Source organism: Prosthecobacter debontii, from assembly GCF_900167535.1.
Lineage (GTDB): Bacteria > Verrucomicrobiota > Verrucomicrobiia > Verrucomicrobiales > Verrucomicrobiaceae > Prosthecobacter > Prosthecobacter debontii.
The window spans coordinates 115343-173013 of the sequence record NZ_FUYE01000005.1 but is presented as its reverse complement, the minus strand read 5'-3'; the positions used below and the strand labels follow the sequence as shown (position 1 = coordinate 173013).

Genomic DNA, 57671 nt, shown 5'->3' with positions numbered 1-57671 from the left:
CGTGCGTATTGAATCTCACGTTTTGGTCCATGACTATGTTCCCGTTGAACTGCAAGGTCCCGACGACGTCATTGTGAATGACGGTATCACCTGTGAAGGTGACGTTTCCGCTCAGGGCATTCGTGTTCACCCCATACATGCCACGAATGGCCCCCAGTCCAAGGTAACCGCTGCCACCGACGGTCCAGGTGTCGGTCACGGTGATCCCGTTCCCGTTGATCCCCCCCAACGCGAGGGTCGCACCGTTACTGACGGTGGTTCCACCTGCCGTTCCACCAAAGGCATTATTGACCAAGGCCAGCGTAATACCATCATTGAGAGTGTTTGCTCCTGTAAAGGTATTAGCACCGCTCAGGATCAGCATGCCATCCCCCTCTTTCACCAGACCAAATCCGGTGCCACTGATAACACCTGCCAAGTTCAGATTCCCTGCATCCACCTGCACTTTCAAATTTTCCGCCAAACTGATGGGCGCGCTGATGACGTTGCTCGCCGATCCCGTCTGAACGATAGCCGCATTCCCCAGTCCTCCACTGTTGAATGCCAATGTCCCGCCCGTCCCTGGAGCCAGGAAAAAATTAGTGCCTTGAGTGTTCGAAAAAGTCAGCCCCCCCAGTGTTACTGCGCCATCGAGAGTCACCGTTTGCACGCCTGGAGCGATCGGATTGAGCAACTCAGCCAGTGCACCATTGCTACTGGGCAGCACATTCGGGAGCCAGTTCGTGCTCGTCTGCCAACTGTAGCTACCTGGAAGATTCGGCGTCCAGAGCGTCTGAGCCGAGGCGACAGGAAGTGACATGACTGCCACGGTGGCCAGAGCTCGGCTCAGCCAACGACCACGGCGGGGGCGGTGATTGGCTGAGGTAGATGTTGATTGGGAGGTCATCATAACGTGTGAAGGAACTTGAAGGCGAGGAGGAGGACTCTAAAGAATAGGCATGCGCGCTAGCGGCGTGTCAGTGGAGGGGAAGCTGAAACGACGCGCTCCAACGACAAAAACCGCCGTCCTCCTCTAGGGAGAAAAGGCGAATTTGGAGGGTTGGGAAGACGCGGGATGGGCGGTGGGATACCATCAGGGGCTCGGTAAACGACTAAACGGTCTCTCTCTTTCTTCAGAATGTGAGAGTTAAATCTTTATTTTGAGGGTTAAAAGAGACCATGATTTTTTGGAATAAATGGCGACTTCATCACAAAGACTCTTCTGATGCGACAAAAAAAACGAATCCGAAAAAAATGTGAATTCACCTATTTAAATCCTGCCTAGCGCTCGGGTGAATAATACAAAACGATCTCACTTTTCACCAAACCGAGCGCAACAGTCATGACTAAGCGCCTCGGCGTTTAAATGTGAGGCGTATTGCAATACGAGTAATTCATCATCCTCCCAGCCTGCAATCCTTGTCAGCGGATCGGAAGTGAATGTGGGTGCTCTAAAACAGGCGCGCAGAGCCCATTTAGCCCAACTCCAGGTTGTGATCCGTCCAAATGGGGGTTTGATAAACGCCCATGGCTGCGAAAATTTCCCCCTTCGGTGCCACGGGGTATGGCATAGCGGGCCTATTAATGATGGGCCTTACCTCGGAGCTGCTGGCTCAAAGTCCCCCCATACCCCCCATTGAACCGGGCCTGGAAGAGGCGGTGAAATGGCGGTGGGTGCCAGAGGCGACCCCACAGAACTCCTGGGGCCTGCCTTTAGAACCCATCGGCTCGCCGGAGGGAGAGGTTCTATCTGGAGATTCGAAGGGCTCTTCAAGCTCCTTCCCCCAAGGGCCGCCTAAAACGACTCTGGAATACACCGTCCAGAAGGGAGATTCTCTCTACGTGATCGCTCGGCAACATGGGGTGACGCTGGATCAACTCAAAGCCTTCAATGAGTTGAAGAAAGACGTTATCCAGATTGGTCAAACACTACGCATTCCCAGTTTGGCCGACCTGCAAAAACTGGCCCCGCCTCCTGAGCCCGTCCGGGAAAAAAAGGTTTCCGTTCCTGCCGGTAAGACACCTCCTTCCACTCCTGAAAAGGTCTTGCTGAAGCGTCCCCTACCCTCCGCGGCCAGCAGTGTCGCCCGCATTGTTCTCATGCAGGCTTACCTTGATCGACAAGGTTTTTCCGCCGGGCCCATCGACGGCACGGATGGTCCGCTTTATGACGCATCCTTGCGCTCTTACGAGCTCACACACCCCGGTGAACTGAAAGGAGAAATGGGGCAGGTGCCCGAAGTCTTGCGCGCAATGGGCGGTGCTTACACCGATTATCAACTGCGCCGTGAAGATCTGCGCTGGATCAGCCCGACTCCTGACCCACTCCCCACCAAAGGACGCAAATCCGCGCCTCCGTCGCCCCCTCCGGCAGTGACTCTCTCCGACCTGACCTCCGCATCCTTCCTTCCCTATCGGAACGTGTGGGAGTTTGTCGCTGAGCGCTATCACTGTTCCGAGTCTTTTCTTCGCCGGATCAATAGCGGCCTGAAGGCCCCGATTCTGCCTGGGGCTCTTTTCATCGTGCCGAATGTGATCCCTTTTGATCTGGATGAAGCCCTGAAAGAACCGCTGCAACCGACTGCCGATCCGACGACTCCGATTACGGCCACTATCGTCTCAAACGCAAGGCTCGAAGTCCGCCGCAGTGGTAAGTTGATTGCCAGCCTCCCTGTCTCTGTCGCTCGCCCGGGCTTACGTGGTCGTGGCACCTGGAAAATCCTGGATGTGCTCGCCCGCCCCAAGCTGCTCTCGACAGGGTTACCCGAGGCCCCTTTCACCTCGCCGCTAACTCTCCCACCTGGGCCCAACAATCCGGTCGGTCCGATCTGGATTCATCTCGCCAAAGGGGATGCCGCCACGCCCCTGCCCTACGGTCTCCATGGCACCAGCATTCCGGGCTACATGAAGAAACAGGAAAGCTTGGGCGGCTTCAGATTGGCCAATTGGGACATCGCTCGGGTGGTGAGGTTGCTGCCGGTGGGGACACCCCTGACGTGGGAATGAGACAGTTGTAAACACTTTGTCAGGAGAGGGCTTCGAGGTTGCGCCACTTTCCTATAAATACTATAATTAATACTGTCTCATGCTGCCTCGCCTCATACTCTGGAGTGTTATTCTCGGTCTCGCCCTCGCAGGCGGTTGGATGGCCTATCGCGATGGGCGGGTTGAGTCCTGGAAGCAATGGGTCTTGAAGTGGAGCAGTGGTGAAGATCCCGCCTATTCCCAAATGCGATTTCAGGTGGATCTCGTCGATCGCATCAACTACGCACGAATCGCTTCACGACATCCAGTTTTACGCGTGGATGCCGAGTTGGAGCAATGGCTGTCGGCTGAATTTCCCGAAATGGCTCTGGATGATGCAGGCCGAATCACCCAGAGGGTCCAGGAGGTGGTGCCGCGCTACTTCAGGGTCTCGGTCTGCATTGTCAGCGGCCCCACCTTGCATGCGCTGCTCGATGAGTTTCACGACTTCTCGCAAAGCACGGAGCCGACCATGACCCATCTGGCCTGTGCAGTGCGCCAAACGACAGGGGGGCTCGCTTATCGCGCACTGCTGATCGTGGGACAGCGATTGGAGGATTTCAGTCCTGAGATCATTGCAGCGAGTCAGGACGAAACATTTTTCAGCACCTGCCCGCATTGCCAGCACCCCCATGTCGTCCGCATCTCTCGGCAGCAGCACAGCCTCGGCCTGGAGTGCCCGGAATGCCGCCGGACCTATGCCGTCGTCGCGGCCGACGCCCTAGGCCATTACCGCTATGTGAATGAATTCCTCACCGGGTATGCCCCTCCCGCCGTGTTTGCCAAGGATCACTCCCGAATTCATGAACTCTTCACCATTTGGTCGGCCGTGCACGCCAATTGCATTTACACAAAGGACCCGGCTGGGCAAAAGACCACCAACGCGACCGATGCTTGGCAAACCAGCCTCGATACTCAAAAAGCTGGGCAAGGCGATTGCGAGGACTCCGCCATCTTTCTCTGCGACTGGTTAATGTCACGAGGATTCCAAGCCCGCGTCGTCCTCGGCCGTTACGGGGATATGGGAGGTCATGCTTGGGTGGTGGTGAAGCTGGATGATAAGGAGTATCTGCTCGAATCCACCGAGGGCCGCCCCGATATTTCCAATCCCCCGTTGGTCAGCCGAGTCGGCAGCCGCTATGTGCCGGAGATCATGTTTGACCGCTACGCCATTTACGTCCGTAGCACCCCGGGACAGAGCTGGAAGGGCGACTATTGGTCCACCAAATACTGGACACGGGTGGAGCCACGCAGCCTCAGTGCCCGAGTGCAATCGAATCCCCGGAAGAAAGACGGCGTGTATTCAGCCGAAGTCTCTCCCCAGCGCATGGCGCGCACGAGTCAGCCCAATCCTGCGATCGCCCCCTTCATGGAGTTGGAGGGCATTCCACGGGATGCATCGGTCTGGCAAATGCCTTTAGGCGGTGAGCAAGAAATTTCGCACGCTGGCCACGGCCAATAGGGGGATAATCGAGGCCAAGTTTTTCCAGGAAACTGTCTTGCTGCGTATTTTGCCTTGAGCCTTTGCATGCTTGCAGCTAACTCGAATGAAGACACGGGCGACCGGCCTCGTATCTGACTTCTTTCCAATCGCAAAACCCCCTTACTCACAAAACAGCCATGGCAGTCGTCTCTAAAGGTCTAGAAGGAATCGTCGCAGCAGAAACCCGTCTCGGGGAAGTGAAGGGTGCTGAAGGCATCCTTTTTTATTGCGGCTACGACATCAACGAACTGGCTGGCAAAGTCAGCTACGAAGAAGTGGTTTACCTGCTCTTCTATCAAAAGCTGCCTAACCGCGCTGAGCTGGATAAGCTGACCACCGCGCTGCGCGCTGAGCGTGAGCTGCCCCAGGGAGTCATTGATTTCCTGAAAACGGCTCCCAAGAAAGCCCGCCCGATCGATGTGATGCGCACCGCCGTCTCCATGCTGGGCTGCTACGAGATGAACCGCCATGATGTCAACGTGAGCGAAAACCTCGCCACCGCCATCCGCCTCGTCTCCCAGATCGGCGTCATCGCCGCTTACTTCCACCGCGCTCGCTCCGGCAAGGACCTGCCGCCAGTGCGCAAGGATCTCAGCGAGGCGGCCCACTTCCTCTACCTGATGACCGGTGAAGTGCCCAGCAAGGAAGCCGAGCAAACCCTCGACGTGGCCTACATCCTCCATGCCGAGCACGGCTTCAACGCCTCCACCTTCACGGCCCGTGTCGTGGCCTCCACGCTGAGCGACATGTATTCCGCCATCTCCGCCGCCATCGGCGCTCTCAAAGGCCCCCTTCACGGCGGTGCCAATGAAGGCGTGATCCACATGCTGGAAGAAATCGGTAGCCCCGACAAAGTGGACGCCTGGGTGGAAGACGCTCTGGCTCAGAAGAAGAAGATCATGGGCATCGGCCACCGTGTTTACAAAGTGCTCGATCCACGCGCCCCGCACCTGCGTGAGATGGCCATCAAGCTCACCACCCAATTGGGCGAAGCCAAGTGGATCCAGATGTCCGAGCGTATCGCTGAGATCATGCGTGAGCGCAAAGGCCTCAATGCGAACGTGGACTTCTACAGCGCCACCGTTTACTACAGCCTGGACATCCCGACGGATCTCTTCACCCCGATCTTCGCCATCGCCCGCATGAGCGGCTGGACCGCCCATGTGCTCGAGCAGTGGAGCGAAAACCGCCTGTTCCGCCCGCTCAGCGAATACGTGGGCCGTCCGTATGGCCAGAAAGTGGTGCCGATTGACGAGCGCTAATTCATTCGAATCACGAGCGAACCAGACTCGATCCCAAAATACAAACCCGCGTCGATGGATGCGGGTTTGTTGTTTCTGGAATCTTTCCGATCAGCCTCTGACAGCGTTCTCATCGTTTGTGTGAGCCACCATGGAAGGCCAAAGCAAGGCCTCACCAGGCCGCCGCTACCGCCGGTGTTTGGACTTGGATTTAGCCTTGTGATTTGACGGCCCTTTGGGCTTAGTGCTGGGAGTCTTGCCCCCCCCTGTTGAGGCGGGTTTGACCGTGGAGGAACTGACCGGGGCGGGCATCGGCTCGCCTTTCTCGATCAGATCCGCGATTTTTTCGGCTGAATCTCGCACCGCCATTTTCTGGGCCGCGCGCTTCATCTCTTCAGCCCGTTCGGGATTCATGAGAATCTCACGCACGATGTCGGCCAGCACATCGGCATTCATCTCCTTCTCGGTGAGCAGGCGGGCGGCTCCGGCGGAGGCAAAGACCTCGGCATTGCGGGTCTGGTGATCATCTGCCGCAAAGGGATACGGAATGAGCACGCTGGGCACACCGAACCACGCCAACTCGGACATGGAGGAGGCACCGCTGCGTGCAATCGCCAGATCGGCCACACGATAGGCCATGTCCATACGATGGCAGAAGGCCGCCACGTGCTGGCTCAGCATGAGGTGCTTGGCATAGACATCCCGCACCTCTTCGTAATCGGTAGGCCCGGCGATGTGCAGAACCTGGATCCCCATTTTTTCAAACTGCTCCAAGGTCATGCCCACCACGCGATTGACGCCGCGGGCGCCCTGGCTGCCGCCCATGATCAGGAGTGTTTTCTTGCTGGGATCGAGTTTGAAAAACTCATAGGGATCTTCTTGGGACTGCGTGCGCATGGCGCTGCGCACAGGGGTGCCGACAGCCCGCACGTCTCCATGCTTTGAGAAATGCGGGATACAGGCCTCCAGGCCACACAGCACGGTGTTGGCATAGCGCGCATTCAGTTTGTTGGCTTTGCCTGGGATGGCATTGCTCTCGTGAATGAGGGTGCGGCATTTTTCCTTCTTCCCGGCATACAACGGGGCGAAGGAGGTGAAGCCGCCCATGCCGAGCACAACGCTGACTTCATTCTGGCGGATGATCTTGCGACATTGGGCCATGCCTTTCCAAAGGCCGGAGAGGAAACCTAACATCTTCGGAGACCAGGGCCGAGGCATGGCCAGGAAAGGCATCTTCTCAAAGCGCAGGTCCTTATGACCCGAGGCGGCAATGGAATCGATCTTCTTTTCGCTGATGAGCAGGGTCACGTCATGACCACGGGCGGAGAGGACTTCCCCGACGGCGATGCCTGGGAACAGATGACCGCCGGTGCCTCCACAAGCAATGAGCACATGGAGGGACTTAGGGTTTTTAGATTTCACGGAGATTCAGAGCTGGGGTGTCCAGCGGCGCTTTCTGCGGATCACGGGAAGCTGATCCCAGGTCAGATGCACGCCCTGGCGGTGGATGTTGATCAGGACCCCAACCGCCATCATGGCCGCTAGGAGGCTCGACCCTCCATACGAGACGAAGGGGAGCGGCAATCCCTTATTCGGCAGCAAAGCAGTAGTCACGCCCATATTCAAGAGCGCTTCGAGAGAGAGCAAAAATGTTAATCCGAAGCCCAGCAGCTTGCCAAAGCGGTTCGGAGCATAGGACGCGATGCACATCCCGGAGAAGGTCAGAAGGATGAAACACAGGACCGTGGCCGAGACGCCCCAGAAGCCCAATTCCTCTCCCACCATCGGGAAAATGAAGTCCGTGTGCGCCTCAGGCAGGTAGGAGAGCTTCATGCGCCCCTCCCCCAGACCACGCCCATCCAATCCCCCTGAACCGAAGGCCAATTGGGAGATCCACTGCTGCAGACCGAGACCTTCCTTGTGCTTCTCCAGGTCAAAAATGATCATCACACGCTCAAACCGGTTCGGAGCCAGTTTGATACCTGCCGCCAAGGCTGCGAGCGCTCCGCCAATGATGATGCCCAGATAACGGAAGCGGGTGCCTGCCACAAACATGATGCCTGCCCCAACCGCAGCGGAGACCGAGGCATTTCCCAGGTCCACTTCACCACCGATCAGGCCGACGATGAGACCCAGGATCAAACCGGGGAGAAGGAGGCCATATTTAACCGTGCGCTCCAGATTTTCATGGGTGGCAAACCAACCTGCCATGGCAATGATCAGCGCGAGCTTGGCAAACTCCGAGGGCTGCAAGCGCGTGCTGCCGACCCCGATCCAACGGGCGGCCCCGTTCACACGAGCAGCAATCACAGGTTTATAACCCAGCATCTGTGCCAAGTGCCATTCATAGCAAAGCAGCAAGCCAAAGGCGGCCCCACCCAGCAGCCACCAGCGCCAGCGGAACCAGACGTTGTAATCGACCGTGGCCATGACCACACAGCCAAAGAGCGAGACGCCCACCCATACGCCTTGACGCCAGAGGGTGACATAGTCTTCTCCACCGCCTTCTTTCGTGAAGAAGCTGGTGCTGGCCAGCATGGTGATCCCCAGCCCCGTAAGCAGAGCAACGGACAGCAGCAGGAGCAGGACGGAGCGTTTGGCCATGTCGGGAGCAGAGCAGAGGTCAAGAAACAGCAATCCGAAGGGGTATCCCTACTTGCGAGGAATGACCAATTTGGTGCCGATCTTCATCGCCTCAGGACGCACATTTTTATTGGCATCCTGGAGCGCTTTGACGGAAATCTTGTGCATGCTGGCGATGCGGTAGAGCGTCTCACCGGACTGCACCACATGGACGCTGGAGGCGGAGGCAGGCTTCGGCGTCTCTTTCTTCGCAGGAGGCGGGGATTGCTCCAGCTTTTTCACCGGTGCTTTTACCAAGACGGGTGCAGCCTCAGGCTCGGGGCGAGGCACCGGGATGGCTTTCGGCACAGGTTTTTCCACCTCCACCTTCGCCACAGGCTTGGGAGCGGGGGTGACCACCGGCTCGGGTGGATGCTCCACGATCTTCGGCGCTTCCGACTTTGTGGCGGGCAATTCCACCCGCACCGGCATGGCGGAGGCTTCCTTGGTCACCGCAGGCGGTGGGCTATCCTGAACGGCTGGAGCCGGGGCGACATTGGGTTCCGCCATCAATTCGTTTTCGATGGTGGCGGCAAAGGTGAAGCCCTTCTCCCCAGGGAGCGCGAGATTGATCGGCACCTCAGCGGCGGCAATCGAGGCGTTCGTGTCCACGGGTTTTGGCAGTTCGCCATTGGCCCCAGCCACCCCCACGCCTTGGGCTTTCACCACCGGGCGTTTCGGGAAGATGATCACATCGTTGGTTTTGATCTGACGGCCCTGATCCACCTTGTTGAGCTTGATCAAGAGGTCCTCAGGGACTTCGAGCTTAGCGGCCACGGAGCGGATGGAGTCTCCCGACTTCCATTCATAGGTGGAAAAGTCATCGGGGGAATGCCCTTTCATGACATCCAGGTCCACCATGGAGGCGGGCAGACCGCTGGCGGCGGCTTCCGTGTAGTCGTGGTTCAACCGCGTTTCAGGTGCTTTCTCACCATTAACGAAGTCATAGATGATGATGCCGCCAATGACGACGACGTGGATGAGCAACATGACCACGAACATGCGGGCCATGTTGGAGTTCGGTTCATGCTGATTGAAAGTGTCTTCTTCCGTAACCATGGCGACGCGGTGGCGATGACGCTCACTCTCCAGGAGATTGAGCAGGAGTTTGTCTTTCTTCTTTTTGCTCATGATGTTCGGGAGTTCGGGGTTGATGCGGATTTAAACCAAGGCTCGGACAGCGCTGCGGAAAGCCTCCCCGCGCTGGCCATAGCCGGAATACATGTCAAAGGAGGAGGTGCCTGGACTGAGGATGATGCTGTCCCCAGCCTCGGAGAGGGCGGTGGCCTGCTGCACGGCGTCCGCCATATCCGTGGCGAGGCAGCAGGGCAGCAGATCTTCAAAAGTGTTTTTCAGGGAGGCGGCGATTTCACCGATACAGACGATGGCGCGCACCTGTCCATTCAACGAGGCACGCAGGGGACTGTAGTCCAACTGCTTGTCTTTGCCTCCAGCGATCAAGACGATGGGCCGCTCCATGGAGCCGATGCAGGCTTCCAGAGCGTGCAGGTTCGTGGCTTTGGAGTCATTGATATATTCCCGGTCCTTCAGCACACGCACCAGTTCACAGCGATGCGCCGGTGCTTCATACCCCGCCAGAGCCGTCTGCATGGCTTCCAAGCTGAGGCCATGGACTTGGCAGGCCATCATGGCGGCCATGACGTTTTCCATGTTATGCCGTCCGCGCAGGGTGGAGTTGACCTCAAAGGTCACGCCCTCCGGTTTGGCATGGATCTTTCCTGCGGCGTAGGTCCAGTCAGCCTCCGCGCCATAAGCTGAAAACGTGAGGCGTTTGGCTTTGCCCGAATCCACGCTTTCACCCGCCCGCACGATGGCCACATCGTCTGCGGTGACGTTTTCAAAGATGCGTGCCTTGGCCGCAAAATACTCAGCCATCCCAGGATAACGATCCAGGTGATCGGGGGCAAAGTTTAACCATAGGCTGGCTTTCGCCCGGTAGTTCTGAATGGTCTCCAACTGGAAGCTGCTGATCTCCAGAGAGAGCACATCGTAATTCTCCCCACCGGCCACCACTTCACTCAAGGACATGCCATGGTTTCCGCAGGGGATGGAGCGCTTACCACAAGCGTTGAAAAGATGCGCGATCAGCTCCGTGCAGGTGCTTTTGCCATTGGTTCCGGTGATGCCCACCAAGGGCAGGTTGGTGAGATTGAAGGCAAACTCCATCTCACCGGTCAGCGGCACGCCTGCGTCTGTAAATTTCTTGGGCAGTGGCCAGTTGGCATCCAAACCGGGACTCAGGATCACGAGATCATAATCCCCCGGTTTCACCACCAGCTCGCGGGCAGCTTGGCCACTCAGAGTCGCGAAACCTTCCGCGTGTTGTTTATCCAGGGCAGCCTTGATCTTATCAGGCTCGCCCTCATCCATCACCGTGACCGAGGCTCCATGCAGCCGCGCCAAACGCGCAGCTCCCAGGCCGCTGCGTCCAGCGCCCAAGATAGCAAAGTGTTGGCCTGCGAATTTTGACATGGAAAAGGTGACGATTCTTGAATCTCTAACTGACGGGCAGTGTTTCTGCCGGAAACATTCGGATTCATTAATATTTTGGATTTACCGAAGTTTCAAGGTCGCTAATCCAAGAAGAGCGAAAAATAGGGACATCGCCCAAAATCTCACAATGACTTGGTTCTCATGCCAGCCCCCTAACTCAAAATGATGATGAATGGGGGCCATACGAAATACTCGTTTGCCTCTAGTCTTAAAACTGAAGACCTGAATCATCACACTCAGGGCCTCCATGACAAAGACACCGCCGACGAGAGCCAAAATGATCTCCTGTTTACAGCCGATGGCAATGGTGGCGATGCAGCCGCCGAGTGCGAGCGAGCCCGTATCCCCCATGAACATGCGCGCAGGGTGGGCATTGAACCAAAGAAAGCCGACACAGGCCCCAGCGAGAGCCATCGCCACAATGGGGATCTCATTGGCCAACGTGTGATGAGCCACCCCCAGATAGTCCGAGTATTTGGCGTTGCCGCAGATGTAACCAAAACCCGTGTAGGCTAAGGCGGTGGTCAGTGAGCAGCCCGTGGCGAGCCCATCCAGCCCATCGGTGAGATTCACCGCATTGGAAGCTCCCACAATGATCAAAGCGAACAGGCCGACGGCAAAGATGTTCATGTCAGAGATCACCGCGTCCTTTACAAAGGGCACATACAGGGCGCGCAAGGTGATGCCCTCATCAGGCGGCACGGCATAAGCCATGAGAAACGCGGCAATGACCGCCACCCCCGTCTGCCAGACCAGCTTGGTGCGGGCACTGACTCCCTTGGCGTTCTTTTTGCTGATCTTCAGATAGTCATCGCGAAAACCGAGAGCCCCTAGACCGATGGTGGTGAAGAGAATCGTCCAGACCATCACATTGTCCCACTTGGCCCACAGAAGCGTGGAGAGGACGATGCTGCCGAGAATGAGAATGCCGCCCATCGTGGGGGTGCCGGCTTTTTTCCCGTGCAGTTCATAGAGCTTATGAACCTCCTCCGCGGTGCGGATGGGCTGGCCGATCTTCATCGAGATGAGCTTGCGGATCAAACGCTCCCCAAACAGCAGCGATAGCACGAATGCGGTGAGAAAGGCCCCGCCTGCCCGAAAGGTGTGATAGCGGAAAATGTTCAGCAGCTTGTAAAGGAATGCGTCGTCGCTGATCCAGTCAGCGGCTTCGAGCCAGTTGCGGAGTTCGTAGAGCCAATAAAACATGCGGGAGAGAGCTAGGCGGACTGAAAGTGGAGGAGGACTTTTTCCATGCCTGCGGAGCGGCTGCCCTTCAACAGGACCGCGTCTCCGGGCTGCAACATTTTCTTCAGATGGGCAGCACAGGCTTCGTGAGAAGGGAAATTGAGCGTCTCAGCCTGCCCCGCTGCCTGGGCGGCCTGAGAAATGAGGGCCGCTTCATCCCCCACCGTGTAAAGAGCCGTGAGCCCAAGCTCAGCGGCAAAACGCCCCACGTCTTCATGCCCCGACTGAGCATGAGCACCGAGTTCCCCCATGCGACCGAGGACAGCGATCTTTTGGCCGGGGATGGACAAGGAGGCCAGGGTGACCAAGCCTGCTTTCATGGAGTCAGGATTGGCGTTGTAAGAGTCGTCGATGAAGAGGATGCCCTGGACGGTCTTCGTCTCCATGCGTCCGCCTGTGAGTCGGGCTTGGCTCAGCCCCTGCGCAATGTCGGCGGGAGAGATGCCATGTGCCCAGCCCATGCAGGCCGCGAGCGCGGCATTACCGACCATGTGGTCCCCCATGACCGGAAGGAAGGTTTCGACAACCTCACCGGAGAAATCGAGCTTGAAGCGGGTGCCGTCAGGACCGGGTTGCAGATCAAAGGCGCGCACATCTCCAGCACCGGTGCCGGCTGTGAAGACGGTCGCTTGGCAATGCCGAGAGATGAGCGGCGTGTATTTGTCATTCGCATTCAGCACCACCACGCCCTCCGCATGCACGTTGGCGGGCAGCGTGCCTTTTTCCCAACCGATGGCGTCTTGACTGCCCATGTATTCGATGTGCGCCATGCCAACGTTGGTCACGATCGCCGCATCCGGCAGTGCGATGTCCACCAGCGTCTTGATCTCACCGGGGTGATTCATGCCCATCTCCACCACCCCGCACTCATCGCCTTCAGCGAGACTGAGCAGGGTCAGCGGCAGGCCGATGTGATTGTTCAGATTTCCCAGCGTCGCGCGGGTCTGCATTTTCAGCCCCATCACCAGAGCTGTCAGGTCTTTGGTGGATGTCTTGCCATTACTGCCGGTGAGACCGACGATGAGCGGCTGATGCCAGGCGCGGTAGCCACGCGCCATGTTTTGCAAAGCCAGCAGCGTATCCGGCACCTCGATCACCAAACAGGCCCCCAAATCCCAGGCGGGGTCCACCCGGCTCACCACCACAGCCGCCGCCCCTGCAGCCACGACCTGGGGGATGAAGTCATGGGCATCAAAGCGATCCCCTGCCAGTGCCACGAAGACATCACCAGAACCCACATTGCGCGAGTCTGTGGTGACTCGCGTGACGCTTTGAGGTAAAACAAGACTTTCCGCAGCGTATCGCCCTTCGGCGAAGTCTGCCAGCGTCTGGAGGGCAATCGGCTTCATGGCCTAACGATAGAAGGGTGGCCGCCCCCGCCCGGCATCACGATTGCGCGGATCTTGATCACGCTCAGCCTCGCGTTCACGCTCACGTTCAGCCCGCTCAGCGTCACGAGCGCCATGGATCTGGGTCATGAGCTGACGCACCACACGGCGATCGTCGAACGGGTATTTCTTGCCTTGGATCTCCTGATAGTCCTCGTGGCCTTTACCGGCGACGAGGATGATGTCTCCCGCACGAGCGTTTTCGAGCGCGATCTTGATGGCCTCGCGGCGATCCACGATGGTCACATGATTCTTGGGTCGGGCAAAGCCCTTCACCGCATCAGCGATGATCACCTGCGGATCATCCTGGCGCGGGTTATCACTGGTCAGCACGCAGATGTCGCTCCCCGCTTCCGCCGCCGCAGCCATGAGGGGGCGCTTGGTCCGGTCCCGCCCACCGCCGCAACCAAAGACGATGATGATGCGGCGTGGGCGGAGGGCGCGCACCGTTTTGAGCGCATTCTCAATGGCGTCCGGCGTGTGGGCGTAATCCACAAAGACCTGGAATTTCGACGTCGCTTCCGTCACGCGCTCCAGGCGTCCAGGCACCTGCGGTGCATTCTTCAGGTGAGACACCGTTTCACGCAGATTCAGCCCCATGGCATGCGCCGCAGCGAGTGCGCCGAGGGAGTTGTAAACATTGAAGTCACCGATCAAAGGCGTGCGCACCAAGAAGGTGCGGCCGATGGCCTCCAGCTCAAAGGTCGTGCCCGTGAGATCAAACCGCACGTTCACCGCGCGGAAGTCATAGCCGACCCCGTAACCGTAGCGGACCACGCGCCCCGTGCTTTCATAGCGAGTGATCAGTTTACGCCCCCAGGCATCATCGGCATTGATGATCATCGAGCCTTTAGACTGATGCGCGATGGTTTCAAACAGGCGAACCTTGGCCGCGTAGTAGGCCTCCATGGTGCCATGGTAGTCCAGGTGATCCTGGGTGAGATTGGTGAAGATGCCGGCAGCAATGGGCAAGCCATGCATGCGCTCCTGATCCAGAGCGTGAGAGCTGGCCTCCATGGACACGGCACGACAGCCATTATCCACCATCTGAGAGAGCAGATGCTGGATCTCCAGAGACTCGGGAGTGGTATGGGTGGAAGGCACCTGCTGGCCGCCCAGGTCATAGACCACGGTGCTGAGCAAACCGCAGCGCTTCTGCCCCTGATTGAGCAGGTGATGGAGCAGGAAAGCCGAGGTCGTCTTGCCATTCGTGCCTGTCACGGCACCGATCGAAAGCTTCTCCGCAGGAAAGCCATACAGCGCGGCGGCGGCCTGAGCCAGGGCGATGCGGGTGAACTTGACATGCACCCAAGGCACCTTCGCATCATCCGGGGGAGCCTGCTCGGAAATAATCGCCGCAGCACCTGCCTGGATCGCGGTGGGAATGTATTCGTGACCGTCCGCCGTGCGACCCCGCAGAGCCACGAAGGCGATGCCAGGTCCGGCTTTCCGTGAATCATAGGTCAAGCCGGTGATGGGGGTATCCAGACTGCCGGAGACGACCGGGTTATCCAGATGAGGGATGAGATCGCGCAGGATCATTATTCGGCACCTCCTTCGAGAGCGAGGGGACGTTGAGGACGGATGGAGAGTTGTTTCAAGACTTCGGACACGATTTCAGCAAAGATGGGTGCGGCCACCTTCCCGCCGCCGATGTCGTGAGGGTTCGGTGCATGGGGATTGTCCAGCACAACGACACAAACGACCTTGGGGTCTTTCGCTGGGGCGAAACCGGCAAAGGAAGTGATCCACTGATCATCCCGATAGCCGCCCTTTTTCGGAGTTCCATCTTTATTCTTGCCAACAATCAATTCGGGATCGTAGCGCAGGCTGGTGCCGGTCTTCCCGGCGACCTCGATGCCCTCCACCTGGGCGCGGGTGCCCGTGCCGTGCTCCACCACGCCGGAAAGCAGTTCCCGCATCAGTTCCGCCGCCTTGCCGGTGCAGACCTGGCCGACGGCCTCAGGCTGCATGCGAGTGACTTTACGTCCGCCGTCCTCGACGATCTGCTCCACCAGACGAGGTTTCATCAAGATGCCGCCATTGGCGATCGCTCCATACGCCATGGCCATCTGCAAGGGGGTGACATTGACTTCATAGCCGATGGGGAAGCGCGAGGAGGTCGTGTTCGACCACTTCGTATCGTTGATGTAACCGCGACTTTCTCCTGAGAGCTCAATGCCGGTCTTACGTCCGAATCCGAAACGTTTCACATAATCCAGGAAGGTATCCTGACCCAGGCGCTTGAAGACCTTGTAGGTGGCGATGTTACTGGACTTGGCAAAAGCCTCGCGCATGAGGACGGTGCCCATCTTCGAGACGTCCGAGAGATGGGATTTGAGCACCGGATCGGTGTATTGCCCCCAGTGGCAATCGATTTGCTCATTCAAAGTGATCTTTCGCTGATCCAGAGCCGCCGTGAAGGCGACGACTTTGAAGGTCGAACCCGGCTCGTAGGGTTCATAAATGGTCAGGTTTTTCCAATTCGTGCTCGCTGGCTCAGTGCGGTCATGGCCAGGCAAGAAGCTCATGGCGAGGATGGAGCCGGTGGAGACTTCGGTCACGATCGCCATCATCTTGTTAGGCCGGTATTGAGCCTGAGCCTGGGCCACGATCGAATCTACCGCGTCCTGCATCTGGAGATCAATGGTCAGATGCACGTCCTTGCCATGGACGGGCTCTTTGATCTCGCCACGATAGAGCAGCAGTTCACGGCCATACTTGTCGTGCTCCACACAGACAGATCCCGGGATGCCACGCAGGACATCCTCATAGGTTTTCTCGATGCCCTGGACCCCGCCTTTACCATCCTCGACTCCCCCGATGATCAGGGCCAGACGGTTATCGGTGGGGTAGTGTCGGCGCACCGCCGGTTTGACATACACCCCCTTCACCAACAGCGACTCCAGATGACGGCGCCAGTCCTTCGCCTCGTCATCATTCATGTTGTGCGTCAGCACCTCGATCGGGCGGCGTGAAGTCACTTTTTCCAGCATGGCCTCCACGGGCCCGCCCAGCTTTGCACACAGCGCTTCAGCCACATGGCGGTGGTAGGCGTCTAGGATCTGCTCATTACTCAAGGTGCGAGTCAGGTCCTTCTGCTTCACCCCGCGGATACGCGCCAGATTGGGCAGGATGGAGCGCACATCATGGAGATGCACGCGGTCCGTCTGCAATTCATAGACCTCCTCGTCATAAGCGAGATAGCGGTCCGAGTGATCTTTGATGGAACCCCGCTGCGCGGGTAACACCCGGTCTTCGCGGAACTTCTTCGCCGCCTCTTCAGCCAAGTCCACGCCCCGCTTCAAATGCAGATCATAGAGACGCCAAGCCACGCCCGAAAAACAAAGCGTGAGCAAACAGGTGATGAGCATCATCCGATGAAACAGCGGACGATCTCGGCGAATCTGGTTTTGATTGGGAGTGGGGGAGATCATGGCAGGCCGGCCTCCGTGCTCTGCACCACGACCTTGGCCGCGGGAATGGGTTTGAGATGAATGATCGCTTTCGCGTCAGGGTTGAGCTTTTGCAGCCAGGTGCCTTTCGCCTGGAGAATGGGCTGCACGCGGGCCCCATCCAGCAGTAAGCCGACCTTCCGCTCCAGGCTGACGATCTCGAAGTTCAGCAGCTTCATTTCCTGCTCCACCTGGCGCTGTTGCTCCGCCAGAGCACTGATGCGGTTTTTATTCACCACGATGCTGAGAGCCGCTAACAAGACGGCTCCGCAAAGGATCAAAACCGCCGTCAGCACCGGCAGTCCGATGTTATTGCGATAACGGTTTTTCTTCATGAAGAGAGGCGTTCGACACCGCGCAGACGTGCGCTGCGGGCTCGGGGGTTGAGGCTCAGTTCGCCTTCAGAGGCTTCTAAGGGTTTGCGGAAAAGCAGTTTATACACGCAGTCGGGATTGGGCCTTGGAGCGGGCCATTCAGGGCGGTCCAGCCACACCTGACTCTGCTGCTGAAAGGTGTGTTTGACGATGCGGTCCTCCAGCGAGTGGAAGGTGATGACCGCCAGACGCCCCCCGGGTTTCAGCCAACGCGGTGCGGCTTTCAAAAAGTCTTCCAGCACAGCCAGCTCCTGATTGGTCTCGATGCGCAAGGCTTGAAAGGTCAGCGTGGCAGGATGCCGCTTGCTGAACTTAGGACAGACACTGGAGATGAGATTCGCCAGTTGCAGCGTGGTGCGGAAGGCCTCGCGACCACGGGCCTGCACAATCGCACGAGCAATCTTGCGAGCCTGAGGTTCCTCCCCATAGACTTTCAAAATGCGCTCCAATTCCTCCTGCGGATAGGTATTGACGATATCCGCCGCGGTGATCGGGCCGGAGGTATCCATGCGCATGTCCAGAGGCCCCTCTTTATTGAAGGAAAATCCACGCTCAGGCGCATCCAGGTGGCGGCTGCTCACGCCAATATCAATCAGCATGCCATCCAGCCCCGAGATCCCCGCCTCACCGAGCACGGTGGGAAAGTCACGGAAGTTCCCTTTCAATGCGCAGAAGCGATCGGCGTAGCCTTTCAGACGCTCCGTGGCATGACGCAGTGCTTCATCATCCTGATCCATGGCCACCACACGGGCGCCCTTTTGCAGGATGGCCTCCGTATGTCCGCCACCGCCGAGGGTGCCGTCGAAGATCAATTTTCCCGGCTCCGGCTGGAGAACGTCCAACACTTCATTCAGAAGCACGGGCAGGTGATAAAAAGGTATATCCCTCGCGCCTCCAGGTTCTGGAGAAGGAGCACCGGAACCGTTGTCGGCATCGGTAGGGCGTGAGGTTAATGAAGTGCGTCCGAGAGGCATTAGATCTTCCATGGCATCATCTGACGTGCCAAACCAGGGCCAGATGCCCGCCTGAAACATTTCAGTCGCTCTAGAAAACCAGCCCTTTTGCGTCCCGCCATGCGCCACTCCGCCTGCCAATGAGACATTGGCATTCCAGGGATTGGAGAAAATGCTGGCAGTTGAGGCAAACATGCGCGTTGATGACGGGAGCAGTGACATCCTCGATCACTAGCAATTGATATTCCACAATTGCTAGTAATTAAGATGAGCTTAGTAACGAGAAAGGTTACAAAAGGCAATCCCAGAATTGTCGAAAAGTATCTTCTCCTGAGTTTAATAGTTAGTTCATTTGAACATAGCTCGATGAACTTTCCTTTCGTCACTGTAAAAACAGATTACTTAGTTCCCCCCCGCTCTATCCTCAATGCCTCGCCCTGTCCATCTGCCTGAACTTCTCTCCCCTGCTGGTAATTGGGACTGCGCCCGTGCGGCGGTGGCCAATGGTGCCGATGCTATCTTCTTCGGCCTACCCAAGTTCAATGCGCGAATGAGGGCGGATAACTTCACGGCGGATGACTTGCCGGAGCTCATGAAGTTTCTCCATAGCCACGGGGTCAAAGGTTACTGCGCCTTCAATGTCCTGATCTTCACCGGTGAGCTTGCCGATGCGGAACAGCAACTCCGCCAGCTCGAAGCCGCCGGTGTGGATGCTGTCATCGTCCAGGACCTCGGCCTCGCCCGGATGGTGAAACGATTGACGCCCAATCTCCGCCTCCATGCGAGCACGCAGATGACCATCACCTCGCCGGAAGGTTTGGAGTTAGCCAATACCTTGGGGATCGATCAAGCCGTGCTGGCCCGTGAGCTCAGCCTTCGCGAGCTGGAACGATTCCGCGCGACGGAGAGCCCTGAGGTGCCGCTGGAGGTCTTCGTCCATGGAGCCCTCTGCGTGGCCTACAGTGGTCAATGCCTCACGAGCGAATCGCTCGGGCGGCGCAGTGCCAACCGGGGTGAGTGCGCGCAAGCCTGCCGCATGCCCTATGAAATGATCGTGGACGGGGAGCTGCGTGATCTCGGCGATAAGCGCTATTTGTTAAGCCCTCAGGACCTGGCGGCGGTTCAAGAAATCCCGCGTCTCATTGAGTTAGGCATCCGCAGCTTTAAAATCGAAGGTCGCCTCAAGACGCCTGAATACGTGGCTGCCGTGACGCGAGTGTATCGCAAAGCGATGGATGCAGCTCTGGCCGATCAGGATGTGACGCAGGTCATCACCGATGAGGATCGATACGAACTGGAGATGACCTTTTCACGAGGGCTCTATTCAGGGTGGATGCACGGCGTGAATCATCAACAACTCGTGGGTGCCTACTATGGCAAAAAGCGGGGTTACTACATCGGAGTCGTCCGCTCCGTGGCGCGCGATGCGGTCGAACTGGAAGAAGTGCCCAGCCACCTGAAAAACGGAGATGGTGTCGTCTTTGAAAACCTCCAGGACACCAACGATGAGCAAGGCGGGCGCATCTATGGCCTGCATGGCAATTGGCTGGAGTTTCAGCGGGGGCGCCTGCGCACGGATTTGATCCAACCAGGAACACGCCTTTTCAAGACAGGCGATCAAGTGTTGGAACAGCAGCTCCGCCAGACCTTCCAAGGGGACATCCCCCTGCGGAAGAAGCAAAAGCTGGATCTGGTGATTTCGGGCCGTCCTGGAGTGCCTCTGGTCATTCAGGTCAAGGATCAGACGATCCAAGTGCAATCGAGCCTCCCGCTGGATCAGGCCCGCCAGAGACCGCTCAACCTTGAGGTTTTGCAAAATCAGTTAGGCCGACTGGGCGGCACCGCTTATGAACTCGGCGATGTGGAGCTGCACCTCGAAGGCGAGGTCATCCTCCCTGTCAGTGAGCTGAACAAGATGCGTCGTGCCCTCGTGCATGCCGTCTCTGAAGCGCCCTCCACCGAACCGGCTCGGCGTCCCTTCTCCACGGAGCATGTGCGGGCGATGCTGGCTGAGGTGGGGTCAAAGCAGGCGAACACCTCCCCGGCGCCAGATGCCGCGACGCTCCATGTGCTGTGTCGAAATCAAGCGCAAATCGAAGCCGCGCTGGAGGCAGGCGTCTCGGAACTCTATGTGGACTTTGAAGACGTGCGTCTCTATGCCGACGCCGTCAAACATGTGCGTGATAACAGTCAGGCCCACATCTATCTCGCCACACCACGCATTCAAAAGTCCGGCGAAGCGGGCTTCTTCAAGCTCATCAGCCGCGCAGAGCCTCATGGCGTGCTGATTCGTAACCTCGGAGCCATTGCCTTCTTCAAAGACGCAGGCATCCCGGTCACGGGAGATTTCTCGCTGAATGTGGCCAATCCGTTGACGGCCGACTTCCTCAAACAAACGGGCCTGGAACGTCTCACCATCAGCTACGATCTCAACATCGAGCAAGTGCTCGACCTGCTGCATGGAGCCCCTGCGGAGTGGTTCGAGATCACCCTGCACCAGCACATGCCCATGTTTCATATGGAGCACTGCGCCTTTGCCGCCTTTCTTTCCAAGGGCACCGACTTCACCACCTGCGGCCGCCCTTGTGAGCGGCATCAAGTGCGCCTGCGTGATCGCGTGGGCATGGAGCACCCGTTGAAAGCCGATGTGGGCTGTCGCAATACCCTGTTCAATGCGGTACCTCAAACGGGGGCCCAATTCTTCACGGGCCTCATGCAAGCCGGGCTCCGACACTACCGCATCGAGCTCCTGGAACAAAGCCGCGAAGAGTCCACCCGCATCATCCGCACCTATCAAAACCTCCTCGCCGGTCAGCGTGGCGGTGAAGACATCTGGCGCGATCTCAAAGCTCAATCCCAGCTCGGCGTCACCCGTGGCACGATGGCGGAATTGGTGTGAGCCCCCTTAATGAATAGGTCCTAGGGGGCTTCCTCCACCACCCGGAACCCATCCACCGCCCGCAGCGTCGCCCCGACCACCTTCGGATGGATGAGCCGGATATTCAGCTCGGGTTTGGCGGCACGATCACTGGTGCCAAACCCACATTCCATCGTCGTCGGGAACGCCACATTCTCCGCCCGACAATCTTTGAACGTGATGTTTTGAGGCGAGGCGTCCTCCTGAAAACCCAGTTCAAAACCATAGATCCCATTTCTCTCCCGCCCCTCCCGACGCCAGTAGTTTTTCGATCCCGTTTCGCGGGCCACACAATGGATGAACTCGATGTTTTCACATTCGGCCCCGATGGTGAAGCTTCGGTAAGCGGCGTGCTCGGAGACGCAGTTGATCACCTTGCCGTTCTTTTGCGGGTGAGCGTATTTGAAGCCGTAGGCAAAGCTGTCGCTGATGCGGATGTTTTCCTGAACGAAACCATCCACACCTTGGCCGGTCAAATCAATGCCCTCCCAAGTGGAGGTGATCACGCAATCGCGCATCACCAGATTCTTCACGCCACTGACGGTCACGCCATCCGCCTGCCAGGGTAAGAACTTGCCATCCACCTTTGTGCCGATGCGTTCGATGCGTGAGTTCGTGATCTCCACATCGTCTGAACTGCCGATCGTCATGCCCGTGAGCTGCTCCTGCACCCGCACACGCATAAAGCGGCCGGCTCGTTCATCGAAGTCATAGATGGGGCTGTTATTCCACCCGAAATCACCGCCCAGCACCGCAGCTGTGAACTCCATGTCACCTCGGTAAGGGGCCCAAAGGATATCGTGAATGTTCAATCGGTCCATACGCACCTTCCGGCAACGATGAACGAACAGGCCCGCGCCCTTGCCATCACCGGTGATCTCAATGTCGGTCAACGTCACCGGACTGGCATCCACCAGATAAAGCCCCGCCGAATTCGAATGCATGCCCGCATCGGCATGATGACCACGCAGCACCTGCACCTTTTCCAGACGGATCGAAACAGGCTGGTTTTCACGTCCGTGGATGAAGAGGGTGCGGAGATTCAACATTTCGCGCAACGCTTTGAGATCATCACCCGTCACCACCGGATCTTCCGGGTAAGTGGCCACACCATCGTAGCGTAGCCAAGGCAAGCCCTTGACCATTTTCGTCAGCGCCTCCGCCGGTTTCACCTGAGGGGTCTCCTGACTCGCTGCGGAGCGGATGTAGGGAGAGGCATCCCAGGAGCCCTGCGTCTGCTTGAGGATGACGTTGCGCAGATCCACATCCACGCTCACGGAAACCGTGCCTTGAACCGCGTAGGTGAGTCCCTCGCCATCCAGAGGAGTCCCGGCAGCATCCTTCAAAGCTTTCTCAATCGCCGCCCGATCATCCGTGACTCCATCTCCGACAGCTCCCTTGGAGCGAAGCGTCGCCGGGGTCGCCATGGCCGATAACGAAAAACACAGGACGCCCAGGGCGCTAACGAGAGATTTCATGAGGAGCAGAGGGAGACTCCAACGCGTATTTGCACCGCGCCTATCGATTCTCCTCTGAAAGAATCCCTCCCCGTGGGCTTTTTTTCCAAATGGCCAGCCTCCGGTCCCCCCCTGCCTTGTAGGGTGGACAAAAACGCGGGGGCATGCTAAAACCACCTCTCTCATGCCCGATCACCACCCCCTAACCACCGCTCTATTTGCCCTTGCGGCCCTGCCCAGCTTGTCCCTGGCAGCCCCCGCGAAAGTGGACTTCAACACTCAGGTGAAACCCATCCTCGAAGCAGCCTGCACACACTGCCATGGCGCGGAGAAGGACAAAGGAGACTTCCGCCTGCATACGAAGGAAGACATGATCAAGGGCAATGAGAATGGCCCGGGGCTGACGGCCGGTGACCTCAAAAAAAGCGCGATCTACTCCACCCTCATCCTGCCGCATGACGATGATCTGGTGATGCCGCCCGCCAAAGAAGGCCTCTTGGACGCCAGCCAGATCGAAGTGATCAAAGCCTGGATCGAACAAGGCGCGGAGTGGCCTGCCGGAGTCACGCTGGAGGTGAAGCCTCGCATTGACTTTGTGAAGCACATCCAGCCGATCCTGGAGCAAAACTGCGTGAGCTGCCACAACCCCGAGAAGGACAAAGGCGGCTGGATTTTAAGCAGCAAGAAAGAAGCCTTCGAGACCGGTGACAACGCGCCGAACATCACCGCTTTCGACCTGAAAAGCGCCATCGTTCATCTCACCACCCTGCCTGAAGATGATGATGACCTGATGCCTCCGGCCAAAAGCGGCGGCCCGCTGAAGAAGGAAGAGATCGCCATGCTGAAAGGCTGGGTCGAACAAGGTGCCGTCTGGCCCGAAGGTGTGACCCTGAAAGCCAAAGAAAAAGGCGCAGCTCCGACGAACAATCCAGACACGCTGGAACTGGTGAAGAAGATCCACGCCAAAATCGTGGCCACCTCCCAGGAAAAGGCGGAGGCGGACATGAAGTCTTACGACGCCAAGGTGCCGAAGACAGGTGCCCCCTACTCCATGGTGGCGCTGAAGAGCGGTGAGTTCATGATCGGCAGCCCCGACTCCGAAGCCAATCGTGCCGACGATGAAGGCCCTCAGGTGAAGGTGCAGATCAAACCCTTCTGGATCGGCAAATACGAAGTGACCTGGGATGAATATGAGCCCTTCCAATTGACCGCCGAAGGCCGCAACAAAGACGGCAGCCGCAAGGTGTGGTCCCCGGACGACAAGCCTGAAGACCTCATCTCTCAGCCAACTCCGCCTTATCAGCCGATGGACTTCGGCATGGGGCGCAATGGCTTCCCTGCCATCTGCATGACTCAACATGCGGCTAACAAGTATTGCCAATGGCTGAGCGCCCAGACCGGACACTTCTACCGCCTGCCGACCGAGGCTGAGTGGGAATACGCAGCACGTGCCGGCACCACGACCGCTTACTTCTTCGGTGATGATGCCAAGGATCTCGGTGAGTATGCGTGGTATTTCGAGAATGCGCCTAACTTTCAATACAGTTTAGTGGGCAAGAAGAAGCCTAACCCATGGGGCCTGTATGACATCTACGGCAACGTCTGCGAATGGACGCTGGATCAATACTCCGAAGACACCTACAAAAACTGGGCCGCCAATGCCGCCAAAGGCGTGCTGGGCAATCAGTGGGTGCCCTCGAAGACACCGTATCCTCATGTCGCCCGTGGCGGCACCTATGATGATGATGCCGAGTTCCTGCGCAGCGCCTCCCGCCGTGCCTCTGAGCCCGCTTGGAAGCAGCAGGACCCTCAGCTCCCCAAGAGCATCTGGTATCTGACTGATGCTACCTGGCTGGGCTTCCGCATTGTGCGTCCGTTGGAGATCCCCACCGTGGAAGAAATGTTCGCCGCTTGGAACAACGGCGTCGCTCGTGAGTAAGCCTCTCCTTTGAGCTTTCCTTTGCCATGCGCGGATCTGAAAAGGTCCGCGCATTTTCTTTTTCGATGAATGAAATGCCGCCGGAAGGGTCTAACGCAATATCAACCATGCCTGCTCCAACCTTAATGGATAAAGAGGGTCGTCTTGGCAGCGGCCCTAACCTGCCCCAACCTCCCCCTCAGCCGCCCAGCGAAAAGCAGATTCAAGAGAGCTTTTGTGGCCGTCTTGAAGATCGCACGCTGCTGCAAGGCCCTAACCATCGTCTGACCGAGCTGAAGCTGCTCTACGAGGTCCTGCGAGATTTCATGCGCGGCTTCCGCAGCCTTCATTTCGTCGGCCCCTGCATCACCGTTTTCGGCTCTGCGCGCTTTGAGGAAACGCATCCTTATTATCAGCTCGCCCGCAAGGTGAGCGCCGCCGTTTCACGCCTCGGTTTCACCATCATGACCGGTGGTGGCCCCGGCATCATGGAAGCGGCCAATCGCGGTGCTAAAGATGTGAACGGCCGCAGTGTCGGCTGCAACATTGAGCTGCCTTTCGAGCAGAGCCACAACCCCTACCTCGACCGCTGGGTGACGATGAAATACTTCTTCGTCCGCAAGGTGCTGCTGATGAAATACAGCTATGGTTTCATCATCATGCCCGGCGGCTTCGGCACCCTTGATGAAGCCTTCGAGGCTCTCACCCTCATTCAGACCAAAAAGGTGCGGAACTTCCCCGTCGTCATTATGGGCAGCGAGTTCTGGGGGGAACTCAAAACCATGATCGAAAGCATGGTCGAGAAAGGCACCATCAGCCCTGAAGACCTGGACCTCATCTGCTGGACGGATGATGTGGATGAAGCCGTCCGCCACCTGGAAAACCGCGCCGTGAAGCAATTCGGCCTCACCTGCGAAGTCCCGCCAAAGAGCAGCTCTTGGCTGTGGGAAAAGGGGCTCTGAGCCGCTTTCCCCATCCGCGTCTTCACGCGCTTCAATCGCTCGTGAAGGCCGGGCGATGTCGTGGGATCTGCGCCTTGAAATCGCCCAGGCTATTCCAGTGGGCACGTTCATCGAGATCCACTTCAGCGATGGCCAAGGTGCCCCACTCGGTGGCTTGGGCCAAGACCTCGCCGTAATGGTCGTAGATGCCGGTGATCATCCAATCATTCTTGCGTGCATCCGTGTAGGTGCTGCTGACCAGATAGACATGATTCTCGCAGGCTCGGGCGGCCGCGAGCTTCGGATTGCAGCCCCACACAGGCCAGGCGATGACCTCAGCGCCTTTCAGGGTCAAAGCTCGGGCCACCTCAGGGAAAAACCCATCGTAGCAGATCATCAGCCCCACTTTGCCGAACCGCGTCTCGAAGACGGGATAATCATGACCCGGGGTGATGCCTTCCTCGATCTCACTGCGCGGTAAACTGACCTTGCGATACTTGCCCACGAGCTGTCCCTCCGGTCCGATCAGAGCCGCTGTGTTGTAGATGACCGCTCCATCACGCTCGACCAGACCGGCGACGATGTAGAGATCATGCTTTTGGGCCAGCTTACCAAAGTAGGCCGTGCTCGGCCCAGGAATGGGTTCGGCGCACTCATGCATCTTTTTCCCCGTGCCATAGAACGTCAGCGTCTCCGGTAACACCACGAGGTCAGCTTTCTGTGAAGCGGCTCGGGCAATCAGGTCTGCAAACTGGGGCGGCTTTTCCGCGGGCTCCTTGCCTGCCTTGGGCTGAAGGTGCACCGAGGCTAGCCGAACCTTGCGAGGAGTCGGTGCAGGCACAGCTTGGAAGGTGACATCACTCCAGCGGACCCGCGCCTGCGGAGCCCATTGCAGATAGAGTTCGATCTTCGCCTGCTGCGCGGCCTGCGGAGCGTGCAGGATCTCATCAAAGCATCCCCACTCGCCTTCACCACTGCCGAGATCACGTGGATATTCAGGCTCAGCACGCGGGACGGTGCCCTTGGCATACCCCGCCGGGGCCGGTTTATCCCAGGTCACGGGATGCCCCTCCGCGTTCTGCCAGATCACACGAGCCACCACGCTCCGGCGCGGTTCTGCGACGTTGTCATAGTGACGCCATGCGGTGAAGCGGTAGTGCTGCCCGCCTTGCACCGGCAACGTCTGGGTCCAGCAGCCGATCCACTGCTCGCCAGCTTGAGTCTCGATGAGCCAGCTAGGCCCGTTTTCATGGCCTCCTTGCGGTTCCGCACGATGCTCCGGTGTGACTTCGGGACGTGGAGATTGGAAGGTCCACTCAGGCGCAGCCATCAAAGGCAGCGCCCCGGCCCAAAACAACAAAGCCAAGCATCTCATCATGCCGCACTACTACGTCGCGGCGAGCAGGCATCGTTCAGCCAGGCGTCAGATCCGACTAAACGGACGCGCGGCAGTTATCCAAAAGCGCGTGCAGATAATCGGCAATCTGTTCGAAGGCGGTCTTGGAGTCCGAAGCCGCCAGACAAACGAGCTCATCCCGCGCCTCTTGGAGCATGTTTTGCGCGAAGTTCACCGCTTTCTCGATCGCGCCTTCATAGTCGGCGATTCCAGCCAGGATGGAGGTGTCCATCGGCTCACCTTTGAGCAACATCTTGTTCAGCTTCTGCTTCTGGGCATCGGTGGCATCCATCAGCAGATACAGGATTGGCAGAGTCAGCTTGCCTTTGGCCAAATCGGTGCGCAGGGTCTTGCCCGCTTTCTCTTCGTCACCGACGAGGTCCAGGCAATCATCATAGATCTGATAGACCGTGCCCAGCTTCATGCCGTAGCTGTGCAGCGCCTGCTCGACCTCTGCCGAGACGCCATTGAGCCGAGCCCCGAGACCGGCTGCCGCCGCAAAGAGGGCCGCCGTCTTCATCTCGATCATGCGCAGGTAATCTGGCACGGAGAGATTCAGATCAAAGCGACGCTGGGTCTGAAGGATTTCTCCACTGCAAACGTCGCGCGAGGCCTTGGCAATGGTGCGGCAAACCTGGGTGTCTTCAAACTCCGTGGCCAGTTCCAGAGAATACGCAAAAATGGCATCGCCCAAAAGCACACTCAGAGCGCTCCCCCACTTGGCCGCTGCCGTAGGCAGGCCGCGCCGGGTCGCCGCGCCATCCATGATGTCGTCATGCACGAGGGAGGCGATGTGCACCATCTCCAGGATCACGGAGAGCCGCGTGTGCTCCTCGGTCTTTCCACCTGTCGCCCCACCCGCCAGAATGGCCAAGGCGGGACGGATGCGCTTACCGGCTGCCTGGCAGACGTAGCTGACGTATCCTTCCACCGCAGGGTCAAAAGCACGGGCTTGCTCGCGTATAGCCTTCTCGACGATTTCGAGATCGGCACGAACAAGTTCGAACGGGAAAACAGGTGCGGAAACGCTGACAGGAATCTTTTTCATGAACAGGGCGTGGCGGGATACGCCGGTGCCAAATGCACACTCTCTACGTGGCGCACCCCATCTCCTGAGTCAATTACGTCCTGCATGGAATCTGCGGGAGATATTTCACCCAAGTTATCATTCGTGAATGCGCTGAAAATTGGCGAAAAGCTCCACATCCCTTACGTGAAGCCGATTCAGCGAACTTTGACAGCCCAGAGTCCACCTCGCCGACGACCTATGACGAGGGCGAGCATGCCGAAAATCATGAAAATTCCGCGGCTCGGCTCGGGCACAATGGAGATGCTCAGAATCCCGGTGGTAAACAACGAGTCGGTGTTCCACAACAAACCCTGTGGCAGAGTGGGCAGTTCATACTGAACGGAGGCAGCCGAGACCGAACCGGTCAAACCGGACCAATCGAACAAGCGCCATTGGTCATTGATGGCCCAAGACGTCATCCCGGTGGGGTTGGCCACTCTTAACGTGATGCCTGTCTCTAAAGAAACGGCCCCCTGAATGATCGCCAGATCAGCAGCGGCCGCATTTCCCGAGTTATCGCCTAAACCGGCCCCGGAGAACAAATCAAAGCTGAACACCGAGCCCGTGCTGAGACTCAGCAAGCCCGCCCCAGTGGTCTGAAGGGTGAGCACACTGGCGGAGGTGGCTACACGACCCGGCAGTTCTGTCCCAATCTGCAACGTTGCGGCAGTCAGGCTAATGCTCTGCCCACTCTGGAGTGCAATGCGTCCACTCCCCCCAATCGTCGTGCCCGCCTGGGCTGAGACAGAACCGATGCCAAGCCCAGAACCGGTTGTGTTGGACACCAGCAGCATGCCTGCTTCGACAGTCGTCCCACCGCTATGCGGACTGTCTCCCGTAATGATCCAGGTGCCGGTGCCTTGTTTGACCAAAGCTGTGCCAACACTGCCATTGTTACCCACCGACACGATCTGGTTATCACCCGTATGGGTGCCCCGCAGATACAACGTGCGGGCTGCAGTGAGGTTGGTGCCTGAAGAGGTGATCGGGCTGGTGAATCGGAGTGCGCCCGTGCCGTTGTTTTCCAGGACGACGGCGATGTTCTGCACATTGCTGACGGAATTCGTGATGTCGAGAGGGCGATTGGTCACCGAGTCTGTCGTGCCCACATAGCGGATGCCTGCCAAGATGTAGGGAATGGTAGAACCTCCGGCGCTGCCCATCACGATCGTGCCATTGCTGCTTCCAGTGCCGAAGGAACTCGCCACGCCTTGATCTGCCAGCACCGAGACTTCCGCCATGGCATTGCGGATCAGGGTCTGCCCAGCATAGGTATTCGCGGGGCCCAGAGGCAATACCATTGCGGTGAGCGTGGTCGCATTCGTCGATGTGGACACATCATTTACGGAAAGAGACAGATTGTCTTCGTTCTCTCCAGGTCCACCGAGGAAACCCGTTCGGAAGTTATTGTTGGCCGTTGGATTATCGACTGTCAGGGTGGAGATAACGGTGGCTCCACCGACGATCCGGTTATCCGTGCCACTGCCCATGACCTGGAGCCAATCGACGGAAGTATTGTAAGCCGTGCTGCCCGTGCCCAGGATGATCTTGCCGCTCTTTTCGCCAGAGCCTAACAAGAACTCGGTGCTGCCACTGATGGCCCCGGATTGCAAATGCAAGACGCCCTCCTGCACACGGGTGCCGCCATTGTAGGTATTGACCCCTCTCAAGATCAAGGTGCCTGGTCCGCTCTTGGTCAGTGAAGTGGCAAAGCCCGAAATGCTCGGGATGGCGGAGGTGATCACCAGAGGTGCCGCCGTGTTGTTTTGAATGATGGGTAAATCATTGTTCACCCCGACCTCGGGGGTTTTGAGAGTGCTGACGGAGATCGTTTGAGTGAAGTTACCCACCGTGCTGGAGACGAGGATGCCGCCCACAGTCAACACCCGCCCCGTCGTATCTTGCGTGATCAACGTATCCAGAGCTTGCGCGAAACGGAGGCTGGTAATCGTCGTATTCGCGCCAAGCGTCGTGGTGCCAACCCCGGCAGAGATATCGGCATTGCCGACTAACGTCGTCGCATCGGAGGCCGTATATCCACCTGTTGTCAGGGAGGACAGTTTCACGATGTTTCTCACTCCACCAAGGGCCGAATCCGTGCCGAGCCATTCATCGCCGGTCGTCGGATTGATCGACCACATGAAAGGCGCATTCACACTGGAGAGCAGGATCGAGTTATCCGCTCCACCGGTCGTGTTCAGACTTCCCGTGGTAGGCATCGTGACCCCCATGATACCGCCCGTATTACGGGTGAAGCTGCCAAAGCTGAGATCCACACGGCTAGCACCATTCTGGGCCACCGTGAGGTAACTGGTGCCGCCCAAAAGCCCAGTCGTTCCAGATGAGGTCACAGCACCAAAAGCCTGGCTTGTATTGGCCCCGCTTTTGCCCGTGATGAGAATCGTGCCACCCGTAATCGTCAGCGGACCTGCATCCGTGATGCCATTGTAGAGGATGTTCGTCGCATTGCTTGGGCTGGAGCTTTGACTGAAGTCCAAATGCAGCGTCCCTGCATAAAGAGTCGTCGTGGTATTGCTCACCGAGGTGGCCAGGGCCAACGTTCCGTTCCCCTCTTTCTGGAACGTAAAAACGCCTGTGCTGGTGCGCGTGACGGGATCTAGCACGTCGATATTACCCGCCCCGCCGAAGACCAGAATACGGGTGCTGGTGGCAGCGTGCTGGATAGAAGCTCCACTGGCCGTGTCAAAGGTGAGCTTGCCACTGTCGGAATGAACTCGAATCGTCGTCGCACTGCCCAGGGACATGAGGCCGCTTATCTTATTGTCTCCGCTGATGTTGCGGATGCCACCGGCGTTGTTGATACCGGTGCTCGTATTCGTGATGGCTTCCGCCACGGTAATGCCGCCCACCAATTCCAAAGCTGCGCCGATGGAGATCGTCGTGGCTCCAGCCGTGGTCCCGAGCGCATTGGCATGACCGACCCGCAATACGCCGGCGCTAATGGTCGTCGCCCCAGTGTAGTTATTGTCACCGGTCAGGAGCAGCATGCCATTACCCGTCTTGGTCAAGATACCCGAACCGATGCCAAGCCGACCGCTGATCGTCGTATTTCCCGCACCACCGACCGTCAGGTTAAAGCTACCGGTGATCGCATTCGTCGCGGCAGCCGCTTGAATCGTCAGCGTATCTGCATCCACGATGATGCTAGAAGGAGCTAACAACGTGGTCAGCCCCGTCAGCGTGTTGTTCCCCGACAAGCTACGGATACCTCCATCTAAAACCGTCGGAAGCCCAAGGCTGGAGAGATTCATCGCTCGCGCAAAGGTGATCCCGCCGGATAGACGCAGGGATGCCGAATCCATGACCGTAACGGTTCCCGATGTGCCGAGAGCATTGCCATTACGGATTTCCAAAGCTCCTGAAGCGAGGGTAGCCCCACCGGTTTGGGTGCCAGCCGCCGTTAAGACGGTCGTCGAATTCGGGGCTCCATTGACCAAGACAGTCACGGCACCATTCCCGGCATTGTTTGTGATGCCTGAATGAATCGTCAGAACCGACGTCGCTGAATTGTTGGTTAGGATCAATTGCGTGGCTCCGGTGGCAGCCCCTCCGGAAGAGAGAAAACTGGACACCCCAGATTCCCCAATGGTCAAACTCTGAGCGTCCGAGGTCATCTGGACACCCCCATTGGCTCCTAGACGTAAGGTGCTGCCACTGGCTAAAGTCACCCGCCTGCTGATCAGTGGATCTGCCATTGTCAGAGTGCCCAGATAGGACAGCGTGCCGGAGGGGGCCACATCCCCTACCGAGTCAGAACCCACCGTGAGATGGTTGCTGGCATCACTGCTGGGAGCTAGCCCTGTCTGAAATGCTGTTGTCCCAGTAAAGTGGGTCAACGTCCCGCTCTGCACCTGAGCCCAAGTCATGCGTCCATCGGCCGCTTTAAAGGTGGCCCAGGCTCCCAGAAATCCATCAGCAGTCGTCGTCGTGATGCTGCCTTGCTGAGGAGCACTCAGAGCTAGCATGCCCGTCGTGGTTCGACTGATGCTACCGAGGGTCAGATTCATCGTGCCTCCAGCACCGGACACCACGTCAATGGCCGAGCGTGTCCCTTGAACACTCACGTTACCAAAGCTTTGAGAGTTGATCTCCCCTGCCTTGCCATTCACGATCAAAACTGAGCTTCCCAACGTGCTGCCGAGCAAATCCAGCCCCCCAGGAGTGGCCACACCATGGTAGAGAATGTTCTCCTGCGGGGCACCCGTGCCGGCAAAGTCCAAGATCGTGATGCCGCCGGTATTGCCTGAAGTCGCCCGCCCTAACACCGTCTTACCGCTATAGGTATTGGCCGCCGTCAGCGTCAGCGTTCCATTGGACTTGGTCAGCGAAAATCGGTGGAAGTTATACCCTGCGCCATTGTCCGTGATGGGTGCATTGATCAGCAGACCCGTGTTTGTCGAGTGCATGAAGACCCCCATATCCCCCGTCATGGTGATGCCTCCCGAGAGAGTCACATTGCTACCCGTGACGCGGATCGCCCCATAGGTGTTGGCATAACCTGAAGCGCTGATCGGCATGGCGAAATCCACATTGCTCGGCCCAAGCGTCAGGGTGCCATTCGTCTGCACAGTGATCGAACTGACATTGGAAACAGTGCCCAGGGCTGTGATGCCCGCATAAACATAGCTTCCAATCGTCAATGTCCCCGTAAGGTTGGGATTGGAGGCCATATTCAGGTTGATGAACTGCGTGACCGCCCCGCTACCCGCCGTCTTCTGCAGCGTCAGGTTACTGCCCTGCAAAACCAAGTTACTCCCCAAAGCGACAAACTGCGATCCCCCCGAGGAAAAGTCGGCGAGTTGGATCAGACCACCATCGCCAAAATTCAGCACCGTGCCCGCCGCCGCGCCATTCAGGCTATATTGAGTCCCAGAGACGGGGGTCGTTGTCCCCAGAGGCAGAAAGGTGAGCCCTTTCAGATTCATGGATGAGGCAATCGTAATGACGCTCGGGTTGACCGGAGAAGTGCTGCCGAATTGAGCCGTCTCCAAACCCGTGTTGGCCCAGGTCGTATTGGCCCCCAAAGCATCAATCCAGTTCGACGTCGCCCCGACGCCTGTATTCCAGGTTCCAGAGCCATTCTGAATGCCGCTGGCAGCACCGGTGCCCGGCGTTTTATCCCAAGTCAGCACCTGGGCGTGAAGAACGGAAGGCAAAAACAAAAAGGCCTGAAGGGCCATCCAAAGACTGAATCTGGATGAAGATTGCTTCGTGGGAGTTCTGAGACAGGAAGCGAGTGGAGGATGTTTCATGGGGCACGATGCCTCCCTGAAGCCAGGCTGTGGACATCCTCCGGCAGTGAAGCCGGTTTCCAAAACAAGCGTCCGGGGGGTTACAACCGATTAAGCACCGCTCATGCCAGAGCCTTGAAAGCCAACCGCATTGAGCACAATAATACGGGATATCGTTTTCCAAAGATATGGTTAGGCCTTCACCTCTTTTCGTGCAAAATGACCCTTCTTTACAGCCCCACTCGTGACGGCATTCAAGCCACCACCCCACCTACGCCTTAGGTGAACTTATCCACAGGCTAGATCGTGGATAAGTGTCCCCAAAGAGCGCAGCTTCGTGTTCATCGGTAAAGATCCCATCCTTCCCGCCGCTCATTCAGTCCCATTGGAGCAGTCGTTTAGCCTCACGCAGGAGGAAGCCTGCATCCGTAAACGGCTCCCAACTGACATCCCACCAGCGCACCTTGCCGTGCGCATCCACCAAGACGGCGGCGTGCAGGGGTTCCTGCTCAAAATCATCGTAAGCTTTGAAGCTTTTAAACATGGTTAGGCCGGGATCACAGAAGAGCGAGAAAGGCGGCAGCTTCTTATCCGGCATTTGCTCGGTGATGCGCCCCGCCAAGGACATGGGCTCCAGGGTAATGGCGGCCAGTTCGATCCCGGCTTTCCGATAGCTCGGCGCTTCTTTGGCAAACGCCTTGATCTGCTGCATGCAATGACCGCAAGCACTGCCCAGATAAAAGAGGAGCAGATGCGGTTTCCCGTGGAAATGCTCCGCCGTCACAGGCTGGCCCTCCAGGGTCAACGCCTCCCAGGTGGGAACCTGGGGGGGCTGCCAATGGATAGGACCTAAGGTATCCAGGGCGGGGCGCTGACCACTGTCTTGACGCACGGGCGCTGGAGCACGCCAGTCCCCCTTCACCCCCAGTTGCTTGGCCAGGGCATCCATCCGTTGGCTCACAGGTAAATGACGATCCATGGCAAAGGCCAGCTTGCCTGCCTTCTCCAGATCTTGCTTGGCTTCAGCTTTCTTATCGAGAGCCATCTTCAGTTCGACCTTGGCCAACTGAGCTGCCAGATCTTCGGGCCAATCTTTTAACAAGGCTTCAGCCTTCGCTTTCTGGCCGAGCTTCAACCAAAGTGAAGCCGCCAGCGGTTTAGAAATATCCTTCTGCACCGCCTCGACGATGGCTGCGGCATCACGCCGTGGCAGCAGCACCGCATGGCAAGCCTGCAAGGTTTTGAGAGCTTCCGCCGCCGGGCCTTCATCAGGCTTGTCTGGCTTCTTGTTGTCCTTCGACTTTTCTTGCTCCCTATCCTTCGCCTTATCTTTCTCCTTGGCCGCCTTGGCATCCGCTTCACGTCGCTTTTTCAGCGCGGTTTGATTGAGCGTTTGCAGTTGATTCAGCGTCGCCTCCAGAGCGTTGACCTCATCCTGTGCATAGAAGGCCAAACCACGAGCTTTCAAGCGTGCCGTCTCCGCATCCGCTGCGTCGGCCATGGGCCTGACCCATGGGCCATTCGTCACGCTCAAGACCTCCTCCCATATCTCCCAGGTTTGCAGGGTCTCCAGCAGGCGAATGACTCCATAACGAGCGCTCCCCTTCTCCAGCGTGTTGTATTGCGGATGTCGGGGATTCTTGATCAAACTTTTGGCTAGGCCAATGGCATCCTGAGCACGCCCCAGTTCATTGAAGGTGCGCACCAGCCACTCTTCATTGTGGGCGTAGTTGTGGATCTGGTCTGGGAGAATCCAGCTTCGCGTCATGGAGGCATGATCCACCCGTGTGCTGGCTTCCTGTTGCCAGGCGGCATCGTCATAGCGTTTGAGTTTGGAAAAGGTGTGCCCGGGCATGTGCCACATGTGAGCGATGCCTGGGGCGGCTTGACCATTGCTCGCCGCAGACTTCAGAGCACGAATCGGCTTGCTGCCATCCCACAGGTGAATGCGGTAATGATGCGCCGGATGCTCGGGATTGACCGCGAAGACCTGGTCCAGCAAGGCATCCACCGCCTGGGGACTGGAGATCGGGGCTTGGTCCTTGGCATGCCAGATCTTCCAGGCCAGAAAAGCCTTCGCCTCCACATCCTCCGGGTAGTCTTGAACGATGGTTTCCAGATCTCGGATGAAATCGAGCGCGCGCTGTTTTTTATCGCGCTTGTCGTCGTTGTAAAAGGTCTCCAGCGTGGTGATCCACAGCTTCTCCTCGGCACCGGCTTTCGCCTTCAAAGCCACCGCTTCCTTGACAAATTCACGCGCCCGTTTGTCATTGTTCACGTTGGCCATGGCCATGCCCCAGTAAGCCATCGCACAATCCTGATCGAGCACCGCCACCTGCCGAAAGGAACGCTCCGCTTCATAATACAAGAAGCCATGAAGCTGCCCGACACCTTGATTGAAAAAGGCCTGGGCTTCTTGGCTCGTCGTCGTCACCGGAAAGCTCACCTTGCCCGTGCCGGGAATCAGCACTGCGGCTTGGCGTGGACCTTCATTGAAGGCTTCACCATGGGCTGAATGGCCGGGTAAGGGCTCAGCGGCATGGCTCGCAGCAAGAGACAGGAAAAGGGACGCGACTAACAGACGGTTGGACATAGGCGACAGGAGACTATCAACGTCGCCACGCTGCCCATTCCTTCCCTACCCTTCTAGAATCAGACCTTCCGCCAGCGCTTGGCTTTGAACTCATGCCGGGGCAGGCTGCCCGGTTCCGCGAGCCGCACCGGGATGCGCATGGAGAAGGTATCTCGCAGCTTGGACTCGATCTGCTTGAGCAGGCTCTTGGACACATTCCCCGGCACCTCGATCAGGAGTTCGATTTCATCCATGGCATCCACCTTGCGCTGCTCCACCATGAACTCTTCCACGTCGCTGAACTGCCGCACCACGGCCTCGATGGCACTCGGATAAATGTTCACCCCACGCAGCACCACCATGTCATCCACGCGGCCCAGCACACCGCCTTCCAGAGTGAGGCGGCCTGCATGCATCACCTTCTTCACCCAGTCTCCGGTGCGGTAGCGCAGCAGAGGCCCCGCCGTGCGCACCAGTGTGGTCAGCACCAGCTCACCCTGCTGCCCGTCCTCCACTTCCACACCTGTTTCAGGGTCCACCACCTCAGCCAGATAAGCTTCTTCGATCACCGTCAGGCGGCCGGGGGTCTCGGTGGCTTCATAGCTCACGGGGCCCACCTCGGTCATGCCATGGTGGTCATAGACACGGGCATTCCAGAGTGCCTCGATCCGGCTGCGCACCTCGGGGATGCTGCCGCCGGGCTCTCCTGCCACGATCACCTTCTTCACCGCTAGAGACTCCAGGCTCACCCCGCTACCCGGCCCGATCAGCTCGCCCAGACGCAGCGCATAGGTCGGCGTGCAACACAGCACCGTCGCCCCATAGCGGGCCATCATCTCCAGGCGAGCTTGGCTGGAAAGCCCTCCGCTTGGCAAAGTCAGGTAATGACCGTTGGCGGCTTCATAAGCGGTCCAGAACCCCAGGAACGGGCCGAAGGAGAAGGCGAAGTAAATCCTGTCCTGCCCCTTCACCAGATCCGCCGCCTCATACACGCGACGCCAGCACGCCAGCATAGCCTCCCAACTCTCCGGCGTATCCAGCCAAGCCACGGGCTGGCCACTGCTGGTGCCGCTGGTCTGGCAAAAGCGCGTGTAAGCCGTGAGCGGCTGCGTCAGATGCGTGCCAAAGGGCGGATGCTCCAGACGATCGGCCAGCAGTTCCTGCTTCTCCGTGAAGGGCATCTTCTGGATGAAATCTTCCACGCCATTCACCGACGACGGTTGCAGCCCTGCGGCGCGGAATTTGCGAGCATAAAAGCCGTCTGCCTCCAGCAGCATCAGCAATAGCCCACGCAGCTTGCGCCACTGCCCCGTGCGCAAGCGGCCACGATCAATCGAAGAACATTCATCAGCCACAGGGAAGCCTTGTCGAGCCGAGGGAGCCGGTCAAATAGAGATGCACCCCGCCCTCTCCACCGGAGCGGTTTTCGCCCATGTCTGCTAGACCTCCCGGCATCGGCCAGATTCTTTGCCACGACGACCTGAATTTCCTCATCGCACCTCCGCCAAGCCGCGCACCGAGCCCACGGGACCGGCATCATCGCCGAGCTTGGCGAGAGCCAAGGGCACCCGATGACCACCGGGACGCCATTCATAGTCCGCAAGCTTTTCCGCCAAAGGTTTCAGGAGACGATCCCCTGCTCCGGTGGCGATGCCGCCGCCCAGGATGATCAGTTCTGGGTCCAGCACATTGATCAGGCTCGCCAAGGCACCGGCCAGATGCTTCACCGACTCCAGCCACACGGCCTCAGCGTGGGCATCTCCCGCCGTCAGCGCCTCCAGCAGCACATGGGTATTGGCATAGCGCCCTTCCCCTCGTTGTTGGATCGTCTTGTTGCCAATGGCTACCTCCAGGCTCCCGGGCGTGCCGTAGAGATCCAGGGGGGCATGCACATCCGTGGAAAGATGCCCCAGGTGCCCGGCTCGACCGATGGCTCCCTTGAGCAAACGACCACCGCTAAAGATCGCGCCGCCGACACCGGTGCCGAGGGTGACCATGAAGACATCCTGACAGCCCTTGGCGGCCCCGGTCCAAACCTCCCCTAGCAGGGCCGCGTGGGCATCGTTGAGCACATGAACCGACCGTTGCAGAAAGTGGCTCCAATCGAACTTCTCCAGACCATGCATGCGGCCCGGCATCCACTCGATGCAGCGCCCATCCGGCCGAGCCAAACCCGGTGCGGAGAGCCCTACTGGTAGTCTTTCCCCACCGGCCAAGGTTTCAAACTCCAGCACCAGCTCTCGCACACTGAGGGCAAAACGAGGAACATCCTCCACCCACTCTCCATCCAAGGTCGGTCGGCTGCGGCTGGCCTGCACCAAACCCGTTTCACGATCCATGAGCACCGCCTTGATATTCGTGCCACCGAGGTCAATTCCAATCGCCAAACTCATGCGCTGCGGCCCTCCGATACAGTCCATCCGCCATCCACGGCGAGCACTTGCCCCGTGATGAACTTCGCCGCCCGCGAGAGCAGAAAAAGCGCGGCTCCATCCACATCCTCCGGCACGCCGATGCGCCCGCCCTCCAAGGGTTGTTTGGCCTGCACAAAACTCATGATCGCCTCATCCCCTGCCGCGCGTTTGGACATGGGCGTCTCCACGAGCGCCGGAGCAATGACGTTCACCCGGATGTTTTGCGGAGCATAGTAGCTGGCGATGGATTTGCTGAATCCGAGAATGCCCGCCTTCGCCGCCGCATAGGCGTGACTGGCAAAGAACTCCGGCGAGGGTGACCACCCCAGCACGCTGCCCATGTTCAGGATGCAACCACCGTGACGCTGTTTCATCAACTGTTTCACCGCAGCGCGATTCGATGCCATCACCGAGGTGAGGTTCAGGTCTAACGTATAACGCAACCCCTCATCGGTGATCTCATGCAGCGGCCCATCCCCACGCGAGCGACCACTGCCCCCCGCCACATGATACAAGGCATCCAAACGACCAAAGGACTCCACCGCCAGAGTCACCGCTCGCTCAGCCGTCGCTGGGTCACTGGCATCTGCCGCAAAACCGCGAGCCCGCTTCCCCAGTACGTCTAACGCCGCCTGTACATTGGTTTCACTCCGGCTTGTCACCACCACGCAAGCCCCCTGCTCCACGAGCGCCTGGGCCGCAGACAGCCCCAAGCCCGTGGTGCCGCCCATGATCAGGACCACCAACCCCTCAACATCATAACGCACACTCATGTACCCTCAGTATCCAGGCTTGAAGCCTTAGGACAATCCTAAACTGTGCGCCCCTCCCTCTAAGGCGGGATGGGACAAGTGATGCGAGCACTCTTGCCCGCAATCCAACCTCGAGGGGGGTCCCCCCGGAGAAAGGTTCGTCATTTGGCCTTCCTTGCGGCCAAAAGTGGCCGCATCACTCTTCAAGCCAAAATCTCCTTCACCACATGGCCGTGCACATCCGTGAGGCGGAAGTCGCGGCCAGCGTGCCGGAAGGTGAGTCGCTCGTGATCCAGGCCTAACAAGTGGAGAACGGTGGCATGCAGGTCGTGCATGTGGACTTTCCCATCCACAGCTTGGAAACCGATTTCATCCGTAGCTCCGTGGGCGAAACCCGCCTTCACCCCGCCACCCGCCAGCCAAACAGTGAATCCGGCGGGGTTATGATCTCGCCCAGTGCCATTGCGCTCCGCATACGGGGTGCGACCAAACTCACCGCCCCACCAAACGATGGTGTCTTCCAGCAAGCCCCGCTGTTTAAGATCTTCCAGCAGACCAGCGATGGGTTTATCCACAGCAGCGGCGTGATCACCATGCTTGGGCAGATTGCTGTGCTGATCCCAGGCCGGGTTGTTAGAGTTGTCGCCGTAGTTGACCTGGATGTAACGCACCCCTTGCTCCGCTAATCGACGCGCCATGAGGCACTGCCGCCCGAAGTTATCGGTGACTTTCTCCCCAATGCCATAGAGCTGGAGAGTGGACTCGGATTCTTGAGCCAAATCCAAGGCATCCGGGGCATTGTTCTGCATGCGCCAAGCCAATTCATAACTTTGGATCACGGCCTCGATCTCGGTGTCCCCAGGGCGCATCTGTTGAGCATGAAGAGCGCCTAACAATTCATACTGTCGCCGCTGCTGCTCGGGTGTCCATGCTGTGTTGACGATGTTTTTGATCTTGGCCTCCTGGCTGGGCAGACCACTGCGCCCGAGCGGGGTGCCCTGATAGCGAGCTGGTAGAAAGGCATTGCCGTAATTCCGTGGGCCGCCATTGCCTAGGCTGGGGCTGATGGTTACAAAGCCTGGCAGGTTTTCATTCTCAGAACCGAGTCCATACATGACCCAAGCTCCCATGCTGGGACGGATGAAGCTGGTGGTGCCTGTATGGAGAAACAAGGTCGCCGGGCCATGTGCAACACCTTCCGTATGCATGCCATGGAGGAAGCAGAGATCATCCACATGGCGATTGATGTGCGGAAAGAGATTGGAGGCCCAGCGTCCGCTTTCGCCTTGCTGGGCAAATTCCCACAGGGGTTTCTTCAGTCGTTGGGGTGAGCCCTTGCCCGTTTTTGCGACCGTGCGAGGATCGGCAATATCAATGATCTTTTGATCGTCCTTCAGCAGTCGCGGTTTGTAGTCATAAGAATCCACGTGACTGACCCCACCCTGCATGAAAAGAAAGATCACGCGCTTGGCTTTGGGCACATGATGCGGCTGAAATCCCACGCCGCCCGCAGCCCATGCCTGCCTCTGAGCCAAAGCAGATGCGGCAAGATACCCGAAACCACAGCCCGTGGTCTGAAGAAAGGAGCGTCGGGAAGGGAGCATAGGCTTAGAACGTGGGTGCCAGGGGATTTTTTACCAAAAGCCAGCTCCCGCCGTCAATGTCCTAGGGTGAGGACAGGAAAAAGCGCCGTTTCCGAAGCAGCCTCAGGCGTTTCCATACAACGGGGACTCCTGAAGAGGAAAATTCCAGTCTCGACAAAGGCCAGGGATCGCTTTTTGATCGTTGTATTCCTGCCATGATCTCCCTCTGCCCGCTTGTCCGTCTGAACTGTGCTTTGTTACTGGTCGGAAGCCTTCTCAGCAGTTGCTCCTCTCAGCCCACACCTCCAGCTGCAGGCAGTGCGCCCATCGTAAAGCGCGACAAAGCCTTCTGGAATGGCGATCAAGTGGCAGGCAGTCCACGCATCGTGATTGATCTCTCCGCTCAGCGTATCCGCTATTACAAAGGCGGGCAGCTCGTGGGGCTGTCTCCGATTTCCTCTGGCCGAGAAAGCCACTCCACTGTGACAGGGGTTTTTCGCATCACTGAAAAGGACCGTTATCATCGCTCCTCCCTCTATGGAGCCTATGTGGATGAGGCGGACAACGTGGTGATGGAAGATGTGGACGTGCGCACGGACATCCGCCCACCCGGCACTCGTTTTCTGGGAGCCAAGATGCACTATTTCATGCGGGTCACTGGAGCCATTGGCATGCATGAAGGCTACCTGCCGGGCTATCCCGCCTCGCACGGCTGCATCCGTCTGCCCACTCACATGGCAGCGGCGTTTTATCATGCCACCCCTCACGGCACACCAGTCGAGATCGTGGGTGATGCCTCCGTGGCGGCCTATGAGCCCCCAGAGGCCACCCCTTCTACACCTCACCAACAGGCGAAGAAGAAGAGCTACAAGCCCACGAAAAAGCGCCCGGTGCCACCAGGAACGACGCTGTATCTGTGATCATTTAAACAGAGGCTCAAACAAAGGCTTGAGGAAAAGCGCCCCTGTAACCGAGAGGTGGTGAGAATCGATGTAAAGTGAGTGCCCCCCATGCTCGACACGGCTGCGTCCCTTCGCACCAGTGAGAAGTTCCATGGGTTCAACCACATGAGCTCCCGCCGTTTTTAAGCGAGGTATCAAGGATTGCATCACCTTATTGGCCACGTGATACTCTTCCATGCTCGTGCTCATGGCGACGGCATCGCTAGGCCAGAGGCCACCGAGAGCTAATGCCTTAGGAACATCGTAAGGTTGAGTTGGCACGTCCAGGACCACCCAGACTTGGGGACCGGCCTCCTTCAATCGTTGCACCGTCTGCACCAATGCATTTTCAAACCTCACTGAGTCCTTGCCTGAACATTCCATCCAGTACGCCGCTAGAATGACATGAGAGGCTTGGGTTTGTTTCAGCCTGGCCAGCACAGCTTCTGCCAGCAATTCCGTCCGCTCATTCAAACCATGACGGCTGCGGCGGTAGAAGCCAAACGTGGGAGAGGTGGCACTGTAAATCGCCATTTCCCCTGCGACCTGATTTTCCTCACACAAACGATCTAAAACCGGCATCAAACTGCGTGCATGGCTATCCCCCCAGAGCATGAGGCGGACGGGTCTGCCCTCAGCACCAAACTGGGGAAACTCACCCTTCTGAGCAGCCTCCAGACCCGTCCAACTCGCCGTTAGGTCTCGATCATCACGACCACGCGCATAGTTCAAAGCCGATTCTGGAATTCGCTCAGGAAGCCCCTGTCCACGCACCAGCCAGACACCAATCATCAAGGAGGTCATGATGGATCCCAGCCCCAAACCAAACACCATTCTCCGAGAGGTGATGAGGCCTTTCTTCCGAAACGGAGTCTCAACCCACTTCCATGAAGCCCAAGCCAACAGCATTGCCGCAACCACAAGTGCTGCACGCACACCGACAGCCAATCCCTCCTTCGAAACATTGAGGTAATGAGCCAACGCCAGAAGGGGCCAATGCCACAGATAGAGGGAATAGGAAATCAGTCCGATACCCACCAAAGGTCGCCAGGTGAACAAACGCCATGTCCAGGAGCGATCTCCTTGTGGCACATTCTCCCCCGGAGCGTGTGCCCAGATTAAACCCGCGGCCCCCAGGCATGGGAGAAGGGCTGCAAGCCCTGGAAAGGGGGTCTCATCCTCGTAGGCCAGCCCCGCAACGAAGATCATCACAAACGAAAGGCTGCCTATCCAATGCCTGATGCGCTTTGTTCGCGGCAGCCATGTCTGAGGGAGGCCTGCTAAAACCGAACCCGTTAACAGCTCCCAAGCTCGAGGGGGTAGCCAATAAAAAGCTGTATTGGCATCTCGATAAACACACACAACGCTCGCCACAAAACTCACCCCCCAAAGCCAAGCTAAGCCCCTAACCAAAGTGCGGCGTGTGGTGCTCATCCCACGACGCCTCTTCAGCCAAGCATGCCCTAATATGAGAACAATTGGAAGAATCACATAAAACTGCTCTTCCACAGCCAGCGACCACAGATGAAGAAGAGGCTTTTCCTCGGAAGCTGAAGAGAAATACCCAGAGTCCTTCCAAAAATAGAGATTCGCGCAGAAAAGCGCCTGAGCGATCACCGATTCCCCCAAGGACGAGAACGCATCCGGCATCAGGAGGAAGTAACCAGCCCCGACTGTCACCAACAGCATCACCAATAAGGCCGGAGCGATGCGGCGGAGTCGCCTTTCCCAAAAACTCACCAAGTCAATGCCCCCCCGATCCAGCTCTTTAAACAGCAAACCTGTGATCAAATAACCTGAGATCACGAAAAATAAGTCCACCCCTGTGTAGCCACCATTAAAACCAAAGTCGGCATGGAACAGAACCACCATCATCACGGCCACGCCGCGCAGGCCATCAATGTCAGGCCGATATGATGAAGATGATGGAAGACTCATTGAACTGGATGCTAGGAGGCGGTGAATCTGAGACTCTCAGTCACTCATTCATTGTCACGCATCGCCCGATCGTCAAAGCGAAGCTGCATCCGCCAGTATGCCCATTCAGTGGCAGACCCGTTCATCCCACAGCCGATCCCGGCTGATGCGCCGATTACGCCATAGCCACTCATCTCCAGTTCGAGTCCAGTGAGACCGAGATCGGACTGGTCAGCGAACCACTCGACAAACTCATGGCGGGTCAGGAAGAAGGATGTTTTCTCTGGCTTGTCACCCGGAGCAAACACGTCATAGTGTTCGAATGACCCGCACTGAAGCCTACCTAGCCTTGAACCTGATCCCCCAGGTAGGTCCGGTGCGTATCCGGCGCTTGATTCAGGCTCTGGGATCTCCTGAGAGCGTGCTATCGGCTTCCGTATCGGATCTGCTCCGGGTGGAGGGCATCGGTTCAGCTCAAGCCGAGGCCATTCATCAGTGGGACCGGGAAGGCCACCTGGAGAAGGAACTCCAGAAAGTCCGACAGCGGGGTCTGACCTTACTGACTCAAGAGGATGATCTTTATCCTCCTCTGCTCAAACAGGTGCATGATGCACCGGTGCTACTCTATGTCTGGGGAGAGCTCCAGAAACGGGATCACCATGCCATCGGTGTCGTCGGCAGCCGTCATGCCACGATCTATGGCATGAATGCGACCAAAAAACTGAGCTTTCAGATCGCCTACACGGGCTACACGGTGATCAGCGGGCTCGCACGAGGCATTGATACCGCTGCCCACGAAGCAGCCTTGGCGGCCAAGGGGCGCACCGTCGCGGTGATCGGTTCTGGCATCGGCAGGCTATATCCGCCTGAGAACAAGGCCCTGGCTGAACGCATCGCCCAGCAGGGTGCCGTCATCAGTGAGTATCCGGTGGACCGGCCTGCTGACCGCCAGACTTTTCCGTATCGCAATCGTGTGGTGGCAGGCTGGGGCAGTGGCTTACTCGTCGTCGAAGCCCCAGTCAAAAGCGGTTCTCTCATCACCGCCCAGCAGGCAGCGGAACAAGGCCGCACGGTCTATGCCGTGCCGGGGCCGATTGATAAACCCACCTCATCAGGCTGCAATCGCCTCATTCAACAGGGGGCGAAGCTGGTGATGGATGGGGCAGACATTCTCGACGACCTGATGGTGCTCTTTCCTACCGCACCCACGGCCCCGAAAGTCGAGCCGCCACCTCCTGCCGTGACCTTGACGCTGGATGAACAAATCCTCTTCAATGCCTTAACCTCGGACGAACTTCACATCGACGAGTTGACCTCCCGCTCTGGGCTGGCCCCTGGCACAGTGAACGTCAATCTGATGCGCCTGGAGATGAAACGCCTCATCCGCGCCCTCCCCGGGCGGCGATATGTGCGCGTAAATTGAGTCTGACCGAGGCTGTTGATTCCAAGGGCCTTGCCGATGCGTATCTCATAGGCTAATCATCGCGCCCCCTTTCTCGTTTCCTGACATTTAACCTTTATGCGCATCCTTCATCTCACGCCCGGAACCGGCAACTTTCACTGCGGAAGTTGCCTGCGAGACAATGCGCTTATCAAAGCGCTACGCGCTCGGGGACACGATGCCTTGATGGCCCCGCTTTACCTGCCCCTCGTCACCGACCGCGAGGTGGCAAATCCCGAGATCGGCATCCGGGTCGGCGGCATTTCGCTTTATCTTCAACAGAAGCTTCCCTGGTTCCGCTATGTGCCGCGTGCCGTGCATCGCTGGTTGGACAAACCGGAGCGCCTGCGCTTTGCCGCCAAGTTCATGGGGATGACCAGCGCCAAAGACCTGGGGGAAATGGCCCTGGGTGCCTTGGAGGGAGAATCGGGTCGTCAATGGCCTGAGTGGCAGCGTTTGATCGAGTGGATCCGCACTGAAGGAAAGCCCGATGTGGTCTCGCTCTCCAACAGCCTGCTTATGGGCCTTTGCCCCACGATTGAGCGTGACTTGGGCATCCCTGTGGTGGTTTCCCTGCAAGGAGAGGATTCCTTCCTCGACACCCTCATTGATCCCTATCGCGAGCAATGCTGGGCCGCCATGCGTAGCAATGCTCAACATGTCTCTCAGTTCGTTGCTCCCAGCCGCTTCTACGCTCAGGTCATGCAGGAAAAGCTGGGGGTCAGCGCGGATAAAATTTCGGTGGTTTACAATGGCCTGGATGCCAATTCCTTCGGCGTCGCTGATCCAGATCCAAACTGGCCGGTGATCGGCTATTTCGCGCGCATGATCCATGGTAAAGGCCTCACGACCCTTGTGGATGCCTTCATCGAGCTCTGCCGCCGCGGCAGCGTGCCACGGGTGAAGCTGAAGATCGGGGGAGCGAAAACCGCCGGAGACGAGAAGTATGTGAATGAACTCCAGAAAAAGCTGCGTGATGCCGGTCTGGAAAAACGGGTGGAATGGCATCCCAATGTCAACTTCTCAGATAAGGTGAAGTTCTTCCGCAATCTCACGGTGATGTCCGTGCCAGCTACCTACGGAGAGGCCTTTGGTCTTTACATCCTGGAAGCCATGGCCAGCGGCGTGCCTGTGGTGCAGCCTGAGCATGGAGCCTTCCCCGAACTCATCGCTGCCTCCGGTGGCGGGGTGACCTGCACGCCCGATGATCCAAAGGCGCTCGCGGACGCACTGGCCACCTTGCTGCAAGATGATCATCAACGCGAACAACTGACCAACCGTGGCCTTGCTGGAGTGCGCAATGAATTCAGTGCTGCCCGCATGGCCGAGCGTTTCGACGCTGTGTTGGCTCAGGTCCGGCCTTCTTAAGCTTTCTTTCGCAAGCGATTCCAAAACAAGCGCGGTTCACGCGTTGCCACATGTGCTGGGCAAGCTATGCTGCGCGCTATGAAGTCGCCCCTGCTCCAGTGTCTGCTGCTTGGCCTCACTCTTCTGATCAGCCTCCAGAGCCCTGCTGTAGGAGCCGAAGCTGAGAGTTACAAGGGCAAGGTCGTCGTCATCCCCGTCGGTGAGGAAGACCTCATTGCGCGGGCTCGATTTGAATTCATGTCCCGCACGCTCGAACGTTGCAGCCAGGAAGGAGCCGAAGCGGTGATCTTCGATCTCGATACTCCTGGAGGGCTGCTATGGGACACGGTGGATCTCATGATGAACGATCTGCAAAAGCTCAAGCCACGCAGCTTTGCCTTCGTCAACAAACGTGCACTCTCCGCGGGGGCCATGATCGCCGTCGCCACCGATGGCATCTACATGGCCCCAACCAGCACCGCCGGTGCGGCAACCCCGATCTATGGAAACGCTCAGGAAATGGGCGAAGCCGAGCGAGCCAAGATGAACTCCGCCACCATGGGCATGGCCCGCGCTGTCGCCAAACGGAAAGGCCATGATCCGCGTGTCATCGAAGCCATGATTGACATGAGTCGCGAACTGAAGGTGGGGGACTTGGAATTGGATACCAAGGAGTCCATCCTCACCCTGGATGCCCAAGAAGCCGTTCTGAAGCTGGATAATGGCAAGCCCGTCTTCGCCAAGGGCATCGTGGATACTCTGGAGGAAATCAAAAAAGCCGAAGGATTGAAAGGATCACTCGTCACAGCGGAGCCGACAGGTTTTGAATCCATCGCCATCTGGGTCACCAAGTATGCAGCCCTCCTCATTCTCATTGGTGTGGCCGGTGGTTACCTGGAGATGCAGACCCCTGGTTTTGGTATCCCCGGTTTTGTATCCATCGCCGCCTTCAGTCTCTTCTTTTTCGGTCACTATGTCGCAGGTAGTTTGGTCGGCCAAGAGACGGCCGCTGTCGCGGCTCTCTTTGTCATCGGCATCATCCTGCTAATCATGGAACTCGCTGTCTTTCCAGGGCTGCTGGTGCCCGGCATCCTGGGTTTTCTCCTTGTCATGGTGGCCCTGGTTTACACCATGTCCGCGTGGGAGATGCCCCCCCTACCTGGAACCACTCCTGGAGAAGGTGAAAGCGGGAACGGATTTGACATCCAGATCTATGCCATCGGTTTGCGTAACTTCGCGTTAGGCATTTTAGGAGCGGGAGTGGTCATCCTCGCAGTATTCCGGTTCCTTCCTCAAACAGGGCCATTTCAAAAACTCGTGCTGGCATCCGCCATTGATGGAGGTGACGCGCTCCCCAAACGTCAAATCGTGCAGGTGGGAGATGTGGGCCAGACTTGCAGTGCTCTGCGCCCCTATGGCACCGTGCAGTTCGGTGAAGAACGCCTGGAAGCCATGGTTGAAGGCGGCTACCTCCTGAACGGAACTGCAGTGAAAGTGCGTGAAATCCAAGGGCCCAAGATCATCGTTGAGCCCTTGGCGTAAAGCTTTCTACTTCCGCTCCTTTGCTAACGCCGCCTTGATCTCCTGCGCCACCTTTTGGGCAAGATACTCAGAGCCGCTATCGTGATAGTGCACATCCTGTGGCTTCTGCATTACCGCAAGTTTAGGGGTGATCCAGGCATTGAGATCATTGACCGTCACTCCGTTTTCCTTCATCACTTTTTCAGCGATCTGATTGTATTCCGCCACTTGGCCAAATTCACGAGGTGGGATGAGCGGGCCTTGCGGGATCGGGGTAATGGAGGCCCAGATCAAGCGTGCCCCCGTTTTCTGCATCCGGGCGACAAGCTTGCGTAGATTGGCCTCATAGTCAGCAGGCTCCACTTGGCGCTTGCCATCCGGCATGATCTTCAGATCGTGAATTCCCCAGTTGAAGTGGATGACATCCCAGAGGCCAGAGCCTAGCCACTTCTCCATGTTCGCCACACCATTCTTTGTGGGACCACCGTTTTGGGGGATGCGATGCACATTGGCGAAACCTTCCAGCAGCTTCCGTGTGGGCAAGGTATATCCCATGGAAATGGAGTCACCGATGAGCAACACACGAGGCAAACCCGGCACGTCATCGACCGGCACCACTGAAGGATGCGGAGCTGACTTCTTGGGTGCCGGGTCGGCAGCGTGAATCAAAAGACTGGCGGCAAAGGGCAGCGACAAGAGCAAATGGCGGAGCTTCATCCGCACAGCTTGAGAAAGACCGGCCCGTTCTGACAAGTCAAAACCGCACCCTCGAAACAAAACCTCGGTCCATGGACAAAAAGATGTGAAAGCACCCGTCATCCAAGCTCTTTTGTTCATGCCATGGAATTCCAAATCCACGAGATCCACTTCCACGTTCTGCCGATGCGCACGCGCTTTCCCTTCAAGTATGGGATCGCCAGTCTGAGTGCCCTCCCGCATCTCTTCGTGAGTGTGACCCTGAGCGTTGATGGCAAAACCGCACAGGGCCTTGCCAGTGAAGGTTTGGCCCCCAAGTGGTTCACCAAAGACCCAACCACCAGTTGCGAGCAGGATCTGGCCGAGATGCTGGCTGTCGTTCAAAACGCGTCTCGCATCGCTGAAAACGCGGCCATGCAGCCGATTCGTTATTTCCCCTGGTGGCAGGCCCTCTATCAGGAACAAGCTCGCTGGGCTGGCGTGAAACAAATCCCCTCTCTACTGGCCAATCTCGGAGTCAGCCTCATGGAAAGAGCGGTGCTTGATGCCCTCTGCAAAGTAGCACAGACACCTCTGCATCGTTGGCTAACCAGCGATGCACCCGGAATTGATCTGGGTAAAATTCATGAGGAACTGCGGGGCATCCAAGCCGCCGACGTGCTGACTTCCAGCCCGGCCGACCAAGTCGCAGTGCGTCACACTGTCGGCTTGGGTGATCCACTCCGCGCTAGAGACATTCCTGCGGAGGAGCGTTTGGACGATGGTCTTCCTCAAGGTCTGGATGAATCCATTCGTACTTACGGGCTGCGTTACTTCAAGATCAAAGTCTGCGGTCAAAAGGAGGTGGATTTGCCACGGCTGCGCCAGATTACCGCTGTGCTCGTGGAAGAATGCCCTCAAGGCTTCAAAGCCACCTTGGATGGCAATGAGCAATTTCAGGTACTGGCTGCCTTCCGCGAGTTTTATGATGCACTCAGTGCCGATCCATCTCTAGCCCCCCTGTTTCAAAACCTGTTATTCATCGAACAACCTCTGCATCGAGCGCATGCTCTGGCGGACGATGTAGAAGAGGCCATCGCTGGCTGGAAGGATGGACCCGGCATCATCATTGATGAAGCCGACAGTTCCGTTAAGGACCTCCCTCGAGCTTTGAGCCTGGGATACAGCGGCACCAGTCATAAGAATTGCAAAGGCATCCTCAAAGGAATCACCAACGCTGCCTTGATCCAAACACGAGCCGCCTCCGCATCCCGCCCACTCATCCTCAGTGGCGAAGATTTGGCCAATGTCGGTCCGGTAGCCTTGCTGCAAGATCTGGCCATGATGGCGACGCTGGGCATTTCTCATGTGGAGCGCAACGGGCATCATTACTTCCGTGGCTTATCCATGTACTCGCCTGAAGTGCAGCAGGCCGTATTAGCCGCGCATCCTGGCCTCTATGACGCCCATGCCAAGGGCTTCCCGACGCTCGCCATCCAAGCCGGACAACTCGATATCCGCAGTATCAACGCAGCACCGTTTGGTTGTGGCATCGAATTGAATTTGGAGAGTCTAACGCCTCTGAATACATGGATCAAGCAAGGCGGCATGGCAGCTCTTTAAAACATCCCGCTCAACCCATCCGCACATCCAGATAATCCAGCGTCACAGGTTTACCACTCTGATGGATAAACTCGAAGGTGTTGTGACCATTCTTCAATAAGGCCGCAGGCACCTTCCAGGCACGCAAGGTTTCAGGCTTGCCTAACAAGGACGGATAAGGGTTCTCAAAAGGTTCGCTCACATCATCATGGGGACTCAATTCGGTGCCGTTGCAGCGCGCCAGGATCACCCGACCTTCTAAGCGGGCATCGGCCTGGAGGCGAAGTCTTCCCTCTCCTTTCCAGCCCCCGGTAGGCGGAGCCATATCGAGCTCAAACCGAGTCTGATTCTTCTCACGTAAGCCACGAGGTAAAATGGGGGGACGCACATACGGATTGTTCCACCCGGTGGCCAGGAACCAATGCTGCGCTTTCTTGGCCAAGGGCGCAGGATCACCCAGTTTATTCAAGACCTCGAATGGAGGCTCAGCGAAAGGTCCACGTCCAGGTCCCCCATGCTCGCGATAGTAGGCAAAATTGAAGAGGCTCACACCATCCGCCCCTCGAGCGTAGCCCAGATGTGCGGTGGTTTCATACTGCTCCGGTGTCGCCCGGCGGAAGGTAAAGGTGTCATACCCAGGCACCAGCCGAGTGCCGTTGGCGATGGAATGACACATCTCGACATAGAGTGACGCAGGCTCAGGCACGAGGGCTCGAATCTCGGCGATCTCCATTTGCTGAGTGGTGAAGTAGCTGGCGGAGATGTTCACCATATCCACGCCCGCAGCAACGAACTCGGGTAGGTTCAGCCCGAGCGCATCCAGCCCTTTCAGCAAACAAGGAACCCGCACACACAACCAGCGACGGCGCCCGCCACGTGCGGTCCGGTCCAAGACCTCACGCACCTGTTTGACAAAACCGGTCATGATCTGCTGACGCTGCGCCAGGGACGTACCCGCTTCGTCGAAGAAGCTATAAAACCGCATGTAGTCCAGCTCCAAACCATCGAGATCATAGTTCTCACAAAGCTCCGTAATGAGCGCCTGCTTCTGAGCTCGCACATCGTCGTGAATCCAGTTCTGCACGAGATCCGCGCCCCGTTTGGATTCCTGCTTAAACGTGTATTCGGGATGATCCACATAGTGCTGGGTCACACTCATGCCCATGCTGCTACCCGGTTTATCTCCTGGCTTTGGGTGAGTGAACTCTTTGTGATGGGCATCATTTAGCCGGAATGAGATGAACGCGGCTTGCTTTGTGGCCCGGCAGCGATCCACAAAGATCTGAACGACATCTCCGCCCCTCATGACAAAATTGCCAAATGAGTCCGGCCCGACCCCATAACGTTCTTTGATCCAGGCATAATGAGGCTCCAGCGGCATCACCTTACTCGGCCACATGGGCACCATGCCTAAACCTGGCTGGAGGAAGTGGGCATCCACACGCCCCGCCACTTCATCCACCGTCGCCTCCAGCATCTCCTTGCGAAACGGCTGTCGTGCCTGGTGAAAGGGACTGACGCAGCTGGTGATGTTCGTCGTATCGTTGCTGTAAATGACTCGAAAGGGAGCCTTAGCACGGGCTGACTCCGCTTGAGAGAAAGGCACTGAGGCCAGAGTGGCCGCTGTGGTTTGGAGAAACTGACGCCGATGAAGCATGGGGAGAGGAAACGCAGCTTCCATCTCCCAACACGCATTAAAAACAGGGCTTTAGTCTTCCCCCAAGGCTTTCAGCAGCTTCCCATGAATGCCATCGAAACCGCCGTTGCTGAAGATCACGATCACATCTCCTGACTTGGTCTCACCCTTCAAGCGGCTCACAATCGCCGCAACATCGGGCTCATGATAGCAGGGTTTGCCCGCAGCACTCACACTGCGCGCCACAAGCTCCGGATCAAGCCTCTCAGCGGCGGCCACTTTCTCAGGGTTGGCCACTGCCGCGATGACGGAACCATCAGCTTCCTTGAGTGCTTCGATCAACTCGTTCTGCAAAAGATTACGCCGACTCGTATTCGAGCGCGGCTCAAAGACCGCCCACAGACGCTGGCCTGGATACCGCTGACGCAGACCACGCAGGGTTTCCCGGATCGCCGTCGGATGGTGACCGAAATCATCGATCACCGTGACTCCACCCGCCACACCTCTCACCTGCTGACGCCGACGGATACCTTTAAAGCTTTCCAACCCGGCTCGGATTTCATCATCACTCAAGCCCGCATGGCGTGCCGCGCAAACACACATAGCGGCATTGCGCACATTGAATTCGCCGATCATTGGCACGCTGAAGGGCACGCCGTTGATCTCAAACCCCGTGCTTTCGGGAGTCGCTTCCGTGATGCGGATGCGCTCGCTACAACTCTCTCCCAAGCCCACCGTTTTCACGGGTGCATAACTCTTCAGGCCGAGGCAGTTTTTATCGTCACCATTGAGCAAAACCAGTCCATTCCGTGGCACACTATTCAGCAAACGCTGAAAGGTAAGCAAGATGGCATCGAGATCTGCAAAGATATCGGCGTGATCAAACTCAATGTTATTCACGATGGCACATTCCGGCAGATAATGCAGGAACTTGGAGCGCTTATCAAAGTAGGCCGTGTCATATTCATCCCCTTCGATCACGAAAAGATCGCTATGATTGAAGCGCGCACCACTGGTGAAGTTCTCCGGCACCCCACCGATCATGAAGCCCGGATTCTTCCCTGCATGCTCAAAGATCCAGGAAAGCATCGTGGTGGTCGTCGTCTTGCCATGCGTCCCACTCACGACAAAGCTGCGCTTTCCCTGAATCACTTCCGTCTTCAGCAGCTCGGCCATGGAGACATAGGGCAGCTTTCTCTCCAGCAGTGTTTCCAACTCTTCATTGCCACGGGAGATAGCATTGCCGACCACATACACGTCCGCATGAGCGGGCAGGTTCTCGGGGAGGTAGCCCTCGCTTACCGTGATACCCGCCTCACGCAGCACATCTGACATGGGGGGATAAACTTTCTCGTCCGAGCCGGAGATGGTATAACCGAGAGCACGAAGAGCCACTGCGGTGGAGCCCATGGCGGTGCCGCAGATGCCGATGAAATGGAGATGCTTAGAAGAGGACATGTCAGAAACCGCGCCCAGCCGGCTGCGGCTGCCGTCTCAGGTAGGGCAAGACGAAGGTGGGGCAAGGAGTTTTCCGAGAGATTTCAGTTCGTGCATCCTGCGCTGCTCACGGCTCATCCAAGCAATCTCGCAGCACTTTGAGCAGAGAGTCCGCCGTGTAGGGCTTCGCAACAAAATGCTTCACCCCCTCATTGGCAGCCCGGGTGACGGAATCTTGGGTCGAAATTCCGCTGGCGGCGATGATCTTCAGACTCGGGGTCATTTTCCGCAGCACCTTGATCGTCGCAGGGCCATCCATGACGGGCATCATCATATCTGTCAGCACAATGGAGACTACCCCCTTATGCTGAGCATAGAGAGTGACCGCCTCGGCCCCATCTGCTGCGAGCAGGACTTTATATCCGAACGCCTGGAGAGTCTGCTGAGTAATTTCGCGGATGGTCAGCTCGTCATCGACGACGAGAATCGTCTCCCCACGACCGCGCGACAGTTCCTCCACTTGCATTTCCTCCACCATTTGGCCCGACTGCTCCCGAGCGGGCAGATAGAGGCTGAAAGAGCTTCCTCTTCCTTGCTCGCTGGTCACCCGGATAAAGCCTCCGTGACTTTTCACGATGGCCAGAGAGGTGGAAAGCCCCAAGCCAGTGCCTTTACCGAGTTCCTTGGTCGTAAAGAAAGGGTCAAAAATCTGCTCAATGATGGCTGGCGGGATGCCACTGCCGGTGTCGGTGACATGGAAAACCAAGTAGGGGCCAGGGGTGGCATCCAGATTCATGGCCGCATAGTTTTCATCCAGCCGCTCATTCTTGGCACTGACCGAGATCCGCCCCCCATCGGGCATGGCATCACGGGCATTCACACAGAGATTCAGCAGCACTTGGTGGAGTTGGGTGGGGTCTCCCACCACCGGCCAAAGGCTTTCATGATAGTCGGTGACGATCTGAATATTCTTCGGGAAGGTATCGCGAGCGATCTTTTCGATGTCTCGAATGAGCATGTGAGCATGCACATCCATGCGCCGCCCCTCCATGCCTCGGGCAAAGGAAAGCACCTGATTGACCATCTCAGCGCCGCGCTGGGCACTCTGTGAAATGGTGGCGAGAATGTCCTGACTGATCTGATCCGTCATCCGCATCTTGAGGAGATCAATGGCCATCATGATCGGGGCGAGAACGTTGTTCAAATCGTGAGCGATCCCCCCCGCCAAAGTGCCAATACTCTCCATGCGTTGCGCCCGTAGGAACTGCTGCTCCAGGCGCTTTTTCTCCGTGATGTCGGTGTTGATGCAAAGAACCGCTTTGGGTTTCCCCACGCTGTCTTTCACCATCGTCCAACGGCACTCAATGATTAGCGGCTTACCATCCTTGGCATACTGATCCAGCTCGCCCACCCATTCCCCCTCATGGAAGAGCTGGTGGATGGCGTCGTTAAAGTCCCCTGTTGATTGGTAAAAGATATCCGTGACTCGTTTACCAACCACCTCTTCTGCCGACCAGCCATAGAGCGCTTCCGCACTCTTGTTCCAGTAGGTGATCCGATGCTCTAGATCCCGCACCAGGATCGCATCCTGAGCTTTGTCGAGCAGAGAGGCTTGTTCAAAAATCCGTTCGTCAGTTTCCTGCCGTTCAAGCTCATCGGCCACACGCGCGGCAAAGATTTTGAGGGTCGAGTGCACAAGTGAGGTGTGATCCAGAGGATGCCGGAAAAAAACGGCCATGATACCGCTGACCTCATTGCGCGTATCCATTAAGGGGATGCCAGCATAAGCTTCGATCCCGTTGTCTTTCAGCCACGTATCCTCAGGGAATTGCGTCTGGATACCATTTTCAAAAATGCAAGTGTAGCCGAGGCTCACTCCCTCACAGGGCGTGCCAGGGAGTTGGTAATGCACATTCTCTTTAAGTTGGCCATCCATGAAGAGAACCCTGGTTTCCACACTCTGTTGAACCTTCGGATCCAGTCTACCGATGATACCGCCATCTGCCTCCAAAGCCTCCACCATGTTTCGTGTGAGTGACTGAAAGAAGTCTTCTCCATGCCCTGCCGACACGGCTTGGGATACCTTCAACACCACATCCTGCATGCGCTGCCGCTCCTGACGACTACGGATGTGGCGAATGCCAAAGGCCAAATCCTCGGCCATTTCATGAAGCATCTTAATCTCATCAGGCCCCGCCTGATGGACTTCCGATGCATAGAGAGCCAAAAGACCAAAGGTGCGCTTTTCATCATGTAAGGGCAGACACACGATACCGCGATAGCCGCGTCCTAGCGCTTCTTCCTTCCAGAAAAATCCTGCGGATTCCTGGAAGATGTCCTCACAGATCACCGTCTGACCGGAGCGAATGCAGCGAGCGGCGGGACCATGCCCCGTGGGGTGAGCATCAGACCAACTGAGCTGAATGTGCTTGAGATAGCCCGCCTCATGGCCGGCATGAGCCATGGGTTGAATGCAGTGGCTCTCATCATTCATGGCATAACCCACCCATGCCATCCGGTAGCCGCCGATCTCCACCGCAAGTCGACATACTTCTGCCAAGAGATGCTGTTCGTCGGTGGCATGCACCACCGATTCATTGCAGGCCGACATCATTTTAAGGGCACGGTTGGTGCGTGCCAAAAGCAGCTCAGCCAACTTGCGCTCAGATATATCCTGAATCGTCACCACCCAATACAAAGGCGGACTTTCAAATTCCCGAACGCTAACCAAATCCACTTGAGCATCAAAGGTGCTGCCATCAGCACGAAGCATCGGCATCTCGAACTGCACTTGGCCTTCTCGATCCGCTTCAACGATGTGCTGCTGCAAGGCGAGGTGATGATCGACTGGATAGAGCGAACTGAGCTTGAGCCCGGCAATCTCCCCCGAAGGCCGATCATGCAAACGAGCTAAGGCACTATTACTGGCAAAGATACTCTGATCCGAGGGCGTGCAGATCAGGATGCCTTGAGCACAGTTTTCAAAAGCATCTGCCCAACGCCTCAGTTCGCGCCCCAAGCGCTGCTCGTCCTCCAAAACGCTGAGCAAAGCATTGCGGGATTTTTCGGCCAAATCCAACAGGCGACTCGTCTCCTGCTCACTGCGAAGAAGTTGGCTGTTCTGCTCCTCTAAAATACTCGCGAAACGATCTTTTTCTGCGATCTCACGTGCGAGCTGCCGCGCTTGCCTGCGGAGTTCCAATTGGGCCACCACGTTTCGGCTCAGTGTTTCCAGCGCCTCTACCTGAGCAGGCGTCAGATGCCGCGGTTCACGATCCAAGACACATAACGTGCCAAGCGCATGCTTTCCGCGAGTCACTAGAGGAGCTCCAGCATAAAATCGGACGTGCATTTCTCCCGTCACATCGGGATGGTCAGAAAAACGTGCGTCTTGACTCGCATCCGGAACCTCCATCACATGACCACTGTCAAGAATGGCGTGCGCGCAAAAGGCCGTATCCCGAGAGGTCTCCCCTGCACTGACGGAAATGCCGACCTGAGACTTGAACCACTGCCTGTTTTCATCGATCAGCGATACCAAGGCAATAGGAGCTTGGCAGATGTGTGCAGCCAGTTGCGCCAAGCCATCAAAGGCTTCTTCTGGAGGGGTGTCGAGGATCTCATACTCGCGCAGAATGGCGAGTCTCTCGTCTTCATCTTCAGGAATAGGGGCTTTCATGATCTCACACCTGGCTGGAATACCGGACCGGTTCACCCAAGCGCAGGAGTAGTTCATTTACCTCAACTTTTAACTGCTGCACACGATCTTCACGATTCAACATCGCATTTTGCCAACGCAGTAGCTCGTCGAGCTGATCGCGTATCCTCGCCTCAGAGCGACCTCGTTCGATCGCTACCCCCACGAGTTTGGCCGCTGACTCGACCCAGCCGAGCTCATCTGGCAGAGGACTGCGCGGCGTGCGATAATAGACCGCCATGGTTCCCACCACTTCTCTACCCGATGAAAAAACCGGCACCGACCAGCAAGCTTTGAGTCGATGTCTCTCGGCAAGAGCTTTCAAAGACTGCCAATTGGGATGCTCAAGAATATTTTCCACCACCATCGTTTCCTTCACCGCCGCCGCGTGACCGCAGGACCCGACTCCGGCTTCAATGGCCACTGGATTGACCGCCTGGACGAACTCCTTGGGCAAACTAGGGGACGCACCATGCTCCAGATGTGTGCCAGCCGGATTCGTCAGTAAAATCGAGCATAAGGCTCCGTGAGGGCTCAGCCGCTCAATGCGCTGGGCGATGTGCTCCAAAATGGCCGTTAGCGGTGAGCCATTCAGAATCATTTCCAAAATCTCCGAATAGCTTCGCGCAATCGCTTCCAAGAGCAACCCATATCGGCGCGCGGAAGCTTCCTTCAGCTCGCTATCCACTGCCGGACCGAGGCGCGTCAGATTTTGCTTCAAGATATAATCCCGCGCACCATGCTTCAGCGTCGCCACAGCCACATCTTCCCCCACCGTGCCAGACACCACGATCACCGGGATATCTTCTCCATGCGCTGCGACGATCTTTAAAGCCGCCAACGCATCAAAACCCGGCATGACGTAATCACACAAGATGATATCCCAGCTTTCTGTCGCCAGAGCGGTT

38 protein-coding genes (2 of these 38 running past the window's edge) are annotated in these 57671 nt (G+C 57.6%); 11 read left to right on the top strand and 27 right to left on the bottom strand.

Going from position 1 to position 57671, the window contains the following annotated elements:
* Nucleotides 1-889, bottom strand: partial view of a beta strand repeat-containing protein gene (locus tag B5D61_RS09370; protein ID WP_078813080.1) — the 5' portion only. 11801 nt of this gene lie to the left of the window's left edge; the window shows 889 of its 12690 coding nt (coding positions 1-889); its start codon is at nt 887-889; its stop codon lies off the left edge, out of view.
* A 617-nt stretch (nt 890-1506) separates the two neighbouring features.
* Between B5D61_RS09370 and B5D61_RS09365 the strand changes: the two genes are divergently transcribed.
* The 3 genes from B5D61_RS09365 to B5D61_RS09355 all read left to right on the top strand — a co-directional run bounded on the left by B5D61_RS09365 (nt 1507) and on the right by B5D61_RS09355 (nt 5748).
* Entirely contained in the window at nt 1507-2985 is a 1479-nt protein-coding gene (locus B5D61_RS09365) for a LysM peptidoglycan-binding domain-containing protein (protein WP_078813079.1), read from the top strand.
* A 79-nt stretch (nt 2986-3064) separates the two neighbouring features.
* On the top strand, nt 3065-4465 hold the full coding sequence (locus tag B5D61_RS09360; RefSeq protein WP_078813078.1) for a transglutaminase-like domain-containing protein: 1401 nt from the start codon (nt 3065-3067) through the stop codon (nt 4463-4465).
* A gap of 158 nt (nt 4466-4623) precedes the next feature.
* Nucleotides 4624-5748 carry a citrate synthase gene (locus B5D61_RS09355; protein ID WP_078813077.1) on the top strand — a complete coding sequence of 375 codons (1125 nt, stop codon included), beginning with the start codon at nt 4624-4626 and terminating at the stop codon, nt 5746-5748.
* A 165-nt stretch (nt 5749-5913) separates the two neighbouring features.
* Here the strand turns inward: B5D61_RS09355 and murG are convergent, their stop codons facing one another.
* From murG to rsmH, 10 genes are all read right to left on the bottom strand, one after another.
* Complete coding sequence (gene murG, locus B5D61_RS09350; RefSeq protein WP_176159325.1) at nt 5914-7149, bottom strand: undecaprenyldiphospho-muramoylpentapeptide beta-N-acetylglucosaminyltransferase; 1236 nt, start codon at nt 7147-7149, stop codon at nt 5914-5916.
* Nucleotides 7150-7155: 6 nt separating this feature from the next.
* Nucleotides 7156-8331 (bottom strand): FtsW/RodA/SpoVE family cell cycle protein, encoded by a 1176-nt coding sequence (locus tag B5D61_RS09345; RefSeq protein WP_139373157.1) that lies wholly within the window; start codon nt 8329-8331, stop codon nt 7156-7158.
* A gap of 48 nt (nt 8332-8379) precedes the next feature.
* Complete coding sequence (locus B5D61_RS09340; protein WP_078813074.1) at nt 8380-9480, bottom strand: LysM peptidoglycan-binding domain-containing protein; 1101 nt, start codon at nt 9478-9480, stop codon at nt 8380-8382.
* A gap of 30 nt (nt 9481-9510) precedes the next feature.
* Nucleotides 9511-10842 (bottom strand): UDP-N-acetylmuramoyl-L-alanine--D-glutamate ligase, encoded by a 1332-nt coding sequence (gene murD, locus B5D61_RS09335; RefSeq protein WP_078813073.1) that lies wholly within the window; start codon nt 10840-10842, stop codon nt 9511-9513.
* A gap of 81 nt (nt 10843-10923) precedes the next feature.
* Nucleotides 10924-12069, bottom strand: a complete 1146-nt coding sequence (gene mraY / locus B5D61_RS09330; protein WP_078813072.1) for a phospho-N-acetylmuramoyl-pentapeptide-transferase — start codon at nt 12067-12069, stop codon at nt 10924-10926.
* An 11-nt stretch (nt 12070-12080) separates the two neighbouring features.
* The gene (locus B5D61_RS09325) at nt 12081-13457 is read right to left on the bottom strand and encodes a UDP-N-acetylmuramoyl-tripeptide--D-alanyl-D-alanine ligase (RefSeq protein WP_078813071.1); all 1377 of its coding nucleotides are present in this window, start codon (nt 13455-13457) and stop codon (nt 12081-12083) included.
* 3 nt (nt 13458-13460) lie between these two features.
* Complete coding sequence (locus B5D61_RS09320) at nt 13461-15038, bottom strand: UDP-N-acetylmuramoyl-L-alanyl-D-glutamate--2,6-diaminopimelate ligase (RefSeq protein WP_078813070.1); 1578 nt, start codon at nt 15036-15038, stop codon at nt 13461-13463.
* Nucleotides 15038-16933, bottom strand: coding sequence for a peptidoglycan D,D-transpeptidase FtsI family protein (locus B5D61_RS09315; RefSeq protein ID WP_078813069.1), 1896 nt, complete (start codon nt 16931-16933; stop codon nt 15038-15040). Before B5D61_RS09315 ends, B5D61_RS09320 begins: the two co-directional genes overlap by 1 nt.
* Nucleotides 16930-17286 carry a hypothetical protein gene (locus tag B5D61_RS09310; RefSeq protein ID WP_078813068.1) on the bottom strand — a complete coding sequence of 119 codons (357 nt, stop codon included), beginning with the start codon at nt 17284-17286 and terminating at the stop codon, nt 16930-16932. The genes B5D61_RS09315 and B5D61_RS09310 overlap by 4 nt, the downstream gene beginning before the upstream one ends.
* A complete protein-coding gene (gene rsmH / locus B5D61_RS09305) occupies nt 17283-18473 on the bottom strand; it encodes a 16S rRNA (cytosine(1402)-N(4))-methyltransferase RsmH (protein ID WP_245846516.1) in 1191 nt (396 codons plus the stop codon). The genes B5D61_RS09310 and rsmH overlap by 4 nt, the downstream gene beginning before the upstream one ends.
* Before the next feature lie 232 nt (nt 18474-18705).
* Here rsmH and B5D61_RS09300 point away from each other — a divergent pair, with 232 nt between their 5' ends.
* On the top strand, nt 18706-21177 hold the full coding sequence (locus B5D61_RS09300) for a U32 family peptidase (protein ID WP_078813067.1): 2472 nt from the start codon (nt 18706-18708) through the stop codon (nt 21175-21177).
* A gap of 20 nt (nt 21178-21197) precedes the next feature.
* Here the strand turns inward: B5D61_RS09300 and B5D61_RS09295 are convergent, their stop codons facing one another.
* A complete protein-coding gene (locus B5D61_RS09295) occupies nt 21198-22673 on the bottom strand; it encodes a right-handed parallel beta-helix repeat-containing protein (RefSeq protein ID WP_176159324.1) in 1476 nt (491 codons plus the stop codon).
* A gap of 163 nt (nt 22674-22836) precedes the next feature.
* Between B5D61_RS09295 and B5D61_RS09290 the strand changes: the two genes are divergently transcribed.
* Together B5D61_RS09290 and B5D61_RS09285 are read left to right on the top strand one after the other, a co-directional pair.
* Nucleotides 22837-24591: an SUMF1/EgtB/PvdO family nonheme iron enzyme gene (locus B5D61_RS09290; protein ID WP_078813065.1), complete on the top strand. Its 1755-nt coding sequence runs from the start codon at nt 22837-22839 to the stop codon at nt 24589-24591.
* A gap of 107 nt (nt 24592-24698) precedes the next feature.
* Nucleotides 24699-25532, top strand: a complete 834-nt coding sequence (locus tag B5D61_RS09285) for an LOG family protein (RefSeq protein WP_217698952.1) — start codon at nt 24699-24701, stop codon at nt 25530-25532.
* A gap of 31 nt (nt 25533-25563) precedes the next feature.
* On the opposite strand, the gene B5D61_RS09280 is transcribed toward B5D61_RS09285, so the two are convergent.
* From B5D61_RS09280 to B5D61_RS09245, 8 genes are all read right to left on the bottom strand, one after another.
* Nucleotides 25564-26889, bottom strand: a complete 1326-nt coding sequence (locus B5D61_RS09280; protein WP_078813063.1) for a carbon-nitrogen hydrolase family protein — start codon at nt 26887-26889, stop codon at nt 25564-25566.
* 55 nt (nt 26890-26944) lie between these two features.
* Nucleotides 26945-27955, bottom strand: a complete 1011-nt coding sequence (locus tag B5D61_RS09275) for a polyprenyl synthetase family protein (RefSeq protein ID WP_078813062.1) — start codon at nt 27953-27955, stop codon at nt 26945-26947.
* A gap of 176 nt (nt 27956-28131) precedes the next feature.
* Nucleotides 28132-33153 (bottom strand): beta strand repeat-containing protein, encoded by a 5022-nt coding sequence (locus B5D61_RS09270; protein WP_245846515.1) that lies wholly within the window; start codon nt 33151-33153, stop codon nt 28132-28134.
* A 451-nt stretch (nt 33154-33604) separates the two neighbouring features.
* On the bottom strand, nt 33605-35821 hold the full coding sequence (locus B5D61_RS09265) for a redoxin domain-containing protein (RefSeq protein ID WP_078813061.1): 2217 nt from the start codon (nt 35819-35821) through the stop codon (nt 33605-33607).
* A 59-nt stretch (nt 35822-35880) separates the two neighbouring features.
* Nucleotides 35881-37155 (bottom strand): phenylacetate--CoA ligase family protein, encoded by a 1275-nt coding sequence (locus B5D61_RS09260; protein WP_217698951.1) that lies wholly within the window; start codon nt 37153-37155, stop codon nt 35881-35883.
* Nucleotides 37156-37290: 135 nt separating this feature from the next.
* Entirely contained in the window at nt 37291-38193 is a 903-nt protein-coding gene (locus B5D61_RS09255; RefSeq protein ID WP_078813303.1) for an ROK family protein, read from the bottom strand.
* Complete coding sequence (locus tag B5D61_RS09250) at nt 38190-38987, bottom strand: SDR family NAD(P)-dependent oxidoreductase (protein WP_078813060.1); 798 nt, start codon at nt 38985-38987, stop codon at nt 38190-38192. The genes B5D61_RS09255 and B5D61_RS09250 overlap by 4 nt, the downstream gene beginning before the upstream one ends.
* A 182-nt stretch (nt 38988-39169) precedes the next feature.
* Nucleotides 39170-40570: a DUF1501 domain-containing protein gene (locus B5D61_RS09245; RefSeq protein ID WP_078813059.1), complete on the bottom strand. Its 1401-nt coding sequence runs from the start codon at nt 40568-40570 to the stop codon at nt 39170-39172.
* Nucleotides 40571-40764: 194 nt separating this feature from the next.
* On the opposite strand from B5D61_RS09245, the gene B5D61_RS09240 reads away from it, so the two are divergent.
* On the top strand, nt 40765-41469 hold the full coding sequence (locus B5D61_RS09240) for a L,D-transpeptidase family protein (protein ID WP_078813058.1): 705 nt from the start codon (nt 40765-40767) through the stop codon (nt 41467-41469).
* Here B5D61_RS09240 and B5D61_RS09235 read toward each other — a convergent pair whose 3' ends face one another.
* Nucleotides 41470-43428 carry an acyltransferase family protein gene (locus B5D61_RS09235; RefSeq protein WP_078813057.1) on the bottom strand — a complete coding sequence of 653 codons (1959 nt, stop codon included), beginning with the start codon at nt 43426-43428 and terminating at the stop codon, nt 41470-41472.
* A 44-nt stretch (nt 43429-43472) separates the two neighbouring features.
* Nucleotides 43473-43715: a hypothetical protein gene (locus tag B5D61_RS09230; RefSeq protein WP_078813056.1), complete on the bottom strand. Its 243-nt coding sequence runs from the start codon at nt 43713-43715 to the stop codon at nt 43473-43475.
* Between the two features lie 14 nt (nt 43716-43729).
* On the opposite strand from B5D61_RS09230, the gene dprA reads away from it, so the two are divergent.
* From dprA to B5D61_RS09215, 3 genes are all read left to right on the top strand, one after another.
* On the top strand, nt 43730-44830 hold the full coding sequence (dprA, locus tag B5D61_RS09225) for a DNA-processing protein DprA (protein ID WP_078813055.1): 1101 nt from the start codon (nt 43730-43732) through the stop codon (nt 44828-44830).
* A gap of 96 nt (nt 44831-44926) precedes the next feature.
* Nucleotides 44927-46216 (top strand): glycosyltransferase family 4 protein, encoded by a 1290-nt coding sequence (locus B5D61_RS09220; protein ID WP_078813054.1) that lies wholly within the window; start codon nt 44927-44929, stop codon nt 46214-46216.
* Between the two features lie 78 nt (nt 46217-46294).
* Nucleotides 46295-47737 (top strand): NfeD family protein, encoded by a 1443-nt coding sequence (locus B5D61_RS09215; RefSeq protein ID WP_078813053.1) that lies wholly within the window; start codon nt 46295-46297, stop codon nt 47735-47737.
* A gap of 6 nt (nt 47738-47743) precedes the next feature.
* Here the strand turns inward: B5D61_RS09215 and B5D61_RS09210 are convergent, their stop codons facing one another.
* Nucleotides 47744-48433 (bottom strand): SGNH/GDSL hydrolase family protein, encoded by a 690-nt coding sequence (locus tag B5D61_RS09210; protein ID WP_078813052.1) that lies wholly within the window; start codon nt 48431-48433, stop codon nt 47744-47746.
* Nucleotides 48434-48556: 123 nt separating this feature from the next.
* Between B5D61_RS09210 and B5D61_RS09205 the strand changes: the two genes are divergently transcribed.
* On the top strand, nt 48557-50014 hold the full coding sequence (locus tag B5D61_RS09205) for an enolase-like domain-containing protein (protein WP_078813051.1): 1458 nt from the start codon (nt 48557-48559) through the stop codon (nt 50012-50014).
* Nucleotides 50015-50024: 10 nt separating this feature from the next.
* Here B5D61_RS09205 and B5D61_RS09200 read toward each other — a convergent pair whose 3' ends face one another.
* From B5D61_RS09200 to B5D61_RS09185, 4 genes are all read right to left on the bottom strand, one after another.
* A complete protein-coding gene (locus tag B5D61_RS09200; protein WP_176159323.1) occupies nt 50025-51650 on the bottom strand; it encodes a glycoside hydrolase family protein in 1626 nt (541 codons plus the stop codon).
* 51 nt (nt 51651-51701) lie between these two features.
* Nucleotides 51702-53087, bottom strand: a complete 1386-nt coding sequence (gene mpl, locus B5D61_RS09195; protein ID WP_078813049.1) for a UDP-N-acetylmuramate:L-alanyl-gamma-D-glutamyl-meso-diaminopimelate ligase — start codon at nt 53085-53087, stop codon at nt 51702-51704.
* A gap of 106 nt (nt 53088-53193) precedes the next feature.
* Entirely contained in the window at nt 53194-56745 is a 3552-nt protein-coding gene (locus B5D61_RS26625; protein WP_217698950.1) for a GAF domain-containing protein, read from the bottom strand.
* A gap of 4 nt (nt 56746-56749) precedes the next feature.
* Nucleotides 56750-57671: the 3' portion of a GAF domain-containing protein gene (locus tag B5D61_RS09185; protein ID WP_078813047.1), read on the bottom strand. It continues 125 nt past the right edge of the window; 922 of the gene's 1047 nt are visible here — the last part of the coding sequence; its start codon lies beyond the right edge, outside the window; it ends in the stop codon at nt 56750-56752.

What these genes read in the sequence shown, in the direction of transcription:
- B5D61_RS09315 (WP_078813069.1), bottom strand. Translation starts at nt 16,933, where the DNA reads ATGATCTCCCCCACTCCCAATCAAAACCAGATTCGCCGAGATCGTCCG.
- B5D61_RS09210 (WP_078813052.1), bottom strand. Translation starts at nt 48,433, where the DNA reads ATGAAGCTCCGCCATTTGCTCTTGTCGCTGCCCTTTGCCGCCAGTCTT.
- B5D61_RS09240 (WP_078813058.1), top strand. Translation starts at nt 40,765, where the DNA reads ATGATCTCCCTCTGCCCGCTTGTCCGTCTGAACTGTGCTTTGTTACTG.
- B5D61_RS09345 (WP_139373157.1), bottom strand. Translation starts at nt 8,331, where the DNA reads ATGGCCAAACGCTCCGTCCTGCTCCTGCTGCTGTCCGTTGCTCTGCTT.
- B5D61_RS09360 (WP_078813078.1), top strand. Translation starts at nt 3,065, where the DNA reads ATGCTGCCTCGCCTCATACTCTGGAGTGTTATTCTCGGTCTCGCCCTC.
- rsmH (WP_245846516.1), bottom strand. Translation starts at nt 18,473, where the DNA reads ATGTTTGCCTCAACTGCCAGCATTTTCTCCAATCCCTGGAATGCCAAT.
- B5D61_RS09245 (WP_078813059.1), bottom strand. Translation starts at nt 40,570, where the DNA reads ATGCTCCCTTCCCGACGCTCCTTTCTTCAGACCACGGGCTGTGGTTTC.
- B5D61_RS09235 (WP_078813057.1), bottom strand. Translation starts at nt 43,428, where the DNA reads ATGAGTCTTCCATCATCTTCATCATATCGGCCTGACATTGATGGCCTG.
- B5D61_RS09215 (WP_078813053.1), top strand. Translation starts at nt 46,295, where the DNA reads ATGAAGTCGCCCCTGCTCCAGTGTCTGCTGCTTGGCCTCACTCTTCTG.
- B5D61_RS09340 (WP_078813074.1), bottom strand. Translation starts at nt 9,480, where the DNA reads ATGAGCAAAAAGAAGAAAGACAAACTCCTGCTCAATCTCCTGGAGAGT.
- B5D61_RS09295 (WP_176159324.1), bottom strand. Translation starts at nt 22,673, where the DNA reads ATGAAATCTCTCGTTAGCGCCCTGGGCGTCCTGTGTTTTTCGTTATCG.
- B5D61_RS09280 (WP_078813063.1), bottom strand. Translation starts at nt 26,889, where the DNA reads ATGATGAGATGCTTGGCTTTGTTGTTTTGGGCCGGGGCGCTGCCTTTG.
- dprA (WP_078813055.1), top strand. Translation starts at nt 43,730, where the DNA reads ATGACCCGCACTGAAGCCTACCTAGCCTTGAACCTGATCCCCCAGGTA.
- B5D61_RS09310 (WP_078813068.1), bottom strand. Translation starts at nt 17,286, where the DNA reads ATGAAGAAAAACCGTTATCGCAATAACATCGGACTGCCGGTGCTGACG.
- B5D61_RS09200 (WP_176159323.1), bottom strand. Translation starts at nt 51,650, where the DNA reads ATGCTTCATCGGCGTCAGTTTCTCCAAACCACAGCGGCCACTCTGGCC.
- mpl (WP_078813049.1), bottom strand. Translation starts at nt 53,087, where the DNA reads ATGTCCTCTTCTAAGCATCTCCATTTCATCGGCATCTGCGGCACCGCC.
- B5D61_RS09275 (WP_078813062.1), bottom strand. Translation starts at nt 27,955, where the DNA reads ATGAAAAAGATTCCTGTCAGCGTTTCCGCACCTGTTTTCCCGTTCGAA.
- B5D61_RS09300 (WP_078813067.1), top strand. Translation starts at nt 18,706, where the DNA reads ATGCCTCGCCCTGTCCATCTGCCTGAACTTCTCTCCCCTGCTGGTAAT.
- B5D61_RS09325 (WP_078813071.1), bottom strand. Translation starts at nt 13,457, where the DNA reads ATGAAGCCGATTGCCCTCCAGACGCTGGCAGACTTCGCCGAAGGGCGA.
- B5D61_RS09290 (WP_078813065.1), top strand. Translation starts at nt 22,837, where the DNA reads ATGCCCGATCACCACCCCCTAACCACCGCTCTATTTGCCCTTGCGGCC.
- murD (WP_078813073.1), bottom strand. Translation starts at nt 10,842, where the DNA reads ATGTCAAAATTCGCAGGCCAACACTTTGCTATCTTGGGCGCTGGACGC.
- B5D61_RS09250 (WP_078813060.1), bottom strand. Translation starts at nt 38,987, where the DNA reads ATGAGTGTGCGTTATGATGTTGAGGGGTTGGTGGTCCTGATCATGGGC.
- B5D61_RS09265 (WP_078813061.1), bottom strand. Translation starts at nt 35,821, where the DNA reads ATGTCCAACCGTCTGTTAGTCGCGTCCCTTTTCCTGTCTCTTGCTGCG.
- B5D61_RS09320 (WP_078813070.1), bottom strand. Translation starts at nt 15,038, where the DNA reads ATGATCCTGCGCGATCTCATCCCTCATCTGGATAACCCGGTCGTCTCC.
- B5D61_RS09205 (WP_078813051.1), top strand. Translation starts at nt 48,557, where the DNA reads ATGGAATTCCAAATCCACGAGATCCACTTCCACGTTCTGCCGATGCGC.
- B5D61_RS09365 (WP_078813079.1), top strand. Translation starts at nt 1,507, where the DNA reads ATGGCTGCGAAAATTTCCCCCTTCGGTGCCACGGGGTATGGCATAGCG.
- B5D61_RS09285 (WP_217698952.1), top strand. Translation starts at nt 24,699, where the DNA reads ATGCCTGCTCCAACCTTAATGGATAAAGAGGGTCGTCTTGGCAGCGGC.
- mraY (WP_078813072.1), bottom strand. Translation starts at nt 12,069, where the DNA reads ATGTTTTATTGGCTCTACGAACTCCGCAACTGGCTCGAAGCCGCTGAC.
- B5D61_RS26625 (WP_217698950.1), bottom strand. Translation starts at nt 56,745, where the DNA reads ATGAAAGCCCCTATTCCTGAAGATGAAGACGAGAGACTCGCCATTCTG.
- B5D61_RS09220 (WP_078813054.1), top strand. Translation starts at nt 44,927, where the DNA reads ATGCGCATCCTTCATCTCACGCCCGGAACCGGCAACTTTCACTGCGGA.
- B5D61_RS09355 (WP_078813077.1), top strand. Translation starts at nt 4,624, where the DNA reads ATGGCAGTCGTCTCTAAAGGTCTAGAAGGAATCGTCGCAGCAGAAACC.
- B5D61_RS09255 (WP_078813303.1), bottom strand. Translation starts at nt 38,193, where the DNA reads ATGAGTTTGGCGATTGGAATTGACCTCGGTGGCACGAATATCAAGGCG.